The organism is Streptococcus koreensis (assembly GCF_003627135.1).
Lineage (GTDB): Bacteria > Bacillota > Bacilli > Lactobacillales > Streptococcaceae > Streptococcus > Streptococcus ilei.
The window spans coordinates 954,045-1,011,715 of the sequence record NZ_CP032620.1 but is presented as its reverse complement, the minus strand read 5'-3'; the positions used below and the strand labels follow the sequence as shown (position 1 = coordinate 1,011,715).

Annotated in this window: 42 protein-coding genes (1 of these 42 only partly in view); 19 read left to right on the top strand and 23 right to left on the bottom strand. The window is 43.6% G+C overall.

All coding sequences use genetic code 11. From position 1 onward, the window contains the following. The 3 genes in view from rpsR to rpsF are tightly spaced (at most 41 nt apart) and all read right to left on the bottom strand, a layout consistent with a single transcriptional unit that may run on beyond the window. Positions 1-222: the 5' portion of a 30S ribosomal protein S18 gene (gene rpsR / locus D7D50_RS05145; protein WP_000068664.1), read on the bottom strand. The gene continues 18 nt to the left of window position 1, outside the view; 222 of the gene's 240 nt are visible here — the first part of the coding sequence; its start codon is at positions 220-222; the stop codon falls past the left edge of the window. A 41-nt stretch (positions 223-263) separates the two neighbouring features. Continuing rightward, positions 264-758, bottom strand: a complete 495-nt coding sequence (locus tag D7D50_RS05140; RefSeq protein WP_006595680.1) for a single-stranded DNA-binding protein — start codon at positions 756-758, stop codon at positions 264-266. A gap of 26 nt (positions 759-784) precedes the next feature. Beyond that, positions 785-1,075: a 30S ribosomal protein S6 gene (rpsF, locus tag D7D50_RS05135; protein ID WP_023024266.1), complete on the bottom strand. Its 291-nt coding sequence runs from the start codon at positions 1,073-1,075 to the stop codon at positions 785-787. A gap of 278 nt (positions 1,076-1,353) precedes the next feature. Here rpsF and D7D50_RS05130 point away from each other — a divergent pair, with 278 nt between their 5' ends. The 4 genes from D7D50_RS05130 to D7D50_RS05115 all read left to right on the top strand — a co-directional run bounded on the left by D7D50_RS05130 (position 1,354) and on the right by D7D50_RS05115 (position 4,862). Beyond that, positions 1,354-2,406 (top strand): bifunctional glycosyltransferase family 2/GtrA family protein, encoded by a 1,053-nt coding sequence (locus D7D50_RS05130; RefSeq protein ID WP_120701660.1) that lies wholly within the window; start codon positions 1,354-1,356, stop codon positions 2,404-2,406. Continuing rightward, the gene (locus D7D50_RS05125; protein WP_120701659.1) at positions 2,393-3,295 is read left to right on the top strand and encodes a phosphodiester glycosidase family protein; all 903 of its coding nucleotides are present in this window, start codon (positions 2,393-2,395) and stop codon (positions 3,293-3,295) included. The genes D7D50_RS05130 and D7D50_RS05125 overlap by 14 nt, the downstream gene beginning before the upstream one ends. After that, positions 3,276-3,692, top strand: a complete 417-nt coding sequence (locus D7D50_RS05120; RefSeq protein WP_120702328.1) for a hypothetical protein — start codon at positions 3,276-3,278, stop codon at positions 3,690-3,692. Before D7D50_RS05125 ends, D7D50_RS05120 begins: the two co-directional genes overlap by 20 nt. Positions 3,693-3,950: 258 nt before the next feature. Beyond that, entirely contained in the window at positions 3,951-4,862 is a 912-nt protein-coding gene (locus tag D7D50_RS05115) for a DUF4839 domain-containing protein (protein ID WP_120701658.1), read from the top strand. A gap of 188 nt (positions 4,863-5,050) precedes the next feature. Here D7D50_RS05115 and D7D50_RS05110 read toward each other — a convergent pair whose 3' ends face one another. The 3 genes from D7D50_RS05110 to D7D50_RS05100 all read right to left on the bottom strand — a co-directional run bounded on the left by D7D50_RS05110 (position 5,051) and on the right by D7D50_RS05100 (position 16,531). Then, on the bottom strand, positions 5,051-9,481 hold the full coding sequence (locus D7D50_RS05110; RefSeq protein WP_120701657.1) for an SGO_0316/SGO_0317 family LPXTG-anchored serine peptidase: 4,431 nt from the start codon (positions 9,479-9,481) through the stop codon (positions 5,051-5,053). An 80-nt stretch (positions 9,482-9,561) separates the two neighbouring features. Next, the gene (locus tag D7D50_RS05105; protein ID WP_120701656.1) at positions 9,562-13,911 is read right to left on the bottom strand and encodes an SGO_0316/SGO_0317 family LPXTG-anchored serine peptidase; all 4,350 of its coding nucleotides are present in this window, start codon (positions 13,909-13,911) and stop codon (positions 9,562-9,564) included. Positions 13,912-14,146: 235 nt separating this feature from the next. Next, positions 14,147-16,531: a phosphoketolase family protein gene (locus tag D7D50_RS05100; protein ID WP_023027209.1), complete on the bottom strand. Its 2,385-nt coding sequence runs from the start codon at positions 16,529-16,531 to the stop codon at positions 14,147-14,149. Positions 16,532-16,891: 360 nt separating this feature from the next. On the opposite strand from D7D50_RS05100, the gene D7D50_RS05095 reads away from it, so the two are divergent. Then, complete coding sequence (locus D7D50_RS05095) at positions 16,892-17,863, top strand: hypothetical protein (RefSeq protein WP_023024274.1); 972 nt, start codon at positions 16,892-16,894, stop codon at positions 17,861-17,863. Positions 17,864-17,972: 109 nt separating this feature from the next. Here D7D50_RS05095 and hutI read toward each other — a convergent pair whose 3' ends face one another. Then, on the bottom strand, positions 17,973-19,220 hold the full coding sequence (gene hutI / locus D7D50_RS05090; RefSeq protein WP_023024275.1) for an imidazolonepropionase: 1,248 nt from the start codon (positions 19,218-19,220) through the stop codon (positions 17,973-17,975). Positions 19,221-19,420: 200 nt separating this feature from the next. On the opposite strand from hutI, the gene D7D50_RS05085 reads away from it, so the two are divergent. The 8 genes from D7D50_RS05085 (at position 19,421) to hutG (ending at position 29,590) form a co-directional block, all read left to right on the top strand. Then, positions 19,421-21,451, top strand: coding sequence for a urocanate hydratase (locus D7D50_RS05085; protein WP_023024276.1), 2,031 nt, complete (start codon positions 19,421-19,423; stop codon positions 21,449-21,451). Between the two features lie 83 nt (positions 21,452-21,534). Continuing rightward, entirely contained in the window at positions 21,535-22,434 is a 900-nt protein-coding gene (gene ftcD, locus D7D50_RS05080) for a glutamate formimidoyltransferase (RefSeq protein ID WP_023024277.1), read from the top strand. A 12-nt stretch (positions 22,435-22,446) separates the two neighbouring features. After that, positions 22,447-23,076, top strand: a complete 630-nt coding sequence (locus D7D50_RS05075) for a cyclodeaminase/cyclohydrolase family protein (RefSeq protein ID WP_023024278.1) — start codon at positions 22,447-22,449, stop codon at positions 23,074-23,076. Positions 23,077-23,128: 52 nt separating this feature from the next. Then, the gene (locus D7D50_RS05070) at positions 23,129-24,802 is read left to right on the top strand and encodes a formate--tetrahydrofolate ligase (RefSeq protein ID WP_023024279.1); all 1,674 of its coding nucleotides are present in this window, start codon (positions 23,129-23,131) and stop codon (positions 24,800-24,802) included. A gap of 15 nt (positions 24,803-24,817) precedes the next feature. Continuing rightward, complete coding sequence (locus D7D50_RS05065; protein ID WP_023024280.1) at positions 24,818-25,396, top strand: HutD/Ves family protein; 579 nt, start codon at positions 24,818-24,820, stop codon at positions 25,394-25,396. 20 nt (positions 25,397-25,416) lie between these two features. Next, the gene (locus tag D7D50_RS05060; RefSeq protein ID WP_023024283.1) at positions 25,417-26,745 is read left to right on the top strand and encodes an APC family permease; all 1,329 of its coding nucleotides are present in this window, start codon (positions 25,417-25,419) and stop codon (positions 26,743-26,745) included. A gap of 229 nt (positions 26,746-26,974) precedes the next feature. After that, a complete protein-coding gene (hutH, locus tag D7D50_RS05055; RefSeq protein WP_023027218.1) occupies positions 26,975-28,516 on the top strand; it encodes a histidine ammonia-lyase in 1,542 nt (513 codons plus the stop codon). Between the two features lie 87 nt (positions 28,517-28,603). Then, complete coding sequence (gene hutG / locus D7D50_RS05050) at positions 28,604-29,590, top strand: formimidoylglutamase (protein ID WP_120701655.1); 987 nt, start codon at positions 28,604-28,606, stop codon at positions 29,588-29,590. 102 nt (positions 29,591-29,692) lie between these two features. Here hutG and D7D50_RS05045 read toward each other — a convergent pair whose 3' ends face one another. The 6 genes from D7D50_RS05045 to D7D50_RS05015 all read right to left on the bottom strand — a co-directional run bounded on the left by D7D50_RS05045 (position 29,693) and on the right by D7D50_RS05015 (position 39,296). Next, positions 29,693-32,629, bottom strand: coding sequence for an AAA family ATPase (locus D7D50_RS05045; RefSeq protein ID WP_120701654.1), 2,937 nt, complete (start codon positions 32,627-32,629; stop codon positions 29,693-29,695). A 132-nt stretch (positions 32,630-32,761) separates the two neighbouring features. After that, positions 32,762-33,637 carry a methylenetetrahydrofolate reductase [NAD(P)H] gene (gene metF, locus D7D50_RS05040; RefSeq protein WP_048716370.1) on the bottom strand — a complete coding sequence of 292 codons (876 nt, stop codon included), beginning with the start codon at positions 33,635-33,637 and terminating at the stop codon, positions 32,762-32,764. A 71-nt stretch (positions 33,638-33,708) separates the two neighbouring features. Then, positions 33,709-35,958: a 5-methyltetrahydropteroyltriglutamate--homocysteine S-methyltransferase gene (gene metE, locus D7D50_RS05035; RefSeq protein ID WP_120701653.1), complete on the bottom strand. Its 2,250-nt coding sequence runs from the start codon at positions 35,956-35,958 to the stop codon at positions 33,709-33,711. Positions 35,959-36,376: 418 nt separating this feature from the next. After that, positions 36,377-37,990, bottom strand: a complete 1,614-nt coding sequence (locus D7D50_RS05025) for a glycoside hydrolase family 13 protein (RefSeq protein WP_120701652.1) — start codon at positions 37,988-37,990, stop codon at positions 36,377-36,379. Between the two features lie 257 nt (positions 37,991-38,247). Beyond that, positions 38,248-38,460: a hypothetical protein gene (locus D7D50_RS10250; RefSeq protein WP_227877767.1), complete on the bottom strand. Its 213-nt coding sequence runs from the start codon at positions 38,458-38,460 to the stop codon at positions 38,248-38,250. Between the two features lie 77 nt (positions 38,461-38,537). Beyond that, positions 38,538-39,296, bottom strand: coding sequence for an acyltransferase family protein (locus D7D50_RS05015; RefSeq protein WP_227877766.1), 759 nt, complete (start codon positions 39,294-39,296; stop codon positions 38,538-38,540). A gap of 118 nt (positions 39,297-39,414) precedes the next feature. Here D7D50_RS05015 and pabB point away from each other — a divergent pair, with 118 nt between their 5' ends. The 4 genes from pabB (at position 39,415) to D7D50_RS04990 (ending at position 43,757) form a co-directional block, all read left to right on the top strand. Continuing rightward, complete coding sequence (gene pabB / locus D7D50_RS05010) at positions 39,415-41,145, top strand: aminodeoxychorismate synthase component I (RefSeq protein ID WP_120701651.1); 1,731 nt, start codon at positions 39,415-39,417, stop codon at positions 41,143-41,145. After that, positions 41,142-41,756, top strand: coding sequence for an alpha/beta fold hydrolase (locus tag D7D50_RS05005; RefSeq protein WP_120701650.1), 615 nt, complete (start codon positions 41,142-41,144; stop codon positions 41,754-41,756). Before pabB ends, D7D50_RS05005 begins: the two co-directional genes overlap by 4 nt. A gap of 285 nt (positions 41,757-42,041) precedes the next feature. Continuing rightward, a complete protein-coding gene (locus tag D7D50_RS04995; protein WP_120701649.1) occupies positions 42,042-42,950 on the top strand; it encodes an ABC transporter ATP-binding protein in 909 nt (302 codons plus the stop codon). A 54-nt stretch (positions 42,951-43,004) separates the two neighbouring features. After that, on the top strand, positions 43,005-43,757 hold the full coding sequence (locus D7D50_RS04990; RefSeq protein ID WP_120701648.1) for an ABC transporter permease: 753 nt from the start codon (positions 43,005-43,007) through the stop codon (positions 43,755-43,757). A gap of 143 nt (positions 43,758-43,900) precedes the next feature. Here D7D50_RS04990 and D7D50_RS04985 read toward each other — a convergent pair whose 3' ends face one another. Together D7D50_RS04985 and D7D50_RS04980 are read right to left on the bottom strand one after the other, a co-directional pair. After that, the gene (locus D7D50_RS04985; RefSeq protein ID WP_023024309.1) at positions 43,901-44,782 is read right to left on the bottom strand and encodes a sensor histidine kinase; all 882 of its coding nucleotides are present in this window, start codon (positions 44,780-44,782) and stop codon (positions 43,901-43,903) included. Continuing rightward, positions 44,782-45,471, bottom strand: a complete 690-nt coding sequence (locus tag D7D50_RS04980) for a response regulator transcription factor (RefSeq protein WP_120701647.1) — start codon at positions 45,469-45,471, stop codon at positions 44,782-44,784. The genes D7D50_RS04985 and D7D50_RS04980 overlap by 1 nt, the downstream gene beginning before the upstream one ends. 203 nt (positions 45,472-45,674) lie before the next feature. Between D7D50_RS04980 and D7D50_RS04975 the strand changes: the two genes are divergently transcribed. Beyond that, complete coding sequence (locus D7D50_RS04975) at positions 45,675-46,208, top strand: hypothetical protein (RefSeq protein WP_120701646.1); 534 nt, start codon at positions 45,675-45,677, stop codon at positions 46,206-46,208. Positions 46,209-46,333: 125 nt separating this feature from the next. Here D7D50_RS04975 and D7D50_RS04970 read toward each other — a convergent pair whose 3' ends face one another. The 5 genes from D7D50_RS04970 to D7D50_RS04950 form a co-directional block, all read right to left on the bottom strand. Further along, the gene (locus tag D7D50_RS04970; protein WP_120701645.1) at positions 46,334-47,773 is read right to left on the bottom strand and encodes a 6-phospho-beta-glucosidase; all 1,440 of its coding nucleotides are present in this window, start codon (positions 47,771-47,773) and stop codon (positions 46,334-46,336) included. A gap of 208 nt (positions 47,774-47,981) precedes the next feature. Further along, positions 47,982-48,329 carry a VOC family protein gene (locus D7D50_RS04965; protein ID WP_120701644.1) on the bottom strand — a complete coding sequence of 116 codons (348 nt, stop codon included), beginning with the start codon at positions 48,327-48,329 and terminating at the stop codon, positions 47,982-47,984. A gap of 87 nt (positions 48,330-48,416) precedes the next feature. After that, complete coding sequence (gene spxB, locus D7D50_RS04960; RefSeq protein ID WP_006148113.1) at positions 48,417-50,192, bottom strand: pyruvate oxidase; 1,776 nt, start codon at positions 50,190-50,192, stop codon at positions 48,417-48,419. A gap of 335 nt (positions 50,193-50,527) precedes the next feature. Continuing rightward, entirely contained in the window at positions 50,528-51,160 is a 633-nt protein-coding gene (locus D7D50_RS04955; protein WP_117744665.1) for an SGNH/GDSL hydrolase family protein, read from the bottom strand. A 52-nt stretch (positions 51,161-51,212) separates the two neighbouring features. Continuing rightward, positions 51,213-52,046 (bottom strand): HAD family hydrolase, encoded by an 834-nt coding sequence (locus D7D50_RS04950; RefSeq protein ID WP_117744666.1) that lies wholly within the window; start codon positions 52,044-52,046, stop codon positions 51,213-51,215. Positions 52,047-52,294: 248 nt separating this feature from the next. Between D7D50_RS04950 and D7D50_RS04945 the strand changes: the two genes are divergently transcribed. Beyond that, complete coding sequence (locus D7D50_RS04945) at positions 52,295-53,170, top strand: helix-turn-helix domain-containing protein (protein ID WP_117744667.1); 876 nt, start codon at positions 52,295-52,297, stop codon at positions 53,168-53,170. A 110-nt stretch (positions 53,171-53,280) separates the two neighbouring features. Here the strand turns inward: D7D50_RS04945 and D7D50_RS04940 are convergent, their stop codons facing one another. The 3 genes from D7D50_RS04940 to msrB form a co-directional block, all read right to left on the bottom strand. Then, positions 53,281-54,948, bottom strand: a complete 1,668-nt coding sequence (locus tag D7D50_RS04940; protein ID WP_117744668.1) for a MutS-related protein — start codon at positions 54,946-54,948, stop codon at positions 53,281-53,283. 18 nt (positions 54,949-54,966) lie between these two features. Next, a complete protein-coding gene (locus D7D50_RS04935; protein WP_227877770.1) occupies positions 54,967-56,244 on the bottom strand; it encodes a CapA family protein in 1,278 nt (425 codons plus the stop codon). A 250-nt stretch (positions 56,245-56,494) separates the two neighbouring features. Then, on the bottom strand, positions 56,495-57,430 hold the full coding sequence (msrB, locus tag D7D50_RS04930) for a peptide-methionine (R)-S-oxide reductase MsrB (protein WP_120701643.1): 936 nt from the start codon (positions 57,428-57,430) through the stop codon (positions 56,495-56,497). Between the last annotated feature and the right edge of the window lie 241 nt (positions 57,431-57,671).

Below are 57,671 nucleotides of genomic sequence, written 5' to 3'. Positions count from 1 at the left end.
AGGCATCAAAGCCATTACGCGAGCGCGTTTGATAGCTGTTGTTACTTTACGTTGGTTCTTCGCTGAAGTTCCAGTTACACGACGAGGAAGGATTTTCCCACGTTCTGAAACGAAACGGCTAAGAAGCTCAGTATCTTTGTAATCAACATATTCAATTTTGTTTGCTGCGATGTAATCAACTTTTTTACGGCGTTTGAATCCGCCACGACGTTGTTGAGCCATGTTTATTTCTCCTTTATAGTTTTAATTCGTTAAACCCATTCTTAGAATGGTAGATCGTCATCCGAGATGTCCATTGGATTAGCTCCGAATGGATTGTCATCACGTCCAAAGTTTGGTGTTGCGTTCGATGGTTCAGATCCTCCAAAGCTTGGAGCTGCATTTCCTGCAAATCCTCCAGCTGAAGCATAGCCTCCACCAGCTTGTCCTTCACGATTCGCGCGGCTTTCCAACAATTGGAAGCTGTCCGCTACGACTTCAGTGACATAAACACGTTGACCTTGCTGATTCTCATAATTACGAGTCTGGATACGACCTGTAATCCCAACTAAGGCACCCTTTTTAGCCCAATTTGCTAAATTTTCAGCTTGTTGACGCCAAATCACACAGTTGATAAAGTCCGCATCTCGTTCACCATTTTGGTTTTTAAAATTACGGTTAACAGCAAGTGAGAATGTCGCAACAGCCTGATTTTGAGGGGTATAACGAAGTTCAGCATCTCGAGTCATACGACCTACAAGTACAACATTGTTAATCATTAGTCACCTTCTTTATTCGTTAGGGCTTACGCGTCAACTTTTACGATCATGTGACGAAGAATGTCACCGTTGATTTTTGAAAGACGGTCGAACTCGTTAAGAGCTACATCGTCGTTCGCTTCAACGTTTACGATGTGGTAAAGTCCTTCACGGAAATCTTGGATTTCGTATGCAAGACGACGTTTTTCCCAATCTTTTGATTCAACAACAGTTGCACCGTTGTCAGTCAAGATAGAGTCAAAGCGTGCTACCAAAGCGTTTTTAGCTTCTTCTTCAATGTTTGGACGAATAATATAAAGAATTTCGTATTTAGCCATTGATATGTTCCTCCTTTTGGTCTAATGACCCCAAGTCTTCGCAAGGGGTAAGTGAGGTTTGCTCACAAGAAACTATTATACCAGACTTTGCGATAGATGGCAAGTGAAAATACGTTCTCTTGATTCTTTTCGAAGAAATTTATTTTTCTTCTATGTATTTCTCAAGTTTTTTGACAGTAAGGAAATCTCTTCCTTTCCTTAAAGAAAACTGATATCAGTTACCTTTAAGAAAGAGCCGTTATACTACCTTCATCACAAACAAGAAACGAGGAACGGTTATGAATTATTTAGTCATCCCCGCTTATCAACCCGATCAAAAACTTCTCAAGCTGGTTCAAAAATTAAGAGAAAAATGTGACTTCTCCATTATCGTTGTGGATGATGGTAGTTCTGAGGAGTGCCAAGCTATTTTTGAAAAATTAGACGGACTTGCTACCGTCCTTCACCACGAAGTGAACCTTGGAAAAGGAGGGGCTCTCAAAACAGCCTACACCTACATTCAAGAGCAAGGGCAATACGGGACAGTCATCACTGCCGATGCCGATGGCCAACATAAGGTATGGGATATCTTCCGCGTGGCCAAACAGTCGCAAGAAAATCTAAACCAATTGATTTTAGGGGCACGTGCCTTTTCAGGCAAGGTTCCTTTACGTTCTGCTTTTGGAAATAAGTTGACCCGCTTCTTGTTCAAGCAACAAACAGGGGTCCCTGTGACAGATACGCAGACTGGCCTTAGAGCTTTTACAACTAACATGATCCCTTTTATGTTAGAAATTGAGGGACAACGGTATGAGTACGAAATGAATGTGCTCCTTGCAGCGAGCAAGTCCTTCCCCATCTTAGAAGTTCCGATTGAAACAGTCTATATCAATGACAATGAAGGGTCTCACTTCCGCCCTATTCGAGACGGCCTCATGATCTACAAGGACATGTTCAAGTTTGCCCTATCTTCCCTGAGTAGTTTTATCGTTGACTACCTGGTCTATGCCTTCTTCCTTTTCGTGATGATGGCGGTGCCGATTACTCTCCGGATCCTCCTGGCAAACGGGATCGCTCGTGTGACGAGCTCCATCTTTAACTACTCGACCAATAAACGTCTCGTCTTTAAGAACAAAGACAGCGTGGCCCGAACCGGAAGTGGTTACTTGGGACTTGCTATTGGACTCTTTATTCTCGATACCCTCTTGATTCGACTTTTCTATACAAGCTTCGGTCTCCATTTGCTCCTTAGCAAGGTGATCGTCGGACTCTTGCTTTTCGTCGTCTCATGGCTGATTCAGAAAAAAATCATTTTCAAGGAAAGGACTGCACCTACTCATGAGATTCTTTAAAAAATCCTATACCTACGCTGCTTGTTTTGGTATCCTGCTAACAAGCTCCCTCAGCTATTCTATGCTCAAGACCTTTGTCTTATCGGATGCTATCCAAACAGTCAAAGCTACGACTACTGATACTAAAGCTGCTAAACAAGCTGCGGCTTCTGCGACAACTACAGATAGCAGTTACTCCGATGACAATATCCAGGTAAACTTGACAGAAAAAACAGTTGAAAATACCCAGGTTTACATTGCAGATATTACGGTTAGCTCCTCAGACTATCTCAAGACGGCTCTAGCCCAAAATACCTATGGAACAAACGTGACAGCCAAGACATCTGTCACGGCAGCTGAGAATAATGCTATTCTAGCCGTCAATGGTGACTACTACGGAGCCAATAGTACCGGCTATGTCATCCGAAACGGAGTGGTTTATCGCGATACGGTTCGTGAAGACTCTAGCAATGGCGACCTAGCCATTTATAAGGATGGTTCCTTCAAGATTATCTACGAGGATGAAATCTCAGCTGAGCAATTGGTCAAAGATGGGGTCGTCAATCTCCTTGCCTTCGGACCTTCCTTGGTTGAAGATGGGGAAATTGTCGTTGATACTAATTCGGAAGTAGGTCAATCCATGTCTTCTAACCCACGAACAGCCATCGGGATCATCGATGAAAACCGCTACATCATTGTCGTCTCAGATGGACGTACTTCAGAGAGTGAAGGTCTTTCTCTCTACCAATTAGCTGAAGTGATGAAATCTTATGGCGTTAAAACAGCCTATAACCTGGACGGTGGTGGTTCTTCTACCCTTTACTTCAACGGCCAGGTTATTAACAAACCAACAACAAATGGTACTATCTCAGAAAGGGCGGTGAGTGACATTGTCTACATCGGTTACTAATCCTATTAAACAACGAGTGAAAAAGACCATCCTCTGGTACACTCTAATCTCAGCATTCTTCTTTGTCGGAAGTCGCATCTACGAACACTTTAGTTTTGGGGAAACCTCTGCCTTCATGCACTACCTCTTCTTGATTCCTTTGATCGGTGGTGCCCTGCTAGTGGCTCTGCAATTAGTGGTAAAAGGCCTTTCTCGAATCACGCTCAATCTTTGGAACTCTGCAGTTGCTACGGCAACTGCAGGAGCCCTCTACCGAGGCATTGTCAACCTATCAGGTCGCTCAACAACTCTTGACCAACCTTACTATTATGTCGCAGGGATCTTCCTAATTCTCGCCCTCGTCAGCCTCTTCTTTGTCCGCAGTGTCTGGGTGAAGAAAGTGGAAATGAACACTTAATCAACTATTGATCAAATGTCGTAGTCAATATAAGCTACGACTTTTTTATATGTCTTTTCCCTAAATAAAGAAAGATACAGAATTTTCAAGGTAAATATGTTTATCTAAAAAACAAATGTGGTAATTATATACCTCGTTTATATGTAACAATAATGAAATTATTAAATTTCTTTTCTATTACCTTGACGTTTTATCAATAGATTTATATAATAAAAACAAAAGAATATATTAACAATATAATCGAAAAGGAGATTAATTATGAAAATTATCAAAAGTACAATCTTATCTATTATCGTCATACTTTTTTTGAGTTCGTGCTCAGAAAATAAAGATAATTTCCAATCGACCAATATAAAATTGCCTATATCATCTAAGAACATAAATAAGAAAAATTATAAAGTCGTCGTTAACCAATTAAAAGATGCTGGTTTTACAGATGTCAAAACTGATAAAATAGAAGATCTTGTCACTGGTTGGTTAAAAAAAGATGGAGAAATTGAAAGTGTGACTATTAACGGAGATACTGATTTTACCGAGGGACAAGAATTCCCTAAAAATGCTAAAATTACAGTAATCTATCATACCTTTAAAGAAGATAAATCTGAAAACAAAGAAACTAAAGATTCAACACAGAAGAAAGATAAAAACACAAAAAAGAACTCTAGTTCCTCTTCAGTTGACACTAAGTCCTCTCCTAGTTCCTCCAAAACTTCTTCTAGTTCAACCACGACTTCATCAAGCTCCTCTCAAGCATCTTCAAACACATCTGACACTCCTACTCCATCTGAAACACAGGTTATTAATCCTGATAACAATCCTGAATTTGCTTCTATATTAAAAACTGAAGATCCAACTGCAATTTCAAATTTTGTTCAAAAATTCAAGGGGAAAGTTGTTGAATTTAATGGCTATATAGCTTATTTCAATCCTCATGGAAATTATAAAACGCGTTATGATATTTTAATCTATGCAGGTGATTATCCTGGCCCTGATCTTGCTTCTCCAGGTCCAGCCTTTCAATTCAATGATGTTGCTCCAACCTCCGTCTTTAGGAATTTCAGTGGAGATGGTATTGGGATCGGTCAAAACATTCATATAAAAGCTACTATTCGAGAATTTTCTACAGGTGAACTTTTTATACTAGATCCAATTGAAGTGACAGAACGCTAAATAGCTTATATTATTTATAATTTTTGATCAATAATCTCTATTAAATTAAGGCTTCAACAATAAAAGTTATATTTGAATGCTAATAAACGAACACGTGATTGATTACTAATACAATATGTATCTAATCGCTTAATACAAAGAAAATATTAAAAAGGAAGTCCTCCTAGAGAGGAATCTTCCTTTTTTTATTAGTTTTCTTCACGTTTTTTGCGAGCTACAAACCCTGCTACAGCCAGTGAGGTCATACCAAGGAGGCTGAGGACTGTTGAAACCAAGTCTTCTTGACCTGTTTTTGGAAGACCAGTTACTGGTGTAGATGTAACTACAGCTTCTTGAGCACCTGTATGATAGGTAACAGCGACTGGTTTAACCTTGTCTGATTCTTTGCTTTCTGATTCAGTTGGTTGAACTGTTGGTTTGGTTGGCAGCACTGGAGCTACAGGAGTTGCTGGATCCACTGGTGCTACGATCGCTCCACCGTACTCTTCTGGGCTAGCTTTGACGAAAGAAAGAAGATGGAAATTGATCTGATTGGCCACTTCATAAAGGAAATCATTTTCCGATGCACGATAGCCTGCCGGGAGTTCCACATGGACACGATAAGATCCGTTCATCAGCATGGTCTCAAAGCGCTGCAAATCATAGATGCTTTGTGGAAGAAGGCGACTAATACCGTCTTTGCCTACCACTTTTACGACCGTTCCTATCGGAACTGGCTGATCAAATCCAATAGTGAGTTTATTTTCATCTAAATAGTGGAAGGCAAAGGTCACTTTCGGCTGTGGATTTTCAGGTGAAATGGTCACCTTCTTCACCAATTCTGTTCCCCAATCATAATGGTAATCCGATAAGGTGATTTTGACTATATAAGTACCGAAAGGCAAGTCTGGGAAGGTACCGCCATTGTAGGAAGCATTGAACTCTCCTTCCACAACCCGCCCTTGGTCATCCACTACCTGGTAACGAACGACAGATGGATAATAAGAAATCACTTCTCCACTGCTATCTTTAAAGACGACCTCTAAGGTCCCCTTTTCAGCCTTTGGTTTTTCAGTCTCTGTCTCGGTTGGTTGTTCATCTGAGCTGGCTTCATTCGTTGGGGGCGTTGCCTCTATTTTCTTCCCTTTGATGTCCATCTCAGTGGTATTGTAGACCTTATCCCAAATGCTATAACGAACAGTAGAGAGGTCCACCCCTTCTGGAAGCAGATAACTGCCGTCCTCTTGAGGTTCCAAGGCTACTGTTTCCCCGTCCTTGACGTAGGACAGATAAGTTCCTGCTAGTCCACTGCCGGTTTCAATCACCTTACCTGGACGGAAAATCCGGGTCTTTGGATCGTACTGAGCACTTCCAGTCTCTATGCTTGGAGCCGTATTGTCAATCTTAACCTTGAAGTTGAGTTCTTGTTGTTTGGCTCCTGAAGCAGTCGGACGGTAGGTAATCACAAATTGGTATTCTCCATCCGGCAATTGCTTGCCATCTTTGTCCAAGCCTTCCCAAGAGATTTCATAAAACTCTTCACTGCGATTCCCAATCCGGTAACTCCAGTCAGTCTTTCGATGCACTTCATTTCCAACTTCGTAAATCGGGTTGGTTCGTGCCGTATCCTCCTTCTTGTAGACAGAAAGATGGACATTTTCTACATTGCGAAGCATGACGGCTTTGACCTTGATGCTATCAAAGCTGGAATCATTATTTGGAGAGAAGTAGAGTTGGTCCCCATCAAAGTTATCCCCATCTTGACCTAGAGTTTTGGCTACAGACTCTCCATTTTCATAGACATAACTAATCAAAGAAGTAAAATGGTTGTCTGGATGACGCTCTGGCGTTTCTGGGACTTTTTCATCTGGATAGTCTGTCTTGTCCTTGTAGTAGTAAAATGGCTTGTCACTACCTGTATATTCGTAGATAGGCTTTTCGATCCCGCGAAGATTTTGGTAATCTCCATGGAAGCCAACATAAGGGAGACTGACCAGATGTTTGTTGGTGCTGGCATCTTTGACAAGTACAAAACCTTCTAAGAAATAACCATTTGGCATTTGCTTGCTGAGCTCTTCCTTGTACTTGCTTGCGTCAACTGACACGTGGATCGTCCGCTGACCATTGGCTGGAATTGTGATGGTTTCCTTGCCATCTAGGGTTTCTAACAAACGCGGATGAAGGGTGAATTTGCCATCCTGGACTTGGTCTGTTTGAAGGGTGGTTTCATAGCGGATAGACTGATCTTTATTGGAAAGATTGTGGATGGTTACGTCAAACTCAAAGGTATCGGTGACATTGCCAAGTGTTAGACTACTTTTGGCATCTTTGGCTGTTACATAGAGATCCCCTAGAGCTGCAGCTGTAACATCCATAACCCCTGCCCCTTGCTGACGAACAGAAGAATAGGCCTGGGTCTCCTCATCCACATGTGGAACGGCCGTACTCATGGTCATTTGTTTGACAAGAACTTGCAACTGTTCTGGACTGAGATGAGGGAAGCGCTCCTTCAAGGCTTGTTTCACCAGCACAGTGGCTCCTGCTGCATGGGGAGAAGCCATACTGGTCCCCCTATCCATATAGTACTCTCCATTATTAACAGATGAATAGATCATACCTCCTGGGAGGGTGACATCTGGTTTGAGGTCGCCATCAGCTGATAGGCCCCAAGAGGAGAAGTCGGATAGTTGATTAGCCGCATCGTAAGGCACACGTTTGAATTTGTTGGCAATATGGAGCTGGTAGTCATTGGCATGTTGAGCTAGGACACTTCCGGCATCATGCCCAATGACCCCAACTGGGAATCGTTCTCCGAGACCTTCTAAGTCAAATCCTACGGGATTATTGCCCTGCTCCTCGGTCTGGTAAAAGATTACACCTGTTGCTCCAGCTCTTTTAAGTTCTTTGATCTTATCCACATCAGAAACTTCGCCGCCTCGTTCAGTAAGGACTAAGTGACCATTGATACTATCAGCTTGGTAGTGGTCGATCCCTCCCTTTTCTACATGGAGATAGCTTTGAGGGATCGTCGTACGAAAGGCGTCGCGTTCTACAAAGGAGTGCATCGGAATTTTGCCATCTGGGAAGTCTTTCGAACCTTTTAACGCTTCTACTGTCAAGCTTGCTTCTGTCGACTCATGCTTGGTCAGACTATTAATCGAAGCGATCGAAAGGACATTGGGATTGACGGATGGGGTCCCTGTCATTCCATAATCTGGTGTGCTTGCAAGTGGCTTGCTGTGCCAGAAGCCATTGGTGGCCATATTGGTAGAAGCAACTGTAATGGTTACTCCCGCCTTTCTTGCTGCATCAAAGGCCTGGCGCGTGATTTCTCCAACATCATAAATAGAGCCTGATGCGGTTCCTAAACTCATATTGATGGAATCAGCCCCTAATTTGATGGCATCTTCTACCGCCTTGGTATAGATGAAATTTTGAACCTGCCCGCCCTTAGTATCTGAGAAAACACGTAAAAACATGAGCTGGGCTTCTGGAGCGACACCTCGGATAATTTCACCATTTGGGGATGGTTGAGAGGCATTACCCACAGCCGTTCCTGCCACGTGGGCTCCGTGAGAGATTGGATCGTCTTCTTTAACATTATCATTCATATCACTATAGTTGTGAACGTAGACGACTTTATTGTTGTACCATTTTCCGTAAGTGATGCCTGCTTTTTTCTTAGCTTCTTCAATTTCTGCTTCACTCTTGTACTTGGCCTTACTGATATCTGTCAGGCGGAAAATATCGTGTGCCGGATCCACCCCTGAATCGATAACTGCTACAACCTGTCCCTGACCTTTGATGCCTTTATCCCAGAGTGGCTGTAAATTGATGAGGCTATTTTCTTCACTGACCTTGGTCGTAGTTGAAGCTGGTGATGCAGGAGCAGGCTGGTCCTCCGCTACTCTGGTCCGACCGAGTGGAGCATAATCTACGGCATCTACACGTGCTAGTCCCCGGATCTTTTTAGCATCTCCATAGGTCGTCTCTAGAGCCAGTCCATTAAAGAGCAAATTAACGTCATACAATTTTTTGAACTGAATGGATTGTCTTTCAAGTTCTTTCAAAAATTGTTCATGATCTTGGTTGGTTTGCTGGATACGAGCTTCTTTTGAAGTCGGAGATCCTGCTCCACTTCCATCCGAAACCTTTTCTTTCAGGCGAACTAGGACCTCGACTGGACTTGCATCTTCTAGAGTTTCTTTAGCTACTTCCTTGGGAGTGTCCGTCGCAACAACTTCAGGATTGTCTTTTGGCCTTGCAATAACAGAAGGGGACAAGGACTTTTCTTCTTTTGAGTGCTCATTTGAAGGAATGCTAGCAACTGAAGAAGTGTTCTGGGGTTGCTTTGCCTGGTCCTTCCCCTCTGTCTCTGCTGGAGCAGGGACAACGGAAGCCGATTCTTCTACTGGTACAGCAGGGATATCTTCCTTAGCAGCAACGATTGGCGGCTCTGTTGCCTTTTCATCTGTCGTTGTGCTATCGGATACTAGTACCGAAGAATCTACTGCTGTTGGAGTCGGTGTTACAGTATCGGCTGAAACCACCGATCCCATAAAGACCATACCAATCAAGACTGAAGCAACTCCAACCGCATATTTACGGATGGAAAAACGTTGTTGTCGATGAAATTCCATAAAAACTCCTTTTTATATACTTGGTTAAGTCAGTTCTTACACCACCTTAACCCAACTCGATTCTCTCTACTAAGAGATAGTTATACTTGATCTGGATGATTTTTCTTCATTCGGATCACACCGAAAGTGAGAAGAAGAACCATAAAGCCTACAATCCCTAGCTGCTCATTTTCCTGTCCTGTTTGTGGTAGAGAAGTTACTGGTCGATGAGTGACTTGCTGAGCCTCCTGATCCATTTCGGTTTCACCTTTTTGTGTCATAGGTAACGGTTGAGGAGTGACTTGTTGAGCCTCCTGATTCAATCCTGTTTTACCTTTTTGTGTCATAGGTGACGGTTGAGAAGTGGATGGGACAGTTGAATCTTCCACCTGAGCTTCTGAGACTTCTACAAAACTGGTCAAGTAGCGATTGATGCGATTAGTTACTGTATAGACGAAATCATTTTCTACTGCCCGATAACCTTTTGGCAGATCAATATGGATTTGATACTCTCCATTGATTAGGATGCTTTCAAATGTCTTTGGTTCATATAGGGTTTGATCCAACTCCACTTTTTGCCCAGTTTTCCGATCAATAGCAAAGACGCGGGTTCCATCTGGAAGTTCTTTATCAAAGACGAGGTCAAAGCGATTTTTATCGATATAGTGGTAGACAAATTTGACCACTCCTTCAGGGTGCTCCTTGCTCAGTTCGACTGTCACAGTAGTTGGAGATACCCAAGAGTAATTTTGATCTTGGCTGACAACTTTTACAGTGTAGGTTCCAAATGGAAGACTTGGTAGTGGGTCTTCGTAATAGCTGTTAAATTCCTGGTCAACCCGATTTCCCTTGCTATCAAAGACTTGGTAACGCATCATTTCTGGGTATTGATTAGTTGCTTCGCCTTTTTCATCTACAATTTGTACCTCTAGGCGACCGACGGTTGCTTGGTTAGTCGCAGCGATCGGGCTTGCTTCCTCCGTCCCTGATTTTTCTGTCGTTTTTTCTTCTGAAACAGTCTTACCATCCAAGGTCAAGGTGTTGGTATTATTGACCTGATCCCAAATATAGAAGCGCACAGTTTTTAGATCTACTCCTTCTGGAATAGAGTAGGTTCCATCTTCATTTGGACTAATTTCCACTTCCTGACCATCTTTTTGGTAGGAGAGGTATTTTCCAGCTAGCCCACTACCCGTTTCAATAATCTCACCCGGCTTAAAGATACGAGTTGCTGGATCAAAAAGATCCTTGGTATTAGCCAGTTGTGGCACTTGCTTATCGACTCGGACCTTTAGAACAATCTCTTGAGGTTTGGCACCTGGTGTGCTTGGACGATAAGTGACTACATATTGATAGTCCCCATCTGGCACTAGCTGATTGTTATTGTCCTTGCCTGCCCACTGAGTCGCATAAAGAATCTTACTACGGTCATTAATCCGCCAACCATAGTCGGATTTCTTCTGACTTTCATTGCCTTGTTCAAAAATAGGGTGCTCGCGTTTGAGGTCATCTGCACGATAGACCGACAAATGAATATTGTCTACATTTCTCAAAACTACTGCATTGAGCTTGACACTATCATAGGAACCATCATCATTTGGCGAGAAGACTAGTTGGTTTCCATCATAATGCCCGTCTTTTTCTCCCAGAACAACCTGTACTTCTTTACCCCCACGCCAAATAGTGCTGACCAAGGCTGTAAAGTGATCTCCTGAGTCTTTTTCAGGTTTATCTGCTTTTTCATTTGCATAATAATAGAATGGTTTTTCATCCCCAGTGAAGGCATAGATAGGCTTTTCGATACCTGGTAAGTCCTGATACTGCCCTTTGAAGCCGATATACGGAAGACTTACGAGGTCTTTCTTGGTTTTGGTATCTTTAAAGAAGACAAATCCTTCTAAAAAGTAACCATTCTTCATTTGATTGGTGAGTTCACTTGTAAAGGCACTGGTATCTACAGAAATTGGAACTGTCACACTTCCCATAGCTGGAACATGAATGGTTTTTTCTCCCACTTGATCCAATAGCTGACGCATCTTCAAGCTAATGCGACCATTTTCCACCTGATCAGTATTGACGACCGTATGATAAACGAGGTCTTTTGCTTCTGAGCTTAGGTTGTGCACCGTAACCTCAAACGTAAAGGTATCCTTGACATTGCCAAGCGTCAAACTGCTGTTTGTTCCTTTTCCACCTGTTACAAAGACATCCCCAAAAGCTGCAGCTGCAGCATCCATGAGACCAGATCCTTGTTGACGGACAGATGAGTAGCTCTTACTTTCCTGATCAAAATGAGGTCTGGCTGTACTCATGACTAATTGGCGCAAAAGCGTATGGATTTGCTCTGGACTGTAAGTTGGGAACCGCTGTTCTAGAGCTTGCTTGATCAAGGCTGTTGCCCCTGCTGCATGGGGCGTCGCCATACTAGTCCCTTCATCCATATCATACAAACCATCTGGAATCGCTGAATAGACCATTCCACCAGGTAAAGTAACGTCTGGCTTTAGTTTTCCTTCTGCAGAAAGCCCCCAACCCGTAAAGAAGAGCATCTTGTTTGCTTCACTATAAGGTACTTTCTTGACTTCTTGGTGGAAGATGAGCTCGTATTCTCCAGCATGAGCAGCTAGCTCTTTTCCGATAGCATGGTTCAAGACGCTGACCGGATAGAAGGAACCCCAATAGCCCATCGGAAGTTTTTGGAGGCTATCTCCTTGCTCTTCATTCTGATAAACCAAAACACCTTTTGCACCTGCTTGTCTGAGGGCATTGACCTTCTCTTCATCCGTCACATCCCCGCCACTCTCAACCAGAGCAATTTTTCCTTTCACCGCAGCATTTCGGTAAGTATCTACTCCACCTTTTTGAACTGAAACATAGGACTGAGGACCTTCTGCTGGGAAAATCAGTCGATAGACAGGGAGATCTACGAGGCCATTTTGGAATTCTTTCTTATCCTTTAGAGCCGGGATTTCCAGACGCATGGTCGTTTCGTGATTGATCTGATTATTGAAGGCACCAATAGCTAGAACCCCATCTTCAATGGCGGGTTCATCAATCGTTCCAGTATCCGGCGCATCTGCTTTTGGCTTAGCCTGCCAGTATCCACTCACGGCGTAATTCCCTGCTGCAGCATTGATGACAACACCGGCTTTACGAGCGAATTCGAAGGCTTGACGGGTTAAGGGATTGGTATCTGCTTCAGACCCATTGACCCCACCAAAACTCATATTGATGGTATCTGCACCTAGCTTGACCGCATCTTCAACGGCCTTGGCTACGATAAAGCCCTGTTCTGTCATACCCTTTTTATCAGAGAAAACACGCATAAAGATAAGCTGAGCTTCTGGTGCGACACCCTTTAGATATTCGCCAGTTGGCACAGGTTTTGTCGCATTCCCAACAGCCGACCCTGCCACGTGGGTCCCATGCGAACGTGGATCGTCTTCTCGAATCTCATCGTTCATATCTGAATAATTATAGGCATAAACCACCTTATCGTTGTACCACTTTCCATAAGTGATACCTGCCTTTTTCATAGCAGCTTCCATCTGCTCTTTATTCTGGTATTTGGCTTTGCTTTTATCCGTTAAACTAAAGAAATTATGGTGGACATCAAGGCCCGTATCTAAAACGGCTACCACCCGACCTTGGCCCTTGATTGCTTTGTCCCAGAGAGGCTGTAAATTGATCAACTCATTTTCATCACTAACTTTTGTAGGAAGTAGGGTATTCTGCTTCATTGCGCTAGGCTGTGCATCCGCCTGAGCCGTTAAGGGAGTAATTTCTACCTTTTCCACACGCGCTAACTGACGAATCTTCAAGGCATCCTTGTACTTGGTTTCTAGAACGAAACCATTAAAGACCAGATCAAAATCGGCTAATTTCGTATATTCAATGCCTTTTTCCTTTAGTTCATTTAATACTGCTTCCTTGATTGGTGCATTATCCTTGATCTGCTCTGCAATACTGAGAGGAGCCGTTGCATCTTGTTTCTTGGTCTCCAAACGCACCAAGGCCTGAACACGGCTTTCATCTACTATGGTTGCTGAGGTAGCTTCTTTATTGGCTACTACCTGAGGTGCTGAAATAGTGCGATCTTCTTGCTCCTTCTTTTCAATACCATCTTTTTCAGGAATAGGGTTCGAAGCTGGATTGGTTTGAGTAGGGGAAGGGGCTATTTCAACAGTTTTCTCAGCCTTCGGTTGCTCTTGTGGAGAAGATTCCTCCCTCCCTTTATCCGTCGATAAATCTTCGTTTGAGCCTTTATCCTGTCCTGCTGACAGATTCACCTCTTGGCTTTCTTCTTTTGCTACAATAGCAGGTACATCTACCTGTCCTTCCTGCTCCTGGGCTAAAACAGTCGCCCCACAAAAAAAGCATCCGACAAGCACTGATACTAAGCCGACTGCATATTTTCGTAAAGAAAAACGTTGTTGTCTGTCGCTCACCATAACCAGACCTCCTTTTAAATTTGTAAGCGGTTTCCGCACCTATATTTTAGTCCTAATCTTATGCAAAGTCAATGCAATCTAAAAAAATATACTATTTTATTGAATTTTAACAGATTTCTCTATCCAGTATTCGAGAATCTGTTTTTGCCCAGTAGTATTCCTTGTACAAAGATACCTGTTTTAAAATTATAAAAAAAAGAAATCAGAATAATTTCTGATTTCTTTTGAAATAAACTTATTTATTTACATTTTCCCATTTCCAGTTGTGTACTTCTGGGATATCATCACCGTGTTCACGAATGTAGGCATTATGGAAGGCAATTGTCTCATCCATTTGAGCTGCAAATTCACTTGCTGCTTCTCCAAGAGCTGCATTGGCTGCATCTTGTGCCAAGTGGAAGCGATCCAATTCAGACATGACACGCATGTCGAATGGTGTTGTGATGTCTCCGTTTTCACGGTATCCATGCACACGCAAGTTGTGGTTGTGACGGTTGAAGAAGATGTCACGGATCATGCCTTCGTAACCGTGGAAGGCAAAGATGACTGGTTTATCAGTTGTGAAGACTTTGTCGAACTCTTCATCTGAAAGTCCACGCGCATCTACTGAAGGGTGACGCAATTTCAAGATATCTACAACATTGACAAAACGGATCTTCAATTCTGGGAATGCCTTGTGCAAGATTGTGATGGCTGCAAGAGCTTCTAAGTTCGGCTCTGTACCTGCAGCTGCAATGACAAGATCTGGTTCTTCATCTGCTGAAACAGTTGAAGCCCAATCAATCACTTTGTAGCCTTCGCGTACCAATTCTTCAGCTTCATCTGCTGAGTAGAATTGAGGACGTGGGTGTTTAGAAGTAACGACCAAATTGATCACATCTTCTGCCTTGAAGGCTTGGTCCATCACTGCAAGCAAGCTATTGGTATCTGCTGGCAAGTATTCACGGATGTATTCTGGAGTTTTCTCAGCCAAGTGAGTCAAGATACCTGGATCTTGGTGAGTGTATCCATTGTGGTCTTGTTGGAAGACAGTTGAAGTTGCAATCAAGTTCAAGGCTGGGTAGTTTTTACGCCATGTCGTGTGTGTCTTAGATTTACGCAACCATTTGAAGTGTTGAGTGATCATAGAATCTACAACACGAAGGAATGATTCGTAAGAAGCGAAGAATCCATGACGACCTGTCAAGACATATCCTTCAAGCATTCCTTCTGCTTGGTGCTCTGACAATTGAGAGTCAATTACACGTCCAACAGGGCTCAAAGCTTCATCATAGTCAGGTTTCATACGTCCTAACCATTGACGGCTTGTACGTGTGAAGACTTCTTGAAGACGGTTTGATTTGGTTTCATCTGGTCCAAAGATACGGAAGTTGTCTGGGTTTGCATCCACAAGATCTGCTGCATACTTACCAAATTCGATCATATCTTGTGCCATGATCGCGCCTGGTGTTTCAATCTTGAAGGCGTGTTTCTTCCAATCAGCAGTGTTCATTGGCTTGATCACACCAGCATTAGTGATTGGGTTCATGGCCATACGACGGTCACCTTTTGGTGCGATTTCAGCAATCTCAGGAAGTAATTTACCAGTTTCGTCAAACAACTCAGCTGGACGGTATGATTCCAACCATGAAAGAAGGGCATCTACATGCTCCATGTGGTGAGCATCTACTGGGATTGGAACTTGGTGGGCACGGAATCCACCTTCGATTGGTGTTCCTTCCCAAGCTTTTGGTCCAGTCCAGCCTTTAGGAATACGAGCAATCAAGACAGGATATACTGGTTGAGTAGCTTCTTCTGCAGATCCTTTGCGCGCTTCTGCTTGAACTTTCTTGATTTCTTCAATTGCTTCATCCAATTTTTCTGCAAACAGAGCATGAGCTGCTGCATGGTCGTCAGAAATAGCTGTTACGTCAGCAAAGATTGGTTTCCAACCAAGACCTTCAAAGAAGAGGGCCAATTCTTCGTCTGTTTTCCGTTCGAAAATAGTTGGGTTGTGGATCTTCCCACCGTTGAGGTAGAAGATTGGAAGAACAGCACCATCGTTGACTGGGTTCAAGAAGGTATTGGCTAACCATCCAGCCATCAATGGACCAGTTTCCCCTTCACCATCACCGATAACAGTTGCAGCAATCACATCTGGATTATCCAAAACAGCTCCAGCTGCGTGTGACAATGCATAACCAAGTTCTCCACCTTCGTGGATAGATCCTGGAGTTTCAGGCGCCGCGTGAGATGCAATCCCTCCTGGGAATGAGAAGATTTTACATAGGTGTTTGAAACCTTCTTCATTTTGTGGGATATTTGGATTCAATTCTGTGTAAGAACCATCTAAGTAAGAGTTGGACACCATAACTTGTCCACCATGACCTGGTCCTTCAATGTAGAACATATCCAAGTCATACTTGTTGATTGCACGGTTCAAGTGTGCGTAGATAAAGTTTTGTCCTGGAACAGTTCCCCAGTGTCCGATTGGGTGAGCTTTCAAGTCATTCTCTACTACTTCACGTTTCAAAAGTGGGTTGTCTTTCAAGTACATTTGAGCAGCTGAAATGTAGTTCGCTGCACGCCACCAAGCATCCACTTTATCCAAGTAAGCTTTGCTGTTAAAATCAACAGTCATATTGTCTCCTCTCAAATTCTAGCTATGATTCTGATGAATTAGAATCCAGTGCAAGTATTTAGGTTATAAACATTCTGTCTCACTAAATGAAAACAGAACGAGCGCGAACCAAATTTAATTCAATTCTTTTCTATTCTATCAATAATTTATCTATTTGTATATAGAAAAAAATAAAAAAAATATAGTTTTTTATAAAAAGTTGCAAATTTCTTCTAAAATCAAACCATTTTCCCATCTTTTTACAATTATCTTTGGGGCTAAACTGCCTAAAGTTCCTTAGGGAATCAGCTAGTTATAAATCTCCTTGTCACCTAAAATTTTTCATGATATACTTTAAATATCAAACTAAAGGAGATCGTTATGTTGAAGGAAAAACGCAATAAAGGATTTGTTTCAGGTCTAGTACTTGCCCTTTTCTTCCTAGTATTTTCAGGTTTAGTATTTTCATTATGGATGCGTCACCAAAATCCTGCCACTAGCTTTGCGAAGGCAGAAAAGTCTGGGGACCCTGTAACGATGCTGATCTATGATATTACCCCAGAACCTGTCGGAACTGTGGGCAAAAGACATGTACTCTATATTGTCCAATACGATAACCAAAATGATGGTAAATATGCAGGGATCGAAGCAAAAAAAGACGATGCTACTATCAAAGCGATTGTCGATAAAGCTCAAAAAGGAGAACTGCAGTCTGATCCTTATCAACTAAAAGGAACACAATTAGCTCCTTTGGCAAAGGATAGCAAAAATACATCTCGTAACGGTCGCATTGTTGGCTACAGTGAGTACATTCATTCCCTCCTTGACCCTACTTCTATCGTATCACTCAATATGACGACTAGCTATTACTTGAGCCTTACGGAATATAACAAAGACTCCTTATTCCTCTTGCTAGGTTCAGTTGCTTTAGCTGGACTTGCCATTACAATGGTTGTAGCTAGCTTCTCCGTTCGGAAACGGACCATTGCTTCCTATCAGGAACTCCACCAAAACTATCCCGAACTCCAAGGAGATCTTAGCCGTTTGGCTGACGAGGCCAGTTACTACAATCAAGATTTAAAAGTTATCTTATACAAAAATCATTTGATCACCTATTTCAGAGGAACACAAACGATCGATTTGCGAGATGTGCAACAACTATACTTACATGTAACTCGCGTTCGTCAATCCGGCATAGCCCGCTCTATCTTCCAATTGTGCTACACCCGCAAGGATAAACCAAAGAAACAGTACCGTTTAGCAATTCGGAATAAGAAGAACGCAGAAGAGCAACTCTACACTCTCTTTGCACAGGTATCTGAGCGATTTCCAGATGTCAAGGTTGGGATTTAAAACGTCCCAATCCCCCTTTAGAAACTCTTTTCTAAGCACTAAAATCCCCTCATCAATTCATTCTGATGAGGGGATTTTTCTTCTTAGGTCTCATTTAAAATAAAGAGAATCAAATTACTTTCTTACCATTCTTATAGACATCTGTCACCAAATTCGTCGCAAAGAAATAGAAGAGATAATCTAGATTTGGTGCGTCGTAAATCGTGATATCAGCCTGTTTTCCAACATCGAAAGAGCCAATCGTTTTGGCACGATCTACTGAATAAGCCGCATTAATAGTCACTGCATTGAGAATTTCAACTGGTGTCAAACGCATCATAAAGCAACCTAGATGCATAGCAAACTGAAGATTGGCTGTCGGACAAGAGCCTGGGTTGCTGTCAGTCGTTAGCGTAATAGCCATACCAGCATCCAACATCTTACGAGCCGGTGCATAAGTATCTTCCATTAGACTGAAGGTTGTTGCCGGCAAAAGATTTCCGATGACTTTAGCGGCTGCTAGTTTCTGAATGCCTTCATCGGTAATCACCATCAAGTGTTCTGCACTAGTGGATTCCAATTCAGCCGCTACATCCACGCCACCGATGGACTCAATCTCATCCGCATGAATCCTTAATTTGAAGCCCATTTCCTTGGCTTTCGACAGAAGGTAGCGAGATTCATCTGCTGTAAAAACACCTTTTTCACAGAAGATGTCACAGAATTCAGCCAGATTGCCTTCTTTCACCTTCGGAAGCATTTGATCAATGATGAGATCTAAATATTCCTTTGAACGGCCCTTGTACTCTGTCGGGATGGCGTGAGCTGCCATAAAGGTCGAAACGAGATCGATTTCATGGTCGTGATTCAAGGCTGCTACCACATCTAATTGCCGTTTTTCAGTTTCCCAATCCAACCCATAACCACTTTTAGCTTCAACAGTTGTCACCCCATGGCGCAACATATAATCCAAAAGACGTTTAGACTTGTCATAAAGATTCTCAAATGAAGCTTCTCGTGTCGCTCGAACAGTGCTCAGAATTCCACCGCCTTGAGCGAGAATATCTAAATAGGAAACTCCCGCTAACTTTTTAGCAAACTCATGCTCACGACTACCTCCATAGACCAAGTGGGTGTGGCAATCGATCAGACCGGGGGTCGCAACTTTTCCTTCACAAGACTTCACTTCCGTATGGTCGTCAATCAATTCTGGATCTGGTTGACCTGTTCCAACTGCAAGAATCTTTCCATCTTTAATGGCAATATATGCATCCGAAAGAATTTGGGCATCTGCCATCTCCTTGCCATAAAGAGGATGGCCTAGATCATTTGGACAAAACAACTGGTTAAAGTGGGTTAATAGTACATCAGCAGACATATGAAAACATTCCTTTCTATTTCCATTATTATTCATTTTACAATTCTAAAGAAAAAGCGTCAAAAAAAAGTCAAAAAGTTTTCCCCTCATTTTTTTTTGCTTTATTAAAAATTAAATTTATTTTTGACTCTTTATTGACGTTTCTTGGATACAATAAAGAAAATATAAATTCATAGTTTATACATAAGGAGGTTCCTACTATGTCATTTATAGACGATAAAGAAATTGCAGCTGCTATGTCTGTCAAACTTGACTTTGATGTCCTACCTGAAAAGGCAACTTTTCAAGAGGGCATCCGTCGTGCACCTGATAGAGGCTTCCGCTTAACGCAAGCTCAAACTGAGATTGCCCTTAAAAACGCTCTGCGTTATATCCCTAAAAAATTCCACCAAGAGTTGATCCCAGAATTTTTAGAAGAACTAAAAACTCGCGGGCGGATTTATGGCTACCGCTTCCGTCCAAAAGATCGGATCTATGGAAAACCAATTGATGAGTACAAAGGAAAATGCACTGCTGCTAAGGCCATGCAGGTCATGATCGATAACAACTTGAGCTTTGAAATTGCCCTTTATCCATATGAATTGGTCACTTACGGAGAAACAGGTTCTGTCTGTGCTAACTGGATGCAGTACAACTTGATCAAGAAATACTTGGAAGTGATGACAGAAGACCAAACCTTAGTTGTTGAATCTGGTCACCCTCTTGGCCTCTTCAAGTCTAAACCAGAAGCTCCTCGCGTTATCATTACCAACGGTCTTTTGATTGGTGAGTATGACAACATGCACGATTGGGAAATCGCTGAAGAGATGGGCGTTACCAACTACGGTCAGATGACTGCAGGTGGATGGATGTATATCGGTCCTCAAGGAATCGTCCATGGTACCTTTAACACCCTTCTCAACGCTGGACGTCTTAAACTCGGCGTTGCTGATGATGGTGACTTAACTGGTAAACTCTTCATCTCATCTGGTCTCGGTGGTATGAGTGGCGCTCAAGGGAAAGCAGCTGAAATTGCAAAAGCTGTTGCGATTGTTGCAGAAGTTGACCTCTCTCGTATCGAAACCCGTCACTCTCAAGGCTGGATTAGCCAAGTGACAGACAGTGCAGAAGAAGCTGTGAAATTGGCCCAAGCAGCGCTGGAAGCTGGTGAATCAACTTCGATTGCCTACCATGGTAATATCGTAGACTTGCTCGAATATGTCAATGAACACCAAGTTCATGTTCATCTCTTGTCTGACCAAACCTCTTGCCACAACGTTTACGATGGTGGGTATTGTCCAGTTGGTATCAGCTTTGAAGAACGGACACGTTTGTTGGCAGAAGACAAAGAAACCTTCCACCGCCTCGTCGATGAAACCTTGGCTCGTCACTTCGCAGTCATCAAAGACTTAACGGCTAAAGGTACTTACTTCTTCGACTACGGTAATGCCTTCATGAAATCTGTTTACGACTCAGGCATCAAGGAAATTTCTAAGAATGGTTTGGATGACAAAGACGGCTTCATTTGGCCATCTTATGTAGAAGATATCATGGGACCTATGCTCTTTGACTATGGTTACGGTCCATTCCGTTGGGTCTGCCTCAGCGGTAAACATGAAGACTTGATTGCAACTGACCATGCAGCGATGGAAGCGATTGATCCAACTCGTCGCTACCAAGACCGTGATAACTACAACTGGATTCGCGATGCTGAAAAGAACCAATTAGTAGTTGGTACTCAAGCTCGTATCCTCTATCAAGATTGTATGGGCCGTGTCAACATTGCTTTGAAATTTAACGAACTCATTCGCCAAGGCAAGATCGGACCTGTCATGATTGGACGTGACCACCACGACGTATCTGGTACAGATGCTCCATTCCGTGAAACATCCAACATCAAAGATGGATCAAACGTTACTTGCGATATGGCAGTTCAATGTTACGCTGGTAACGCTGCTCGCGGTATGAGCCTTGTTGCTCTCCACAATGGTGGTGGTACTGGTATCGGTAAAGCCATCAACGGAGGATTTGGTCTCGTTCTAGACGGTAGCCACCGGATCGATGAAATTATCAAGTCTGCTATTTCATGGGATACCATGGGAGGGGTTGCTCGTCGGAACTGGGCACGGAACGATCATGCTATTGAAACAGCGATCGAATACAACCGTCTCCATGCAGGTACAGACCACATCACCATTCCTTATCTTGCAGATGAAGATTTGGTCAAAGATGCGGTTCAAAAATTGTTTTAATTATAAAAAATAAAAATGGAGAAAGGGAGGAAAATTCAAAGACTCCTCCTCCCCCAACTTCTCCTATAAAAAGAGGTAATCATATGGCAAAAATTGTTGAGTGTATTCCAAACTTTTCTGAAGGACGCAATCAGGCTGTCATTGACGGATTAGTCGCTACTGCAAAAAGCATTCCAGGTGTGACATTATTAGACTACTCGTCTGATGCCAGCCACAACCGTAGCGTCTTTACACTCGTTGGGGATGAAGAAAGCATTCAAGAAGTGGCTTTCCAATTGGTAAAATACGCATCTGAAAACATCGATATGACCAAACACGAAGGCGAACACCCTCGTATGGGAGCAACAGACGTTTGTCCATTCGTTCCGGTCAAAGATATCACAACGGATGAATGTGTTGAAATCGCACATAAAGTAGCGGAACGCATCAATCGTGAATTAGGGATTCCAATTTTCCTCTATGAAGATGCCGCAACTCGTCCAGAACGCACCAACCTTGCTAAAGTTCGTAAAGGTCAATTCGAAGGCATGCCAGAAAAATTGTTGGAAGAAGACTGGAAGCCAGACTATGGTGAACGCAAGATTCACCCAACTGCAGGGGTTACGGCTGTTGGTGTCCGTATGCCGCTCGTTGCCTTCAATGTCAACCTTGACACAGATGATCTAGAAATTGCCAACAACATTTCGAAAATTATTCGTGGATCCAGCGGTGGATACAAATACTGTAAAGCGATCGGTGTCATGCTAGAAGATCGCAACATCGCCCAAGTTTCTATCAACATGGTCAACTTGGAAAAATTCCCATTGTATCGTGTCGTTGAAACCGTTCGTTTCGAAGCACAACGCTACGGAGTTCGAATCGTCGGAACAGAACTCATCGGACTGGCTCCTGCTAAGGCTTTGATTGACTCTGCTGAGTACTACTTGCAATTAGAAGACTTTGACTACAGCAAACAAGTCTTAGAAAATCACTTGTTGGGTTAGAAAGGGAGTTCTATGAAACTAGTTGACTTAAGTATTACGGAGTTTGCCAAAGTTCTTGGTTCAGACGCTCCAGCTCCCGGTGGTGGTTCTGCTGCTGCCCTATCTGCTGCGAATGGGATTTCCCTTACCAAAATGGTCTGCGAACTGACCATTGGTAAGAAGAAATACGCTGAATTTGAAGACCATATCAAAGGGGTTCACGAAAAAAGTGCCCAACTCCAAGACCAATTACTAGAAGCTATTGACAAGGATACAGAAGCTTTCAACGTCGTATCAGCAGTCTTTGATCTTCCAAAAGAAACCGAAGAAGAGAAAGCCGCTCGTCGCGAAGCCATGCAAAAAGCCTTGAAACATGCGACCGTATCTCCATTCTCTATGATGGAGCTCATCGTTGAGGCTCTTGAAACAACAAAAGAAGCTGTTGGTAAGTCCAACACCAATGCAGCGAGCGACTTAGGAGTGGCTGCTCTCAATCTCAAGGCTGGCCTTCAAGGTGCTTGGCTCAATGTCCTGATCAACATTTCAGGAATCAAGGACCAAGACTTCGTTCAAGAATACCATGGCAAGGGACTCAAGCTCCTCCAAACAGGTTCTGAGCTTGCAGATGGCATTTACCAAAGCATTTTAGAAAGCCTATCCTAAACCGATCAATCAACTTTATAACTTCAATACCTACAAAGAAAGAAGGGATTCTATGGTTTTATCGGATATTGAAATTGCCAATTCTGTTCAAATGAAGCCCATCACGGAAATCGCTGCTGAACTTGGATTAACCGAAGAAGATATCTCACTCTACGGAAAGTACAAGGCAAAAATCGATAGCAATCAACTGGAACAACTAAAGGATAAGGAAGATGGCAAGCTGATCCTCGTGACAGCTATCTCTCCTACTCCTGCCGGAGAAGGAAAGACAACCACCTCTGTTGGTCTAGTAGATGCCCTCTCTGCTATCGGTGAGAATGCCGTCATTGCTCTCCGTGAACCTTCTCTTGGCCCTGTCTTTGGAATCAAAGGTGGTGCTGCCGGTGGTGGTTATGCCCAAGTGGTTCCTATGGAAGACATCAACCTTCACTTTACAGGTGACTTCCATGCCATTGGGATTGCCAACAACCTGCTTGCAGCCTTGATTGACAATCATATTCACCACGGTAATGAGTTGGGCATCGATTCTCGTCGCATCACCTGGAAACGAGTGGTCGACATGAACGACCGTCAACTCCGCCATATTGTAGATGGCCTTCAAGGAAAAACAAACGGAGTGCCTCGTGAAGATGGTTTCGACATCACGGTGGCGTCTGAAATCATGGCTATTCTCTGTCTCTCAGAAAATATCCTTGACTTAAAAGAACGCCTCGATCGCATCATTATCGGTTACAACTACCAAGGACAGCCGGTGACAGCCAAAGACCTCAAAGCTGGTGGTGCCATGGCAGCTGTTCTCAAAGATGCCATTCATCCGAACTTGGTACAAACGTTAGAACATACTCCTGCTATCATCCACGGTGGTCCATTTGCCAATATCGCCCATGGTTGTAACAGCGTGCTCGCTACCAAGTTGGCTCTCAAATATGCAGACTATGTTGTTACAGAAGCTGGCTTCGGAGCAGACCTAGGTGCTGAAAAATTCATCGACATCAAGTGCCGCATGGCAGGACTCAAACCTTCTGCCGTTGTCCTCGTTGCAACCATTCGTGCCCTCAAGATGCATGGTGGAGTTGCCAAAGCGGACTTAGCTACAGAAAATGTCCAAGCCGTTATTGATGGTCTTCCAAACCTTGACAGACACTTGGCCAACATCCAAGAAGTCTATGGCCTACCTGTAGTCGTTGCCATTAACAAATTCCCGCTGGATACAGAAGCGGAACTTGAAGCTGTCTATGAATCTTGTAAGAAACGCAATGTAGATGTTGTCATTTCGGATGTCTGGGCAAATGGTGGAGCTGGTGGCCGTGACTTAGCTGAAAAAGTCATTCAACTGGCTCAAGAAGAAAACCACTTCTCTTATGTCTATGACGAAGAAGACAACATTGAAACAAAATTGACCAAGATTGTCACAAAAGTCTATGGTGGAAAAGGCATTAGCCTAACACCAGCGGCCAAACGCGAACTCAAAGAATTAGAAGCACTTGGTTTCTCAAATCTTCCAATCTGTATGGCCAAGACACAATACTCCTTCTCAGATGATGCGAAGAAGATGGGTGCACCAAAAGACTTCACTGTCAAAATCAGTAACCTTAAGGTAGCTGCAGGGGCTGGCTTTATCGTAGCTCTCACTGGTACGATCATGACCATGCCTGGTCTACCTAAAGTTCCTGCCAGTGAAAAGATTGATATCGATGCCCAAGGCAATATTACTGGTCTCTTTTAAGAAAGAGGACGTCCTATGGTGACTATCCTTCATCTCACGCCCGCAGATTATCAGATTTCTACTTGGTCTGGTGGCCAAACCACCCAACTCTTCCTCTCTCCGAAAGAGGGAAGTTATCCAGATCGGACCTTTGATTTTCGCCTCTCTACTGCAACGGTGGAGGTTGAAAAAAGTGACTTTACCGATCTCACTGGTTACCACCGAATCTTGATGCCTCTGACTTCATCGATTACACTCACCCATCAAGGTAAAGAAGTGGTTTTAAAGCCCTTTCAAAGCTACTTCTTTGACGGGGGAGATCCCGTATCTAGTCAAGGGACCTGTCAAGACTTTAATCTCATCTATAAACCTTCCTATCAGGGGCATATGAGTGCTATATCCCCACAAGAAAGTGTTACGAGCCAGAGTCGCTATCAATTGATCTATGCTCTCTGTCCACTAACACTTGAATGGAAAAAGGGACAACTTTACTCCCTCCAAACTCACGAGCTCCTGTTGATCGAACAAGCATCTCCTCTTCAAGAGATGACAATTACGTTTTCACCCCTTCAGTCTGGGAAGCAACCGATTGCTATCTGGACTGCGCTAAGATAATGTTTTAAAGGAGAGACATTATGAACGGAGCACATAAACAGTCGATTGAGGAACAAGAAAAAGCGAAATTCAGCTTTAGCGGTGCCACTCTATACGGTATCAATGCCGTCATCGGATCTGGTATCTTCCTTTTACCTCAAAAAATTTATGCCGGTTTAGGACCAGCTTCCCTAGCTGTCATGTTTGGGGTAGCTATTCTTGTCATGCTACTATCAGCCTGTCTGGCTGAAACGGCTGGCTACTTTGATAAAAACGGTGGAGCCATGCAATACTCCAAAGCAGCTTTCGGTGACTTTGTCGGCTTTAATGTCGGAATTCTCGGTTGGGCCGTTACCGTTATCGCTTGGGCTGCTATGCTAGCTGGTTTTGCTAAGATCTTCATCATTACCTTCCCAGCATTCGAAGGTCACAACCTAGCGATTAGTATCGTTATGTTGGTTCTCTTGAGTCTTATGAACATCGCCGGTCTGAAAACATCTAAGATGTTCACTCTGACAGCTACTGTTGCAAAATTAATCCCAATTGTCCTCTTCTCTCTCTTCGCCATCTTCTTTATTCCTGGTGGTGTGAGCAAGGGCAACTTCACACCTTTCCTTCAATTGGAAAGTGGATCAAATCTCTTTAGTGCTATTTCTAGTACCGCTGTTTACATCTTCTATGGATTTATCGGATTCGAAACCATGTCCATCGTTGCAGGGGAAATGCGTAACCCTGAAAAGAACGTTCCTCGTGCTATCTTGGGATCCATCAGTATCGTCTCAGTTCTCTACATGTTGATCATCGCTGGAACAATCGCTATGCTTGGTGGAGGCATTATGGGAACCGAGGCACCAGTACAAGACGCATTTGTTAAAATGATTGGCCCTATCGGTGCCCCTCTTGTCTCCTATGGTGCTCTCATTTCAATCGCCGGTCTCAACATCGGTGAATCCATTATGGTTCCTCGTTTCGGTGCTGCCCTAGCAGACGAAAAACTCTTGCCAGCAGAACTTGGAAAAACAAACTCTAAGAATGCTCCTGTCATTGCCATTATCATTTCCGGTTTCTTTGCATTCTTACTCTTGTTATCTGGATCTTTCGAATCCTTAGCAACTTTCAGTGTTGTTTTCCGTTTCTTCCAATATATTCCGACTGCTTTGGCAGCGCTCAAACTCAGAAAAATGTACCCAGAGAAAAAGGTTACCTTCCGAGTGCCATTCGGTCCAGTTATCCCAATTTTGGCTGTTGTCATCAGTATCTTGATGATTGCAGGGGACAATCTAATGAACTTTGTATGGGGAGCTATCGGTCTAGTAATCGCTAGTGGACTTTACTTTGTTTTCCACGGTGACAAACTAGCTAAAAAATAAAACAGTCCTCACCAATTCTATTTACACATTAGATGGGAACTTAGGCAGGAGCAAAGCATTCCTTTGCTCCCTAGCCCATCTAAGAAGCCACGAATATCAAACCTGAGCTCTTTTCTCTAAGACTTCTTTCAATCCTTCTAAGAATCATAGACAATGGGCTCACGTTTGGTATTCAAACCGAAGTAAACAAATCTACTTCTACAGAACAATTCATAATCGGAGGTTTTATATGACTCAATTGATTCATTTAGATGGTAACAGCTTAACACTGGAAGAGGTCATCGCCGTCGCTCGGCACGGTGCCCAATGTGAGTTAGACGAAGGAGCAAAAGAAGCTGTCATCGCATCTCGTAAAATTGTCGATGATATCGTCCGTGAAAAACGTGTTGTCTATGGTGTGACCACTGGATTTGGTTCCCTCTGTAATGTCAGCATTTCTCCTGAAGATACTGTCCAACTTCAAGAAAACTTGATTCGTACTCACGCATCTGGTTTTGGCGATCCACTTCCTGAAGATGCCGTTCGTGCTATTATGTTAATCCGTATTAACTCACTCTTAAAAGGTTATTCTGGCATTCGTCTATCAACCGTTGAAAAACTGTTAGAATTGCTCAACAAAGGAGTGACTCCTTATATTCCAGAAAAAGGTTCTCTTGGAGCATCTGGTGACCTCGCCCCTCTTTCTCACATGGTTCTCCCAATGTTGGGACTTGGACATGCCTACTACAAAGGTCAACTTTTGAGCGGTCAAGAAGCTCTCGACCAAGCTGGTATCGAAAAGATCCAATTGGCTGCCAAAGAAGGACTTGCCTTGATTAATGGTACAACGGTCCTAACCGGTATTGGAGCTCTTGCAACTTACGACGGTATTCAATTGCTCAAACTCTCTGATATTGCAGGTGCTCTCTCAATGGAAGTTCACAATGGTATTACCAGTCCATTTGAAGAAGACCTTCATACCATCCGTCCTCAAAGTGGACAATTGGCGACTGCTCGTAACATCCGTAATCTCCTTGAAGGAAGCAAAAATACCACTGTTGCGACTCAACAACGGGTACAAGATCCTTATACACTCCGTTGTATCCCTCAAATCCACGGAGCCAGCAAGGACTCTATTGCTTATGTGAAAACAAAAGTTGAAATCGAAATCAACTCTGTGACGGATAACCCAATCATCACCAAGGAAGGTCACGTCATTTCAGGAGGTAACTTCCACGGTGAACCAATGGCTCAACCATTTGACTTTTTGGGTATTGCCCTTTCTGAGATTGGTAACGTATCTGAACGTCGGGTAGAACGATTGGTCAACAGCCAACTCAGCAAATTGCCATCCTTCTTGGTCAAACACCCTGGCCTTAACTCAGGCTTCATGATTACGCAGTATGCTTGTGCATCTCTTGCATCTGAAAACAAAATCTTGTCTCACCCAGCTAGCGTAGACTCTATCCCATCTTGTGAAAACCAAGAGGACTTCGTCAGCATGGGAACTACAGCAGCTCGTAAAGCGGCTGAGATTCTTAAGAATTCACGCCGCATCGTTGCTACTGAAATCATGGCAGCTTGCCAAGCCTTGGATCTCAAACCAGAAAATCATGAACTTGGTAAAGGTACAAAACCAGCCTATGACATGATTCGCAGCAAGGTGGCCTTCATTGAATTTGACAAGGACATCGAAATCTTTGAAGAACTCAATAAGGCATCTGCTGTCGTTGAAAGTGAAGAATTCTTAGCAACCATCGAAAAAGCAGTTGACTTAAGCATTCAATACTGATACAGTAAGGATACAGCAAAAAAAGGCTGAGAAATTTTCTCAGCCTTTGCCTTTCTAGCCAAATACAAACAAACGGAGGCATGTAACGTGCTTAGAGATTATTACCCAATGACTTACAGTTATTACCAAGGCAGTATTGAAGACAATCCCTATACAGCCAAATGGGGAATGCTGACGAAGTTTTTGGATTTGAATGATGAAAGCTTGACTCCTTTTGAAGAAGTCACCTTTGGAATCCTTGGCTTTAAAAGCGATAAAGGAGTCTATATCAATAACGGTCGCGTCGGTGCTGTCGAAAGCCCAAACGCTATTCGAACCCAACTTGCCAAACTTCCTTGGCACTGGGGGACCAATGTCACAGTTTTTGATGTCGGGAATATCGATGGCCCCAATCGCTCTCTTGAAGATTTGCAAGAGAGTCTCTCTCAAACCGTCAAACGAATGTTGGAGTTAAATATTCAACCAATCGTCCTTGGGGGAGGTCACGAAACAGCTTACGGCCACTATCTGGGCCTCAAATCCTCCTTGCAACCAGATGAACAATTGGCTGTCATCAATCTAGATGCTCACTTTGACCTGCGTCCTTACGACCAAACTGGTCCCAACTCTGGAACAGGATTTCGCCAAATGGCAGACCACGCAAAAGAAGAGAGCAAAGATTTCCCTTACTTGATTTTGGGCATCCAGGAACACAGCAACAACCTGTTCCTATTCAACTATGTGGCAAAAACACCAAGCATTGATTTCTTAACAGGACAAGATCTCTTCCGGATGAGCCACCAGGCCATTCTTGATCGGATTGATCAATTCTTAGAAAAACAGACAGCGGCCTACCTCTCTATCGATATGGACTGCTTTGCCGTTGGTTCTGCCCCTGGCGTCAGTGCCATCCAGTCACTTGGGGTGGATCCAAAACTAGCCCTAATGTTGCTCCAACACATTGCTGCTAGCGGCAAACTGATTGGATTTGATATTGTGGAAGTTTCCCCTCCTCATGATATTGACAACCACACCTCCAACCTGGCTGCAACCTTTATCTTTTACTTGACCCAAATCTTGTCCCAACAAAAATAAGATGCAAAACCTCTCTAACATACAAAAGGCTTATCAACATCCATCCCTTGGGTGTTGATAAGCCTTTTTTTATTCTTCCTTCGTGACACTTGATGAGCTATACTAGAGGACTTTTAATCTCTTGAGGAAGGGACGGTCTCTATACGGAGTCAGATGTTGCTCTGCCAGTTTCTTGTAGTAGCCCTTATCTTCTTTCAAGAAAGAGCTCAAAGCAGGAACCAGTTGCTCTCCTTGTTCCTTCTGGGCCGCCAAGAAGGCTAAGAGATAACAAACCATCCCCTTGTCTCGCGCATTCGTCGTTTGCTTCATGGTTCCTTCTTTACGAGCCAGATAAGTTGCCACCTTCTCTTGCTCGCCAAAATGACAGGCGATTAAGGATTGATAAAATTCGAGCAATTCTTCCTTCCAAGGGAAGCGAACGCCGGACAAAACCTTTTGAGCCCTGTCAAAATAGAAGCGGGCTTGGACCAAATCTCCCTTCCAATAGTAGGCAATCCCAAGATCAATTTCAAACACCACTCGGACTGAATCAACAGATTGATCTCCCACCAAGCGTAGGACCTCTTCCAAATGGGTGACAGCTACTTGAAAATGCCCTCTCACTTGCTCTATTTCAGCCAGGTAGGCTAAAGATGCTGCAATTTGAATGGCATACTTGGCCTGCATGCTATTGGTCAGACTAAAGCAATCAATGGAGCGATAGAGGTGGCGGGTTGCCTGCTCCTCATCCCCTACCATCAAATGGTACAAACCCTTCAAACGTAACTGAATCGCAATCGCTTCATGGTTGTTGGCCTGAATCGCATCTTCTAAAGCCAAATCTGTGTAATAGGCCATTTCAGAAATATTTTCTGTTTGAATGCAATAATAAATGATTTGCCGGTACCCTTCTAAAAGAAAGTCGAGCCGTTTGAGTTCCCGCGCATAGGAGATGACCTTTTGAATATCATGAATCCCCTTTTGGTACTCACCACTTCGAATGAAGTAGCGCCCCTCTAAATACAAGTAGCGCAGTTGCAAATACTTGTAGTCTCTATCTTTTTGGTGTCGTGAAAAAAGCTGATCCAGTTCTCGACGAAGACGAGAGAGTTCCCCAAAAATATCCAAATGGCTATTTTCACCATCTGCTACTCCCCCTTCTTCCCCCTTAGAATAAATCGGGAACAGTTCATGTTCCAACTGAAGGATTTCCTCTAAGTAGGTCAACTCAAAGGACAAGGAACGCAAGAGATTTTGGGACTGCTTGTATTGGTAAGCTATTTCCTTATAGAAGAGCAGGTCTGTCGAATCTTCTAAGGTTTCTTCCAGTTTTTGAGCGATTTGTTGGTGGAAGAGGCGTCGTCTGGCAGGTGATAGGAGTTGGTAGAAGTACATGGCTACCAATCGCTTACAAAATTGGACCAAGAGATCCTCCCCTTCCTCCACTATTGAGATGATTCCTCTTTGGGCTAAAGGCTCTAATAATCCCGTTAAAACAGAAAGATCTGTTGCTGTCAACTCTGCCAAGATAGACATGGAAATCGGTTTATGAAAACAAGACAAATAATGAAGAAGGGACTCCTCTTCACTGCTCATGACCCCTAGTTCTTGAGCAAGATATGCTTGAATAATATCCGGTAGTGGCTCTAAACTTTCCTTCTCATTCCACTCTTCTATGTAGCTGGACAACAAGAAGGGACTGCCTTCACTCCACTCCATCATCTGCTCAATCACCACTGGCTCGATCTGCCCCAGTTCCCCTTGCAAAAGGGCCTTACTCTCACTTGCAGAAAAATTGGTCAACTCTAGCCGGGACAACCGTCTCTCTACTTTCAGGCTCCCAAAGAAATGGACCAAGAAATCCGGCAAGGGCCCTTCTGCTGTAACAATCAGTTGCCATTTTTCCTTGCCTTTTTTCTCCTCTAATTGCTTCACTTTGTCTAATGAGCTTGCATCAATCCACTGAGCATTTTCGAGAAGAATTAGAAGAGGTTTTTCTTGGCTGAGTCTTTGAAGTTGCTTCCGGACAGCAGGGAGATTGTCCGCTTTTCCTAGAGGAGGAGCTTCCAAGCCCCCACTCACTTTCTCTAGGGAAGCTTTGAGGTCGTCCCAGATCCCTCCTTCTTCTTGGCGACTGCCGACTTTGCCTTCCAGCTTGACAAAGCTAAAACTACGATTGGACAGCAAGACCAATTGACGCATCAACCGTTTCTTGCCTGTTCCAGATTGTCCCATGAGCAAGAAAGGTCCAACAGCTTCCCCCTTCTTAACTAAGGAGAGGTATTCCTCCAGTTGGGATAGTTCTCGTTTGCGACCAAAGAAAGGGAGTTCTCGGACATTCACACGATTGCTCTGTTTATGGGTTCGCTTAGCTTCCAAAACAGAATGATACAGTTCTTCTATCACTCGACTAGGACGAACATTCAGCTCACGATCCAATAAATCCACCAGCTTGTAATAGGTCTCAAAAAATTTCCCCAGCTGGTGATGAACTCTATAATACTCCATCAAGAGCTGGTAGTTCTTTTCTTCAAATTCATCCAGCTCTACTAAATGGTGGAGTAAGGACTCTATACCAGGGTCTCCCAGCCCCTCTTTGTCAATCTTTTGATAACAGCTTTCAATATAGAGTTGCTTATAAGCGCTCCGTTTACGGGAAGCCCACTGGTCAAAGTCCTCATCATCCTTGACGTAGAAGCCTTCCAGAAAATCTCCCTGATAAAGATGTAAATTGCTTATCGGATCCCTTTCAAAAAGCTGGACATCCAAAGAAAGATTCAGCTCAGAATTAAGGGCCAAGCTACTCCTACTTGGAGAAACAATGACATCTCCTTCAAAGATTTTATTAGCTTGGTAAACAGTATTCCGTAGATTTTTCCGAGCGACTTGGTTTTCCTTGTCCCCCCAGAGAATGCCCGCAATTTCATCACGGTTGACCTCACCCGATACAGCTAAGTAATAAAATAAAGCCTCCATCTTCGAGAAGGAAAAACGGATGTCTTTCTGTTGGAAAACAACCTTAGGGGGTCCAAATAACTTCAACGTGAGTTCTCTCTTCATTGCAAGCGCCTCCAAAATCTTCATATTAATACTATAAAAAAAAAGTTGTCTTTTAGCAAGCGATTGGCCCAAGTAAAAAAGAGACTGAGAAAAATTTTTCTCAATCTCTACAATTCCTGCTTAGACTGTTGATTAAATCACTTCCAAATTTGGTTGGTGTTCAAATAAGGCTTTTGTTGCATGGTGGACATGATAGGCTACATCTTCATTGTTCATGGTGTAGAGATGGACACCGGCAACATCTTGTGTGACCAAATCAACGATTTGATCCACCGCATAGGCTAAACCAGCCGCACGAAGAGATTTTGGATCATGTTCATACTTATCCAGAATGGCTTTGAACTTCCGTGGGATATGAACATTTTCACAAGTCTTCAACAAGCGAAGGGCCTGGTTTCTGTTAAGAATTGGCATCACCCCTGCATGAATGGGAACATCAATTCCCGCCAAGGTACACTTATCTTGAAAATCGTAGAAACGCTCATTGTCAAAGAAAAGCTGAGTCACTAGGCTCGAACATCCAGCATCCACTTTCTTTTTCAGATTTTGAATATCTGAAATTTGGTTTGGCGAATCTGGGTGACCTTCTGGGTAACAAGCACCGATCACATCAAAGTGAGGAGCTTCTGTTTTAATAAATTCAATCAAGTCCGTTGCATAACGAAAGTCTTTTAAAGGCTCAATACCAGGAATAATATCACCACGAAGGGCCAAAATCCGATGAACCCCTACTTGATCTAATTCATGAAGGGTATCTGCTACTTTTTCCTTGCTTAGATAGATGGCAGGTAAGTGGGCAATGGTCGGAATAGACAATTCATTCTGAATATGATTGGCTAAAGCAACCGTCGTCTCTTTGATATTGTATTTATTATTGCTAGCTGTCACACTGATAAAGTGTGGAGCTAATTCCTGCATATTTTCCAAGGCACGTAAGAGCTTGGCATTGCCTACTTCAGGATTTGGAGGGAAAACCTCAAAGGAGAGCGACGGTGTTTGCTTAGTCATCAAATGTATTCCTTTCTTGATTGAGCAATTCTTTTTTTGCTATCGAGCAAGCTTAGGAATTTCTACTTGCTTTATAGCGCTTTACGAGCAGCTTTTGCCGCTTCTACAAGACGGATCAAGCTTTCTTTTGTTTCTTTAATTCCACGTGTTTTCAAACCACAGTCAGGGTTGATCCAAACTTTTCTGCTTGGTACTTTGGCAAGGATAGCTTCGATAGTGTGATCGATTTCGCCTTCGTTAGGCACACGAGGTGAGTGGATATCGTAAACCCCAGGTCCAACTTCTGTTTGGAAGTTTTTCGCTTTGAGTTCGTCCAAGATTTCAAGGTTTGAACGGCTTGCCTCAAATGAGATGACGTCTGCATCCATGTTGTCGATGGCTGGGATAATATCTGTAAATTCTGAGTAACACATGTGCGTGTGGATTTGTGTGTCTGGTGCTACTGTTGAATGTACCAAACGGAAGGCTGGAATAGCCCAGTCAAGGTAGTCTTCGTACCAGTCACTACGACGAAGTGGCAATTTCTCACGAAGAGCAGCCTCGTCGATTTGGATAATCTTCACGCCTGCAGCTTCAAGGTCAAGAACTTCATCCTTGATAGCAAGAGCGATTTGAAGAGTAGAATCCTTGATAGAGATGTCTTCACGTGGGAATGACCAGTTAAGGATGGTAACAGGTCCAGTCAACATCCCTTTAACAGGTTTGTCCGTACGGCTTTGTGCGTAGCTAGACCATTTAACAGTGATTGGGTTAAGACGAGTGACATCACCCCAGATGATTGGTGGTTTAACCCCGCGCATACCATATGATTGTACCCAACCATTCTTAGAGAAGAGGTAACCGGACAAGTTTTGACCGAAGTACTCCACCATGTCGTTCCGCTCGAATTCACCGTGTACAAGCACGTCAAATCCAACTTCTTCTTGCCATTTGATCCATTCGTCGATAGTTTCAGCAAGGAAGGCATCGTATTCTTCTTGTGACAATTCACCCTTACGGAAAGCCAAACGTTTCGCACGAACTTCCTTGGTTTGAGGGAATGAACCGATCGTTGTTGTTGGAAGGGCTGGAAGTTTGAAGGCATCTTCTTGGATAGCTTCACGTTCTGCAAAGGCTGGCAAACGAGTGTAGTCTGCATCAGTCAATCCAGCGATACGCGCACGAAGCTCCGCATTTGCTCCGACACGTTCTGTCGCAAAGAGTTCTTTGTTTGCTGCAAGAGCCTGTTCACCTTGACCGTTGCGGATAGCATCCAAGTCACGAAGTTCTTCCAATTTTTCAACTGCAAAAGCAAAGTGATTCAAGATAGATGGTTCAAAGTCTTCGTTGGCAGTCGTAAATGGCACATGAAGCAGTGAGCAAGAAGTTGTCAAGACAACATTTTCAGCTGGAACTTGTTTCAAAATTTCCAAGCTTGCTTCGTAGTTGTTACGCCAGATATTCTTACCATTGACAATCCCTGCATAGAGAGTCTTATCTGCTGGGAAGCCACCTTTAACGAGTTCAAGAGTTTTCTTCCCTTCAACGAAGTCAAGACCGATAGCATCTACTGGCAATTTTACAAGGTCAGCATAGATGTCACGCACGTCACCAAAGTAAGTTTGGATCAAGACTTCAAGACCTTTTTTGTCAGCCAAGAGTTTGTTGTAGAGGTTCAAGAAGAGAGCTTTTTCTTCAGCTGTCAAGTCTTTGACAAGAGCTGCTTCATCCAGTTGGATACGAGTCGCACCAAGCTCTGCCAATTTAGCAAAAACATCTTGGTAAGCAGCCACTAAGCTATCTACGAAGTCTTCTGCTTTTACGCCTTCTTCAAAGTCTGACAATTGAAGGAAAGTGAATGGTCCAACCACAACTGGACGAGTGTCAAGACCCAATTCTTTGGCTTCTTGGTACTCATCAAAAATCTTGTGACCAGCCAATTTGACTTCTGTTGTTTTTTCAAATTTTGGAACGATGTAGTGGTAGTTGGTGTTGAACCATTTCTTCATTGGAAGAGCACGCACATCCCCTTTTTCACCTTGGTAACCACGCGCCAAAGCGAAGTAGCGTTCAAGGTCAGACAAGTCCAAGTTTTGAACCGATGCAGGAACCACGTTGAAAAGGAAAGCAGCATCTAGGAAATTGTCATAATGTGAAAAATCATTTGATGGAATTTCAGTAATCCCTTTTTCTTTGACAATATTCCAGTGTTTAGCACGCAACTCTTTTGCTGCATCTAACAAATCTTCAGCAGTAATTTCGTTTCTAAAATATTTTTCAGTTGTAAATTTTAGTTCGCGGAATTCACCCAAACGAGGGAATCCGATAATTGTTGTTGACATGTTTTGTCCTCCAAAAATTCAAGTTGAGTCTATCTTATCAGAAGAAGCACCTTCTGTATAATTGCTTTTCAATGGTTTACGATATAGCCAGAAACTATAACCTTATAGATCAAGGGTTTTCACCTCTTGCCATTCACCAGAACTAATAGTCCTTATAAAAAATAACTATAAGCTTTCTACCAGGCAGGCCGAGGATCCTCCCATTGACCAGCCCTAGTCTCCTCTAAAACAAGAGAGTGGGACAGAAATCTGTCATTCGTTAGAATTCGATTTCGTCGTCCCACCTCCGCACAGTTGAGTAGGGCTGTAAAAGCTGATGAAATCAGCCTAGTAGAGCCCACTCAACCACTGCGTCTTGCTCGACAATCCAAAAACAATTGAGAGGCTAGGACTTTTGTCCCAGCCTCTTTGTAGTAATTTATGCTCTAGTTAGTTGCACACAAAAAGCATCCCAAGGCTCCAATACCTTCTTCTCTTTGACCTGCTCTACTTCTGTATTGCTAATGAGGACAGACTGGTAGTCTTTCTCCAGTTCAAAACTCTGGGTTTGATTAGACAGATTGACCACAATCAAATAGCGTTGGTCCCCATCGACCCGTTGGTAGGCAAAGACTTGATCTGCTGTATCCACTAGCTCAAAATCCGCAGAAATCAACCAGTCTTGTTCCTTACGGAGAGCAACCAATTGCTGATAGGTATAAAAAATGGATGAGGAGTCGGCCAAAGCCGCTTCTACATTGATTTCATGATAGTTTGGATTAACTGCTAGCCAAGGAAGACCGGTCGTAAAACCAGCCTGTGGCTGGTTGGACCACTGCATCGGAGTCCGAGCATTATCCCGGCCAATATGCCGGATCTGGTCCATAATGGTGTCGAAGTCTACTCCCTTTTCTAGGCTTTCCTTAGCGTAGTTAATAGACTCAATATCCTCGATTTCGTCTAGGCTCTTAAAAGGATAGTTGGTCATGCCAATCTCTTCACCCTGGTAGATATAAGGCGTCCCTCTCATCAAATGAAGAAGAATGGCTAGAGCCTTAGCGGACTTCACCCGGTAAGCTTGGTCATCTCCCCAGGCAGAAACAATCCGAGGAAGATCATGGTTGTTCCAAAAGAGGGAGTTCCAGCCTTCGTCCATGCCCAGTTCCGTCTGCCACTTGTTGAAGATTTCTTTCAACTTAGGAACATTGAGCTTCTTCGCATAGTGCCATTTTGGCTGGCCTTCTTGGAAGAGAAGCCCGATGTGTTCAAATTGAAAGACCATTGACAATTCCTCATTGTCAGGACCAGAGTATTGCTTGGCAATCTCAGGTGTAGCTCCCCAAGTCTCTCCAACCGTCAACAAATCCTTATCTCCGAAGGTCGCTCGATTCATTTCTTTCAGATAGGGGTGGAGCATGGGACCATTGGCCACGATTTTCTGATCCGGAATTTTTCCAATCATGTCGATGACATCCATCCGAAAACCACCGATCCCCTTGTCGATCCAAAAATTCATCATATCGTAAATCTTCTGCCGAAGGGTCTCATTTTCCCAATTCAGGTCTGGTTGTTTCTTACTAAAGAAGTGCAAATAGTACTGCTGGGAAGCTGGATCCAATTCCCAAGCTGAACCACTGAAGTTCGAGAGAAGATCATTGGGTTGATCCCTCCAAATATAGTAGTCCCGCTCTGGACTGTTTGGATTTTCTTTCGCTTCGATAAACCAGGCATGTTCATCAGATGTATGGTTGACCACCAAATCCATAATGATCTTAATATCGCGCTTTTGCCCTTCTGCAATCAGCTTCTCCATATCCTCCATGGTCCCAAAGATGGCAGCAATATTCTCATAGTCTGAAATATCATAGCCATTATCATCCATAGGGCTTTGGTAAACAGGAGACAGCCAAATAGCCGTAATGCCTAACTTCTCCAAATAATCCAATTTACTCGTAATCCCCTTGAGGTCACCGATCCCATCCCCATTGCTATCTAAAAAACTCTTGGGATAAATTTGATAAATCACAGCATCATGCCACCATTTTTTCTTCATGCCCTTCTCCTTTTTGATTTCACTTGTAATCCCTTTCATCATAACCAAACTCGAAAGGAATTTCAACTCTCAGCTGTTTTATCAGTCTTCCTTAAGATAAAAAAGAGAGTGGGACAGAAATCGGTCATTCGTTAGAATTCGATTTCGTCGTCCCACCTCCTCACAGTTGAGTAGGGCTGTAAAAGCTGATGAAATCAGCGTAGTGGAGCCCACTCAACCACTGCGTCTTGCTCGACAATCCAAAGACAATTGAGAGGCTAGGGCTTTTGTCCCAGCCTCTGTTCAAGACTTCGATTCTTCCTTACTTTTTGCCAATTGTGATAAGAGAGCATGACCAATCCAAAGAGATGACTTCCCAACAAGGCGGCCACAAAAATCAGCTTGCCCCTGTCTGGATAAGAAAGTGGGAGATTGCTAAAGCCATAGCGAGCCCATTCGATAAAGATTGGATGCGAAAAGTAAAGCGCCATGCTCATCTGCTTTAAGTACTGCAAATCATAGCTTTTCAAAAAGGACGATCGCAGGCAGGCATTGACCAAATAGACCGTCACAAAGGGAAGGAGCAAGTAAAAGTTCTTATCGATTCCTTCATGTTGAAAAATGATGATGCCTTCCATACAGAACAAGCCAAAGGCGAGAGATAGCTTTTCCCAACGGTGAACCCTAAAGGTTTGTGCATGAAAATGATCATAGAGATAGTAACCCATAAAGATAAAAATGGGCGTGTAAAAGAGACCATTTCGAGCTGTAAAAAATAAATTGCTGTAGAGCTGTAACCCTTGAGAAGACTCGTGGTGTCCAGATAAGCTGAATAGGTCTCGATCAAGCCCCAGCAGTAAAGAAGAAAGGTGATCACCCCCGTCCAAACCATACCTAAGCGTTTGACCAATTGATTGACCAAAAACAGGCCCAGCAAAAAGGCAGGGATATACCAGAGTTGGTAACACATTCCCAGATAGACCAGAGCGATGAGGACGCCAGCTGGAAAGAGAGATACTGGGAGGTTGAGACTAGAAAAAAAGAACCAGGCATATGGAAGATAGACACAACTCCAAAATAAATAAGTTTTAACGATTTTGACCAGATAGGCCTTTATTTTCCTCGAATCCCTTAGTGATTGCTTGAGGAAAAAGCTAGCACAGACAATAAAAAATGGTACTGCCATCCTGCCCAGGATACTCTTAAGAGCAAAATGCACCGGCTCATAGGAAGTTAAGCGACCACTATGCACCATAATCACTGCAATCGCAAATAAGTATTGAAAAAAGCTGATACTAGAGGTGTTATAGAGGGGATTCTTTTTCATGTCCGACTCCTTGCTAAATGCAGATTCTATGGTTATTTTAGCATGAAAGGCAAGGCCAAGCAAGGAATCTTTGGATCCTTATCTACCTTTTTCCCTCTATTTTTGATATACTCAAAGCATGCACAAACAAACCATTATTGATTTTAAAGAGCTTGGATTGCGACAGCTTTTCACCAAGCCCATAAGGGAATTAAAAACCAGAGACATAGATCAAGTCGAGGACCTTCTTAAAGAAGTGGAAACTTACCAAGAAGCTGGTTTTTATGCCGTAGGCTATGTCAGCTATGAGGCTGCTCCTGCTTTTGAGAAAAAATTAGCTGTCCATCCTGCACCTCTCATGGGAGAGTATCTCCTCTACTTCACCATTCACGAGAAAGTAGAAACCCTTCCTTTCCCAGAGGACTATGAGGCTGTGGACCTACCTGCCAACTGGAAGGAAGAGGTCGAGGCGCCTGCCTATCAAGAAGCCATTGAGACCATCCAGCACCACATCCGTCAAGGAGATACCTACCAGGTCAACTATACTGTCCAGCTTTCTCAAGAGCTAGAGGCTGATCCTTTGGCCATCTATAATCGCTTAGTGGTAGAGCAAAAGGCCCATTACAATGCCTTTATCCAGCACGATGATGTGTCCATCCTCTCTATCAGCCCTGAACTCTTTTTTGAACAAGAAGATCGGCTATTGACCACGCGCCCCATGAAGGGGACTACTCGTCGTGGCCTCACCAACCAAGCTGATCTTGAAGAGGCAGCTTGGTTAGAAGCAGACCCCAAAAATCGAGCGGAAAATATGATGATTGTAGATCTCCTCCGCAATGATATGAACCGGATTTCGGAAATTGGAAGTGAGCAGGTGACCCGTCTCTGCCAAGTTGAGCAATACTCTACCGTTTGGCAGATGACGTCGACCATTAAAAGTCGCTTGCGCCCAGAGATCGACCTGGTTCAAACCTTCCAAGCCCTCTTTCCTTGTGGTTCGATTACAGGGGCACCGAAAATCTCTACTATGGAAATTATTCAAAAGACAGAGGCTGCTCCTCGCGGAGTCTACTGTGGAACGATCGGTATCCTTCTTCCAAAAGGGAAACGGATCTTCAATGTGGCTATCCGAACCCTTCAAATGCAAGGCACCAAAGCCATCTATGGCGTAGGAGGGGGCATCACTTGGGACAGCAAATGGGAAAGTGAATACCAAGAGACCAAGCAAAAGTCTGCTGTTCTCTACCGACAAGAGCCTCGCTTTGAGCTCCTGACGACCGGCCGCATCCACCAAGGAGAGCTGACTTTCAAAGAGCAACACCTGACCCGTTTGAGAGAGGCCAGTCGCTACTTTACCTATCCTTATGATGAGCCAAAACTCCTGAAAAAACTTCAAGAAGAGCTTGCCCATTTGGATCCTAGCCTTGACTATCGTTGCCGCATTGCCTTGCAAAAAAACGGGGCCTTCAAGCTGGCTATTGCCGAGCTGAAGGACTTGCCAGCTAGCTATCTGCAAGCTCAACTAAGAAAACAAACTGCTCCATTAGACCGACCTTTTACCTATTTCAAAACGAGTCAGAGAGACCATCTCAGCCGGTCAGAACAGGAGCAGATCTACTATTTAGAAGACGGAACCTTGCTAGAGACGACCATCGGAAATCTCATCCTAGAGATTGACGGCCAGCGCTACACGCCTCCAGCTCACCTCCCTATCCTCGACGGGATTTACCGCCGCCATCTCTTAGAAACTGGACAAGTAGAAGAAAAACTGTTAACGCTGAAGGATTTAGAAGTCGCTGACCAAGTCTATGCCTGCAATGCCCTGCGTGGCCTCTATCCACTCGATTTCACTAGAGAGGAATCAGAATGAAACTTATTTTTTTACATGGCCTAGGACAGGATGCCCACTCTTGGCAAGGGGTCCAAGATGCACTTTCCCCCTTGCAATCTGAATCTTTCGCTATTTTCTCCCATCCAAGCGAAAGCTACCAGGAGGCCAAAGAAAGATTGACGGAGTACCTCCAACAAGAAAGCGAACCCTTTATTCTGGTTGGACTCTCACTGGGAGGCGTTCTCGCTCTCGATCTCTCCAGCCGAGACTTGCAACAACTCAAGGGCTTGGTGCTTTCAGGGACGCAATACAAACTCAACACCAATCTCCTCTATCGGCTCCAAATTCTCCTTTTTCGTCTGATTCCCAAACATGTCTTTGAAAAGCAGGGGGCCAATAAACAGCACATGTTGCAAATCTTTACCGAATTAAAAAGCCTCAATCTAACCGATACCGCTAAAACTTGCCCTCTTCCTAGCTTAGTGATTTGCGGCAGCAAAGATGGGGCCAATCAGGCTTCTTCTAAAAAGTTGGCCAATCTCCTGCCTAAAGGTCACTATCTAGAAATCGCAGACGGGGGCCATCTACTCAATACTCAGAAACCCAATGAACTCGCGCAAGCCATCAAGGAGTTTGTTGGTGGGTTCTAAAATGAAGAGGCTGGGACAAAAGTCCTAGCCTCTCAATTATTTTTGGATTGTCGAGCAAGACGCAGTGGTTGAGTGGGCTCTACTACGCTGATTTCATCAGCTTTTACAGCCCTACTCAACTGTGCGGAGGTGGGACGACGAAATCGAATTCTAACGAATTACCGATTTCCGTCCCACTCTCTTTTTTTAGAAATATTTGAGAATTGCTTGATAGTTATTTGAAAAGCAAGCTGTATACTAAGAGTGTAAAGAAAACAACTAGTCATTTGGACGAAGGAGAAAACCATGGAAAAAGTATTAGAAATTTCCCATTTGAGTAAAAAGTTCGGTCAACAATACGCCTTAAATGATGTGAATCTCACCATTCGCAAAGGCGACGTCTACGGCCTCATCGGTAAGAACGGGGCAGGGAAAACCACCCTCATCAAGGTCATCACCCAGCTGATTCAAGAAACTGACGGAAGCGTCTCCCTCTTCGCTTCCACGAATCGCTCTCAGTGGACACAAGCCCTGAAACGGGTCGGATCTGTCATTGAAAGTCCTGTGGCTCACAAGCATATGACCGCCTACCAAAACTTAGTCTACTACTGCAAGGCTCGCCATATCCCCAATCCCGACCAGGTCATCAAAGAAACCTTGAACTATGTTGGCCTGAATAATACGGGTAAGAAGAAATTCCGCGATTTTTCACTCGGTATGAAACAACGGTTGGGAATTGCGATTGCGCTCATTGCCAAGCCCGACTTCCTCATTTTGGACGAACCCATCAATGGTCTCGATCCTGTCGGAATCAAGGAATTCCGCCAGATGATCAAGCGCCTCAACGATGAACTCGGCATGACCATCCTCATTTCCAGTCACATCCTCTCCGAACTTTATCTGGTTGCCAATCGCTTTGGCATTGTCGACCAAGGACGCCTGATCAAAGAAATTAGCAAGGCTGAATTCGAAGAACAAGGAGAAGATTACATCATCCTCAAAACTAGCCAACTAGCTCTTGCCAGTCAACTGATCCAGGATCAGCTCCATCACCGTATCAAGGTCATCGATAAGGATGGAGAAATCCATATCTTTGGACAGACTCACGATATTAAAGTTATTGTCAAAGCGCTCGTTCAAGAGGATATTGACGTGGATGAAATCTACTATGCCCGCCAAGATCTGGAAAAATTCTTTACGGACTTGGTAGACTAGTCAACCCACCGTCTTGCATTACTTATCCCACATATTTCATTTAGGAGATTTATCATGTTGCATACCATTCAAGCAGATTTTTACAGACTTTTTCGCTCTAAAGGTTTTTGGATTACAGAAGCCATTCTCGTTCTCAACATCCTGTCTGGAGTCATCTTTGGAGCTACCGGCCACGTCGGCGTCAATACGGAATCCAAATTACCCCAAGCAACCGAAGTTTGGACGGGCTTTAAAGCCTTGACCAACTACTCTTCCAGCATCAGTGTGACTATCCTCTTTACCATTATTGTCATCACCTTGGTTCTAGGAACAGACTTAACGCAAAACTTATACAAGAATAATCTGGCCTATGGGGTTTCGCGCACCAGCTACTACTTTGCTAAAAGCGCCGTTGTCCTGACCATTGCCCTCTTCCAATTTCTCGTTTCTTATGGTCTCGTCTTCTTGATCGCGACCCTCTACAATGGACTTGGAACCATGCCAGAGCACTTCCTTGCTCATTTTGGACTGACCGTGCTGATTCAGTTCCTTTCCACCCTGGCTTGGGTCAGCATCATTTCCTTCCTTCTTTACGCTAGCCAATCCATCACCTTGGCTTTCGTTGGCTACTTCGTTGGAAATATCTTCTTAAGCCTTCCTGCGCTCTTCTTTAAAGACATCGACATTTTGCACTATCTAAACTTGGAATTCCAATATTCCATGGTCAAAAGTACGATCGCAACCAACAATACCCTCTCTATCGCCCTTGGATTCATCCTTGTTTTCGGCTTCCTGGGACTCGCTACCTTTAAACACAAAGATTTATAAAAACAAAGAGGCTGGGACAAAAGTCCTAGCCTCTCAATTGTCTTTGGATTGTCGAGCAAGACGCAGTGGTTGAGTGGACTCTACTGTGAGGAGGTGGGACGACGAAATCGAATTCTAACGAATGACCGATTTCTGTCCCACTCTCATTTTTTTAATGTAATGGTTAAGATAAACCAGTCTGCCTCCGTTGCCAGTTGCAAGTCTCCCCCTAAGATCTCTACAAAATTTTGAATGATGTAGAGACCCAGGCCAGAAGACTCCTCTGTGTCCGATAGATTTTCGGAGTAGAAGCGACTAGCTAATTGGTCTAAGTGTTGAATCGGCTGTTGCACAATATTTCGCAGTTCGACCCGAATTGTCTCCACATCAGAAGTCAGGGTCAAACGGGCCTCTTCCTTCCCATGCTTGAGGACATTGCTGAGCATATTTTGCAAGAGGCGCTCCCACAGCTCCGGATCAGTAGCATAATGGAGATGCTCTTCTAACTCTACCTCTAGTGCAATCCCCGCCTCAGACAAGCTATCATAATACTGGAATAACTGCTGGGTTAGGACTTGGCTGAGATTAACGTCTGAAAGCCGAGGCTGAATGGCACCCTCCATCAAGCGTCTGTATTCCAAGAGTGATTCCAAGCGTTTTGAGACGACTTGAAGATTGGAAGCAATTTTTTTCAGTTTTTCCTCTTCTTGCGTCCCACCCTTGATGATTTGTTGGGTATAACCAGACGCAATGGTCAAAGGCGTCCGAATATCGTGAGCAATATTACTGATGGCCATATCCAAGGTTTTCTTCTCTTGAAAGGCAATCCGATTGGTCCGCTCGATCTGGTCAAAGAGCTCACTGACCTGTTTGGTCAAGGCGACCAATTCTTTATTTGAAACACGTGACGTCAACCGTACCCCACTCCCATTTTGGAGCTTCTTTTGAATCTGCTCCTGCAAATCTCTTAAGGCAGAAAGCAGGCGAACGTAGCCCAGTCCCAAGAGAAGGACAAGGAAGACTAGAACTAGAACGACTCCCCACATTACTTGTCTCCTTTCAAGCGAACCCCCAAGCCCCAGACGGTTTCAATGTAATCCTCATTAGGATCGAGTTGGGCAATTTTCTTTCGGAGATTGCTCAATTGGGCATTGAGCGTATTGTCTCCAGGCAGATAGACTTCTTCCCAGACTGCCTCATACAATTCTTCTTTGGTGAAAATCTTCTTTGGATGCGCCAATAAAGTTTCAAAAATTTGAAATTCCTTTTTACCTAAGCGAAGCGTTTTTTCTCCAGACTCCAGTTCAAAGGTTTCTGGGTTCAGAACCAGATTTTTAACAGTCAGCTTTTTCGATGATGGAGCTTCCTGTGCCGGAGTGAGGTTATTTCTCAGTTGCACCGTCACCCGAGCCGCCACCTCATCCAGATTAAAGGGCTTGACGATATAATCATTGGCACCTGCAAGGAGATACTGGCTAATGAGGTGTTTATCACCAAGAGCTGTCATCATGATGACCGGTACCTGACTCTGCAAACGGATTTCCTCAAGGACCTGATCCCCATTTTTCCCAGGGAGCATGATATCGAGAAGGACCAAATCAATGCTTTCTTGCTGGAAGAGTCGTAGCCCTTCTGTACCTGAAAAAGCCTGAAGCACCTCATGGTCTTCGCTTAAGAGACTATACAAAATTTCTTGGATATCATTATTATCTTCAATTAATAAGATGCGTGCCACTTGCCTCACTCCTCTTTTCTATGCTTACGAAATCATTTCTATTCCCCTAGCCTATCAAATAAAGGGACCTTCGTCAATGAAAATCTGATAAAATCCTATAGTCCCCAGGTAGAGCTGCATGGTAGGTCATCACAAGATGAACTTGACTATCCTTTCTTTCAAAGGGTATAATAGGACCAATGACACAATAGGGAGAATCATCTATGAAAAAAAATGCCAAAACTCAAATCAGCCTTGTATCCATTCTCGTCATCCTGGGCGTTGGTGCAAGAATGATGCGAGTCATCCACCGCCAGCAAATCAGGGAGCAAAACAGACAAACCGTCCAAACGACTAAAAAGGTTGCAGAGTTTCAGAAAACACTAGACGAGGAAGAAACCAAGAAACGGAACGAAACCTTCAACAAGATTTTTAATGAATCCCTAGTTCAGAAAAATTTTGAAAATTGGCAAAAAGTCGATGAACTTCATGGTTTAGGGCAAAGAACTGGGCAATTTTATATCTATAACTTTGAAAAAAAAGAAGAGATTCTCTTAGAGAATACAGATCAAGCATTTGTTCTGCCGATTCGAGACAAGAGTGATAACGTCACATTTCAGGCTATCTTTGCCCACAAGGACGGTCAGTGGCACATCATGAAACCAGACGGAAGTTCTCAGTTGCAACTAGGAGAAGCCAGCATTTCCGCTGAATCTAAGTTTGTCATCGAAAACAATGTCTTAGACTACGACCAGTAAATCAATAAGGACTTGCCTTAACGACATACAAAAAGCTTAGGACCCCAGCTTTGGTTGGGATTCTAAGCTTTTTAGTTTGCTGTCAGAGAGTCATCCAGAAGATGGTTTAGCTCTAGAGGAGACTTTTACTCAACAGAAGCCCCATTGGTCGCAATGACCTCTTTGTACCAATAGAAGGATTTCTTACGCGAACGGGCTAAGGTTCCCTTGCCTTCGTTGTCCCGGTCAACATAGATAAAGCCGTAGCGCTTCTTCATTTCTCCTGTCCCAGCAGAGACCAGGTCAATACAACCCCAAGTCGTATAGCCCCAGAGGACGACGCCGTCTTCATGGATGGCATCTCGCATAGCCTTGATGTGGGCAGCCAGGTAGGCAATCCGATAATCATCCTCGATTTCCCCCGCTTCATTAGGTGTATCAACTGCCCCTAATCCATTTTCCACGATAAACATAGGCTTTTGATAACGATCCCAGATGGTATTGAGGGTAATGCGGAGACCCAGAGGGTCAATCTGCCAACCCCATTCTGAACTTTCTAGGTAGGGGTTCTTCAGAGAGGCAAAGATATTGCCCGCTGTTTTCTCCCTTTCAGCTGGATCGCCTGAAGCGACCCGACTGGCATAGTAGGAGAAGGAAATAAAGTCCACTGTATAGTCTTTTAATAATTGAAGGTCCTGCTCGGTCATCTCAACCGTGATTCCCTGACGTTCCCACTCTTTCTTAGCATAGTTAGGGTATTCCCCACGCGCCTGCACATTGATGAAGAAGTAGTTCTTGCGGTCTTCTTCTAGACCCGCCCAAACATCACGCGGAGCACAAGTATGCGGGTAATTTTGCCCTGCTGCCAGCATACAGCCGACCTTGTTGTTCGGATCAATCTCATGGGCAAGCTTAGTGGCAATGGCTGAAGCGACCAACTCATGGTGGGCTGCCTGGTATTTGACCTGCTCCTCATTCTCCCCTTCCTCGAAGCAGAGACCCGCTCCCATAAATGGCGCATGGAGGATCATATTGATTTCATTAAAGGTCAGCCAGTAGTTGACCAAGCCCTTGTAACGAGTAAAGAGGGTCCGACAGAGACGTTCATAAAAGCCCAACATCTTGCGGTTGCGCCAACCACCGTACTCGGTAATCAAATGCATGGGACAGTCAAAGTGGGTAATGGTCACCAAGGGCTCAATGCCATACTTGTGACATTCCTTAAAGAGGTCTTCATAGAACTGTAGTCCCGCTTCGTTTGGCTCCAGTTCATCCCCTTGTGGGAAGATCCGTGACCAAGCAATAGAAAGTCGATAAGTTTTAAAGCCCATTTCCCCAAAGAGGGCAATGTCTTCCTTGTAGCGATGGTACATATCAATACCATCTTTAGCCGGGTAAAAATAGCCCTCTTCAAAGTCGAACATCTTTTTCTGACCCGTAATAATCGCGTGACGATCAGGCCCAATCGGTACCACATCCACATTGGCCAAGCCGCGGCCATCTTCATTATAAGCTCCTTCACATTGGTTGGCAGCCGTCGCCCCACCCCAAAGGAAACCATCTGGAAATTGTAGTTTGTCAGTCATATTCCTACCTCGCTTTCATCCTTAAATCTATTATATCCCTGTCTAATCCGAAAGTCTTACAGCATCCTAGGAAAAACTGATACTATTCTAAGATTGTTTCTATTCAAGCGCAACATAAAAAGACCGGATGACTCCGATCTTTCAATAGTTCATATTCTCATATTCTGTTTTAAGAATAATTATGGTTAACTTCAAATGACTAAGCATCCTATTTCATACGATAAAAATCAATAACTAGACCAGCAGGGCCTTCAACTAACAGGGATTCTGTTCCCCAACCGGTCACAACTGGACCATGTAAAATCTCAATCCCTAATTCTTTCAAACGCTTTTGATTCTGTTCCAAATCTTCAACTTCAATGTGTAGAATGATTCCTGACTGAAAATCTTCCAAAGGAATCAGGTGATTTTGTGATAACATGAGACAATGACTGCCAATTGTAAACTGAACAAAACCGTCGTCAACATAATCAGCCTTTTTATCCAAAATACGCTCCAAGTCAACACAGACTTTGGGAACATTTGAAACGATAATATCTAATTGATTTAAATTCATTTGTTATCCTCCAGAAAAAGACCGGATAACTCCGATCTTTTTAAGTTTCTCTCTATGAAAATCAAAGAATAAATACGACGAGAGGAATTATTTGATTGCGCGTGATTGCAACCCTTCTTCTTCCAAGAAGAGACGGAATGGTACAAGCTCTTCAGCTTCGTATTTTTCCTTGAAGGCTTTGATAGCTTCTTCTGAGTGTTGTTTTGGATCCAACTCAAGTACTTCTACTGGAAGTGGACGATGTGGAGTGATGTGAGCATCGATAACAACAGTTTTACCTTCTTTGTTCAATTTAACAGCTTCTGCAACAACTGCATCGATGTCTTCGATACGGTCAACTGTAAATCCTACAGCACCTTGCGCTTCAGCGATTTTCGCATAGTCAGCATTAGGGAAGTCACAACCAAACAAGTGTTTGTTTGTGTCTTCGTATTTGTCCTTGATGAAGGCATATTTGCCATTTGAGAAGACAACGTTGATAACTGGAAGGTCGTATTGAACGTTTGTGATCACGTCTGGGTAGCACATGTTGAATGCACCGTCACCCATGATGTTCCATACTTGGCGATCTGGATTGTCTTTCTTAGCAGCGATACCACCAGGAAGGGCAATACCCATTGTCGCAAAGAGTGGAGATGTACGCCACATGTTCTTAGGTGTCATGTGAAGGTGACGAGTAGATGTTTGAGTAGTGTCACCTACGTCGATTGAGTAGATAGCGTCTTGATCAGCATGTTTGTTGATTGCATTGTAAACTTGATACAATTGCAATTCACCCTCAGTTTTACCTTCGAGTTTGTTCATGTAATCACGCCAGTTTTGGTTGTTCTTCACGTTTGCACGCCACCATGGAGTAGATTCAACTGGGTTCACTTTGTCAAGGATAGCTTTAGCTGCTTGACCTGCGTCACCAAGGATTGAAGCGTCAAGGGCGTGACGTTTACCAAGTTTGTATGGGTCGATATCCACTTGGATGAATTTTTCAGTGTTTTTAAATGCTTCGTATACTTCAGCAAATGGGAAGTTTGAACCAAGGAAAAGAACTGTGTCTGCTTCAAAGACCACTTCGTTGGCCGGCTTCCAACCAACACGGTAAGCAGAACCTGTCAAACCTTCGTAGTTCCATTCGAACGCTTCGAAGTTTTTACCAGTTGTGATGATTGGTGCTTTGATTTTACGTGACAATTCAGTGATTACTTCACCAGCTTTAACACCACCGTAACCAGCGTAGATAACTGGACGTTCAGCGTTGTTCAAGATTTCAACAGCTTTGTCGATTTCAACTTCGTTCAAAGCAGGAGCGATGAATGAACGCTCGTAAGAACCTGAACCGTAGTATGAGTTTTCGTCGATTTCTTGGAAACCAAAGTTTACTGGAATTTCAACGACAGCTGGACCTTTTTTAGAAACGGCAGCACGGCAAGCTTCGTCAATCACTTTTGGCAATTGCTCTGCGTAAGCGACACGTTTGTTGTAAACAGCGATACCGTTGTACATTGGGTTTTGGTTAAGCTCTTGGAAGGCATCCATGTTCAATTCGTTAACTGGACGTGATCCAAGGATAGCAAGGAATGGAGTGTTATCCATAGCTGCATCGTAAACACCGTTGATCAAGTGAGTCGCACCTGGTCCACCTGAACCAACTGCAACACCGATAGAACCGCCAAATTTAGCTTGCATAACCGCTGCAAGAGCACCTGTTTCTTCGTGGCGAACTTGCAAGAAACGGATATCTTTGTCTTCAGCCAAAGCGTCCATAAGTGAGCTAAGTGTTCCTGATGGGATACCGTAGATAGTGTCTACGCCCCATGTTTTCAATACGTTGAGCATTGCTGCAGATGCAGTAATTTTCCCTTGAGTCATAATGATAACTCTCCTTCAATAAAAATAATTGTCAGTCTTTGAACTGAATTCGACAAAGAGTGAAAACGTTTCAAACAACTTTACTATATCAATTTATCACGTTTTATTGCCCTTGTATAAGAATATGCTCACTGAACACCTGAAACTATTACATAACACAACAGCAAAATCTGTTCTGTTTCTGCAAACTATTTTATAACAGAAGGAATAAACCGCATAACAGCAAGGTTTTTAGATCTTATGAAATTAGTACAAAATGGAGCGCTTTACCAAACTGTTCCACAGAAGGTATCAAAAAATCCTAGCGGAAAATAGATTTTCCCTGCTAGGATGGGTTATAGTTCGTTTTGAAGAGCCTTACTCAAAACCCTGTATCCTTCAATTGTTAAATGAAGACCATCTGTTGTATAAGCTGGTTTGAGCTGGCCATCTTCACCGAGCAAGCTCTCAAAAACATTGATAAATTCGACATTCATCATTCCTTGAGCCAGCTCATGATAAGCCTGATTCAGGGTCTGAATCTTTTGATTGGTCCGGATATAGACTGTCCCCCTGTAGGTTTCTCCCTCATTCACAGGGAGAACCGAAACAAGTTTGATTTGCGCCAAGGGCAAGAGTCGCACCATCTCCTGGAGGATTATGGACATGTTATCAATGGTTTCTGACAAGGGCATTTCCTTGCCAATGTCATTGGTTCCGATTAGTAGGAAAATCTTATCCACTGCTTGACCAAAAATATGGGCATCTAGATTCTCTCTTAAGAGGTCTGTCTTGTAGCCTCTGATTCCCCGATTCACCATATACTGATCCGTCAAAAGCAACTCCTGAAGAGGATAGTATTCGATGATAGAGTCGCCTATAAAAAGAATATCGGGTTCCTTCAAAGGATTTTGATTCAGCTCTCGGTAGTTCTGTTGTATTTTTGCCTGTTCTTTCAAGAGCCAGGTCTCCAATAATTGTACAGCCATAAAGACTCCTTTCGATTCGTATGGTAGAAACTATGTGCGGTAGATTACTCGCCTAGTCGAAACTTAGTCTTCCGTCCAAATAGGCTTCAATCATTTCATAAACCCCACCTTCTTGGTGAGATGGCGCTGTGTAGCGGGCTGCTTGTCGAGCATGGACGTCCGCATTTTCCATCGCATAGGAATAGGTCGCTAACTCCAGCATTTCCACATCGTTTTGGCTATCGCCAAATGCCATTAAATGCCCACCATCAACGCCCCACTGTTCTTCCAAGAATTGAATGGCTGTAGCCTTATTGACCTCCGGTTGCAGAATATCGATGGCCCCATAGCCACTAGCTGCTGGAAGCAGGCGCTCCCCAAACTCTTCGCGCAACTCTTGCACAAAGGCTCCGACTTTTTCAGTGTCAGTGACGACACTTATCTTCAGAACCTGCTCACCATGCTCTTGGACCAGATCATCCACAAAGCGCATCCGTCTGTAAAAAGCTGCAGCTAACTCAGGCGTCATCAATTGCTCTAAAAGAGGAAACTCTGTTCCTTTCTTGGCATAGGCTCCAGATAGGCTACTGACGACCAGATGAAGTTCTTCTTCTCGACCTTCTAGATAGCGCAAGACCTCCTGCACCAGCTCTTCAGGCCAGCTACACTCTCGGATGAGCTTTCCCTTCTCTAATATCCGTGCACCATTGGCTAGAACCAAGGTGACGCGATCTTTCAGCTCTCCCAAGACATGAGCCATACGGCTATAGCCATTCCCCGTCGCAATAACAAAGGGAATCCCTCTTTGGTCTAGCTGATCCAAGATGCGGCTCAGACGCTCACGGTCAATCTCTCCTTGCGCATCCATCAGAGTACCGTCCATGTCTGTCGCAATCATTTGTATCATACCAGCCACCTCTTTCTATCTTTTCCCTATTATACACCATTTCCTAGTCATTTTGGGGTTTCTTTTCCACAAGCGCTCCCTTCTCCCCACCCTTAAAATTTTAGAAATTCCACCGAATCCTCTTTAATTTTCGGTCCAATTTTATTATAATATAGATAATAGATTTTCCCTGTATGAAGTAACTAGCAGACCCTCTCTCACACCTAATCAAAGCGTCTGCTACTCCCGAAAAGATCTAAGAGGTAGGCATGAACACAAAGACCTTATACCGCCAAACATCCTTTACCAATAGCGATTTCCCATTTTCAATCAAACAGATTCGCACCCAAAATGGCCAACCGGATATTTTATTTCATTGGCACACTGATATTGAGATTATTTATGTCAACGAAGGGACTGCTCAATTCCATATCGACTATGAATATTTTCATAGTCAACCAGGCGATATTATTTTGATCCGCCCTAATGCCCTTCACTCCATTCATCCCATCCAGAGTTCTTCCCATACCATGGATGTCCTCCATTTTAATCTGGACCTGATCGGAATCACTCATAAAAATATTGCCACTCTAAAATATTTACAACCCCTCTACAATGGTGATTTTGAATTTGTTCGACGGATTCAAGCCCAATCACCCGGTTACGAAGAAATCAAACAGAGCCTCTTAACCTGTATGGCAAACGGAAGAGAACAAGGTCCCTTCTATGAACTTCGACTCAAATCCCAGCTCAATGAACTCCTCTATCTCCTCTTTTCTCACCACTATATTGTCGAGAAGAAGTTTTCAACGGATGCTTATCGAAGAGAAGAAAAAATTCGTTTGGTCCTCGACCATATTTCGAACCATTACCAAGAGGAGCTTATGATTGAGCAATTAGCAGACTTGTGCCACTTTAGTCCGACCCACTTTATGAATTTCTTTAAGAAACAATTAGGGATCTCTTGTATGGAGTACATCATCCAATATCGGCTGAAAAAAGCTGCCCATCTCCTCCAGCATTCCGATCTGGCAATCATTGATATCGCTAGCCAATCTGGCTTCAACAACCTCTCAAACTTTAATCGCCAATTCAAGAAATACTATCAGATCACTCCAAGTCAATACAGAAAAGCATGTCTTTAACCAATGGAGCCAATAGTAAAAGCCCCCGGAACACAATTGAAACTTATGTTCCAGGGGCTTTTAGTTTTTTACCAGTAGAAATCTCAGATAAAACGAGGCAACTTACCTCTTTAACTCTCGATCATGCTATGTAAAGACCATTTCCCTGTTTCTTCATATTGCCTTATTAATTCTTGAGAAGTTTGAGTGATTTCTGAAGGGAAATGGAGGCTTTTCAATGTATTGACCGCATTCTTCGTTACTGCAGCCCCCTGCTTTATCTGATAATCAAAGACGATTTCCCCGTCGACATAACGACTATCAAAATGATAGTTATCATTTACTGCACCAGACGCCGCGACTAGCTCAATATCATGACTTGAAATCATATACAAGCAATCATGTCTAGATAGCCAGCGGACAATCCCCAAGCCAGATCCAATTCGCTCAATGGTATTGGTACCCTTAAAGAGTTCATCAATAAAGAAATAATGAAAGCCAGACTTTTCCAGACTCTCAATCATTCGGAGAATCGTTTTGCTCTCTGTAATAAAATAACTATCGCCAACCTCAATATCATCGCTGACATCCATAGAAGTCATGACATGTCCATAAGAAAGCTCCAAACTTTCGCCATAGGCGAAGCCCAAGCCCTGAGCTAGAATACAGTTAATGGCTACCATTTTTAGATAAGTAGATTTCCCTGAGGCATTATCCCCACTAATCACCATATTTTTTTCAAAACGAACGTCGTTAGCAACCGGATCCGTTAGTAAAGGATGGTAGACTCCCTTACCTTTAATCCCGACTTCTTGTTTAAAGCTGGGATGACAGACCAAATCAACATCACGCTTATGGCGTAGAAGGCTGATGGCTACTTCCAATTCTCCCAAAAGATTGATCGCTTCCTGAGCTTCTTTCTGATGAATCCTCACTTGCTGATAGATATAAACTTGAGCAATCTGCGGAATTAAGAAAAGAAAATTAAGGTAAATCAGAATAATTTCCATATCTGAGCTTCCTGTTGGACTTTGTAAGATTCCGGAAATAACTTTCGTCTTCTTAAATGGTTGGACAGCCTGTTTGAGGGCTTCTTGTTTTGGAATCGCTAAATGGCTAAGCTTTTCCGTTGAGGCAAAGATACGAACCAAGTAACTAACTCGATCCAAGCGCATTTTATTCGACCAATTCCGAATGCTCGAAAAAATGATATTGAAGGTCGCACTCGCCACCAAGACCATCATCGCTTGAATTTTAAAAAATGGAAGGAAGAAAAGCGAGAAGACCGGCAAACAGGCTAAGAAAATATAGAGAGAAAGATAGATCTTCGAATCCTGTTTCCCTGGATTAGCCACAATACTTCTAGCCATATTGTGGTTCTTTTTTCCTAATTGGTTCATGACAACTTGAACCTCGAGACGAAGATCAGGGTGATGGTCAAAAAAATCCTCTAACTCCTGCAAGGATGCTTCTGGTTGAAATTTAATCAAACGCATCTTCTGATACAAGGCCTCAGCCCCTATACTAGACTGTGTATAATTCAACTGATCAAAGACTCTATAGAGGTCCAAATCATGCCAAGTCTGACCGTCTACTTGGCTATCTGTCGGTTGGAGTGCAGAAGCCAAGAGCATTGTTTCCGCTAAACTTTCTTCACTATCTTTTTTTATGAAAAAAGGTTTACCCTCCCAAGCCTTGGCTAATTTTTTTCTCAGAAGAATCGTTGATAGCTGATTTGTTAGAGTCATAACGATGATCAGTCCAACAAATCCAATTGGTAACCATCCAAGTTTGTCCATTCCTTAATTCGCCCCTTCCTATTGCCAATTCAAATTCACACGTTCTTTCACTTCCTGGTAGGCTGTATCGACACGCGCCTTTGTTTCATCATTCAATTGATCCCGATACTTGCCTCCTTCAATCCAGTCCTCCAAGACATAAGTCTGGAAATGATAGAGTTCATAGCCTTCAGGAGAATAACTGCCCTTCGGCGTCCGGTTGACCCAAGTAGGATGAGCTGTTGCTGTTTTGATCCGGGTCTTACGCCCTACCTTCTCAATGGTGATATCCATCAGAACACCCCGTTCCGTCCATTGAGCATTTTCTATCCCTTCCATGGTTTCCAGTCGCTGATTCGAAAGAAAATTCCCCATAGAATAAATGATCAATTTCTGTTGTCCATCCTTATCCACAATCTCGGCAGGTTGGACGACATGAGGATGGCCACCCAAGACAATATCAGCTCCCCAAGAAATCATCTTATGATATAGCTCCTTTTGTTCCTCTGTTGGCTCTAATTCATATTCAATCCCCATCTGAGGCATGACAATGGTAATGTCCGCTTCCATCTCAGCTTTTTGGATTTCTTGACGCATCCGCTCCTCATTGAGATCCGATAGACGATTGTCATAGTCCTCTTGTTCCAGATTATACTCCATCCCATTAAAGCCGTAGGAATAAGCCAAAATCGCGATCTTGATTCTATTTACTTCCTTAATCAGGATAGGGGCTTGACCTCGCGTCTCATGCGGATAGACACCAACCGTTTGGATCCCCGCATCTTCGAAGGCTTTCGCAGTCGAAAACAGCCCTTCCAAGCCAGAATCGAGGATATGGTTATGTCCCAGGTCCATCACCTGATAGCCCGCATCCTTGATCGAAGCAACTACCTCCCCAGGGGCATTGAAAATCGGATATCCAGAAAGGCCATAATCCGAATTGATAGTACCTTCAAAATCCCCCAAAACCAGATCCCCTTGCTTCAACCATTCCTGAGCATAGTGATAATTCTCAGAAAAATCATAGCTTCCATCTTCCTTGGCTGCACTCATATAAATCAAGTCATGGTAGAGTTGATCCCCATTTGCCATGATCCGAGCGGTATGCGGTAACTGATCCGGATGGATTTCTTCTTGTTTTTCAACAACTTCCGGCATCTCTAGTGCTGTAATGGGAAAGCCATTCCATTTTTGAACCCATAAGACCAGATTTGCAGCCGCAAATACTGTAATCAGCAATCCATAGACAAACTGTTCGTTGGTCAAGCGGAAAGCTGTCACCTTTTCCAATCCAATATCAAGCCAGTCATTAAGCATCGTGAGGATATCTTTCCCGACCTCACTCCATCTCTTTAGGAGATCCTTCCAATTCTTCATCTTCTTCTCTTCCTATCCATTTCTCTTGCTCTCATCAAAGGCCACTCCGTCATCTGGCAGGCCTTTTTTTCATTGTAACACAATTTTGACAAAAGAAAACAGACTGACCTAAACTTCCATGAATAGATAAACGGAGGGACTAAAGAAATTAAAAAAAGAGGGCTCAGGGCCCCCTTTCTCAATCATTCTTTTAGTGCATTTGCCTGAGTAGGTCCCCGTATCCCTCTGCCTCCATTTCCTCTTTAGGAATAAAGCGTAGAGAGGCCGAATTGATACAATAGCGAAGACCTCCTTGGTCTCTTGGTCCATCAGTAAAGACATGGCCGAGGTGGGCATTGCCTGAGCGGGAACGAACTTCAATTCGCTCCATCCCGTGACTATGATCCTGGTAATAGTGAACGACATCTTTAGCGATGGGACGGGAAAAACTCGGCCATCCACAGCCAGACGCAAACTTATCCTTGGCAAAGAAGAGAGGTTCCCCCGTCGTAATGTCTACATAGATCCCCTCTTCAAAGGTCTGATCATAGGCATTGTGGAAAGGACGCTCTGTCGCACTTTCTTGGGTGACTCGGTACTGCTCCTCTGTTAATCCTGCCTTTAATTCCTCCTGACTGGGCTTTGGATAGGCTGCCGGATCAATCAAGGGTTGGTCAGCATCTGTCACATCAATATGGCAATAGCCTCCAGGATTCTTCTTGAGGTAGTCTTGATGGTAGTCCTCAGCCAAGATATAGTGGCGTAACGGTTCTAGCTCAACTACGATCCTAGTTCCCAGTTGTTCTTCTTGCTCCGCAAACACTTGGGCGATCACCTCACGATCTGCCTCGTCTAGGTAATAGACACCCGTCCTGTACTGACGCCCTCGATCATTTCCCTGTTTGTTAATGGAGAAGGGATCAATTACACGGAAATAGTAGAGTAGAATCGCTCGGAGGGTAATCTTGTCTGGATCATAGACGACCTGAACGGTCTCTGCATGATCCGTTTCCTTGATCAATTGGTAATTGGTTGTTTCCACCTGGCCATTGGCATACCCCACCGTTGTCTTTTCTACACCAGGGATCCGTGAGAAATACTCCTCTAAGCCCCAAAAACAGCCACCTGCTAGATAAATCTCTGCCATCTTTTTTCCTCGCTTCCCGCATTCCCTACAAGGAACGCTTGACATCTATTAGCTCCATCATAATCCAATAGCCTCAGATTTTCAAGGATTCTGCATCAAAAATCCCTTCTACTGTACTAGTAAAAGGGATTCGGAGATGCTTATTTTTCAAATAAGAAAAAGAGCGAGTAACCAAGATTCCGTATAGATACTAAAAACTGATGAAAAAAATCATGCACGAGAGACATGTCACACACCTCCT

Coding starts and splice junctions, on each gene's coding strand:
- D7D50_RS04970 (WP_120701645.1), bottom strand. CDS start 47,773: ATGACTGACAAACTACAATTTCCAGATGGTTTCCTTTGGGGTGGGGCG.
- D7D50_RS05085 (WP_023024276.1), top strand. CDS start 19,421: ATGTCATTTATAGACGATAAAGAAATTGCAGCTGCTATGTCTGTCAAA.
- D7D50_RS04945 (WP_117744667.1), top strand. CDS start 52,295: ATGAACACAAAGACCTTATACCGCCAAACATCCTTTACCAATAGCGAT.
- ftcD (WP_023024277.1), top strand. CDS start 21,535: ATGGCAAAAATTGTTGAGTGTATTCCAAACTTTTCTGAAGGACGCAAT.
- D7D50_RS05125 (WP_120701659.1), top strand. CDS start 2,393: ATGAGATTCTTTAAAAAATCCTATACCTACGCTGCTTGTTTTGGTATC.
- spxB (WP_006148113.1), bottom strand. CDS start 50,192: ATGACTCAAGGGAAAATTACTGCATCTGCAGCAATGCTCAACGTATTG.
- D7D50_RS05095 (WP_023024274.1), top strand. CDS start 16,892: ATGTTGAAGGAAAAACGCAATAAAGGATTTGTTTCAGGTCTAGTACTT.
- D7D50_RS04940 (WP_117744668.1), bottom strand. CDS start 54,948: ATGGACAAACTTGGATGGTTACCAATTGGATTTGTTGGACTGATCATC.
- D7D50_RS10250 (WP_227877767.1), bottom strand. CDS start 38,460: ATGGCGCTTTACTTTTCGCATCCAATCTTTATCGAATGGGCTCGCTAT.
- D7D50_RS05140 (WP_006595680.1), bottom strand. CDS start 758: ATGATTAACAATGTTGTACTTGTAGGTCGTATGACTCGAGATGCTGAA.
- D7D50_RS05045 (WP_120701654.1), bottom strand. CDS start 32,629: ATGAAGAGAGAACTCACGTTGAAGTTATTTGGACCCCCTAAGGTTGTT.
- D7D50_RS05100 (WP_023027209.1), bottom strand. CDS start 16,531: ATGACTGTTGATTTTAACAGCAAAGCTTACTTGGATAAAGTGGATGCT.
- D7D50_RS04950 (WP_117744666.1), bottom strand. CDS start 52,046: ATGATACAAATGATTGCGACAGACATGGACGGTACTCTGATGGATGCG.
- metE (WP_120701653.1), bottom strand. CDS start 35,958: ATGTCAACAACAATTATCGGATTCCCTCGTTTGGGTGAATTCCGCGAA.
- D7D50_RS05110 (WP_120701657.1), bottom strand. CDS start 9,481: ATGGAATTTCATCGACAACAACGTTTTTCCATCCGTAAATATGCGGTT.
- msrB (WP_120701643.1), bottom strand. CDS start 57,430: ATGGCAGAGATTTATCTAGCAGGTGGCTGTTTTTGGGGCTTAGAGGAG.
- D7D50_RS04975 (WP_120701646.1), top strand. CDS start 45,675: ATGAAAAAAAATGCCAAAACTCAAATCAGCCTTGTATCCATTCTCGTC.
- D7D50_RS05060 (WP_023024283.1), top strand. CDS start 25,417: ATGAACGGAGCACATAAACAGTCGATTGAGGAACAAGAAAAAGCGAAA.
- D7D50_RS05065 (WP_023024280.1), top strand. CDS start 24,818: ATGGTGACTATCCTTCATCTCACGCCCGCAGATTATCAGATTTCTACT.
- D7D50_RS05075 (WP_023024278.1), top strand. CDS start 22,447: ATGAAACTAGTTGACTTAAGTATTACGGAGTTTGCCAAAGTTCTTGGT.
- D7D50_RS05105 (WP_120701656.1), bottom strand. CDS start 13,911: ATGGTGAGCGACAGACAACAACGTTTTTCTTTACGAAAATATGCAGTC.
- D7D50_RS04990 (WP_120701648.1), top strand. CDS start 43,005: ATGTTGCATACCATTCAAGCAGATTTTTACAGACTTTTTCGCTCTAAA.
- D7D50_RS04965 (WP_120701644.1), bottom strand. CDS start 48,329: ATGAATTTAAATCAATTAGATATTATCGTTTCAAATGTTCCCAAAGTC.
- metF (WP_048716370.1), bottom strand. CDS start 33,637: ATGACTAAGCAAACACCGTCGCTCTCCTTTGAGGTTTTCCCTCCAAAT.
- D7D50_RS05115 (WP_120701658.1), top strand. CDS start 3,951: ATGAAAATTATCAAAAGTACAATCTTATCTATTATCGTCATACTTTTT.
- hutH (WP_023027218.1), top strand. CDS start 26,975: ATGACTCAATTGATTCATTTAGATGGTAACAGCTTAACACTGGAAGAG.
- D7D50_RS05130 (WP_120701660.1), top strand. CDS start 1,354: ATGAATTATTTAGTCATCCCCGCTTATCAACCCGATCAAAAACTTCTC.
- D7D50_RS04985 (WP_023024309.1), bottom strand. CDS start 44,782: ATGTGGGGAGTCGTTCTAGTTCTAGTCTTCCTTGTCCTTCTCTTGGGA.
- hutI (WP_023024275.1), bottom strand. CDS start 19,220: ATGTCTGCTGATGTACTATTAACCCACTTTAACCAGTTGTTTTGTCCA.
- D7D50_RS05015 (WP_227877766.1), bottom strand. CDS start 39,296: ATGAAAAAGAATCCCCTCTATAACACCTCTAGTATCAGCTTTTTTCAA.
- D7D50_RS05025 (WP_120701652.1), bottom strand. CDS start 37,990: ATGAAGAAAAAATGGTGGCATGATGCTGTGATTTATCAAATTTATCCC.
- pabB (WP_120701651.1), top strand. CDS start 39,415: ATGCACAAACAAACCATTATTGATTTTAAAGAGCTTGGATTGCGACAG.
- D7D50_RS04955 (WP_117744665.1), bottom strand. CDS start 51,160: ATGGCTGTACAATTATTGGAGACCTGGCTCTTGAAAGAACAGGCAAAA.
- D7D50_RS05005 (WP_120701650.1), top strand. CDS start 41,142: ATGAAACTTATTTTTTTACATGGCCTAGGACAGGATGCCCACTCTTGG.
- D7D50_RS04995 (WP_120701649.1), top strand. CDS start 42,042: ATGGAAAAAGTATTAGAAATTTCCCATTTGAGTAAAAAGTTCGGTCAA.
- D7D50_RS04935 (WP_227877770.1), bottom strand. CDS start 56,244: ATGCTTAATGACTGGCTTGATATTGGATTGGAAAAGGTGACAGCTTTC.
- rpsF (WP_023024266.1), bottom strand. CDS start 1,075: ATGGCTAAATACGAAATTCTTTATATTATTCGTCCAAACATTGAAGAA.
- D7D50_RS05070 (WP_023024279.1), top strand. CDS start 23,129: ATGGTTTTATCGGATATTGAAATTGCCAATTCTGTTCAAATGAAGCCC.